56 protein-coding genes (2 of these 56 cut by a window edge) are annotated in these 56,282 nt (G+C 66.6%); 43 read left to right on the top strand and 13 right to left on the bottom strand.

The features are described 5' to 3' along the window. The 8 genes in view from AU072_RS05730 to AU072_RS05765 are tightly spaced (each overlapping or abutting the next) and all read left to right on the top strand, a layout consistent with a single transcriptional unit that may run on beyond the window. A protein-coding gene (locus AU072_RS05730; RefSeq protein WP_064412886.1) for a hypothetical protein crosses the window boundary here: on the top strand, positions 1–92 show its 3' end. 346 nt of this gene lie to the left of the window's left edge; 92 of the gene's 438 nt are visible here — the last part of the coding sequence; the start codon falls outside the window, past its left edge; the stop codon is at positions 90–92. Continuing rightward, entirely contained in the window at positions 89–1,312 is a 1,224-nt protein-coding gene (locus tag AU072_RS05735; protein ID WP_064412887.1) for a cytochrome P450, read from the top strand. The genes AU072_RS05730 and AU072_RS05735 overlap by 4 nt, the downstream gene beginning before the upstream one ends. Next, a complete protein-coding gene (locus tag AU072_RS05740; protein WP_064412888.1) occupies positions 1,309–2,358 on the top strand; it encodes an NAD(P)H-dependent amine dehydrogenase family protein in 1,050 nt (349 codons plus the stop codon). Before AU072_RS05735 ends, AU072_RS05740 begins: the two co-directional genes overlap by 4 nt. After that, positions 2,351–3,409, top strand: coding sequence for an NAD(P)H-dependent amine dehydrogenase family protein (locus AU072_RS05745; RefSeq protein WP_064412889.1), 1,059 nt, complete (start codon positions 2,351–2,353; stop codon positions 3,407–3,409). The genes AU072_RS05740 and AU072_RS05745 overlap by 8 nt, the downstream gene beginning before the upstream one ends. Further along, a complete protein-coding gene (locus AU072_RS05750; protein WP_064412890.1) occupies positions 3,406–3,825 on the top strand; it encodes a VOC family protein in 420 nt (139 codons plus the stop codon). Before AU072_RS05745 ends, AU072_RS05750 begins: the two co-directional genes overlap by 4 nt. Further along, complete coding sequence (locus tag AU072_RS05755; RefSeq protein WP_064412891.1) at positions 3,822–4,997, top strand: cytochrome P450; 1,176 nt, start codon at positions 3,822–3,824, stop codon at positions 4,995–4,997. The genes AU072_RS05750 and AU072_RS05755 overlap by 4 nt, the downstream gene beginning before the upstream one ends. After that, positions 4,994–6,220, top strand: a complete 1,227-nt coding sequence (locus AU072_RS05760; RefSeq protein ID WP_064412965.1) for a cytochrome P450 — start codon at positions 4,994–4,996, stop codon at positions 6,218–6,220. Before AU072_RS05755 ends, AU072_RS05760 begins: the two co-directional genes overlap by 4 nt. After that, a complete protein-coding gene (locus AU072_RS05765) occupies positions 6,220–6,789 on the top strand; it encodes an isomerase (protein WP_064412892.1) in 570 nt (189 codons plus the stop codon). The genes AU072_RS05760 and AU072_RS05765 overlap by 1 nt, the downstream gene beginning before the upstream one ends. Here AU072_RS05765 and AU072_RS05770 read toward each other — a convergent pair. From AU072_RS05770 to AU072_RS05795, 6 genes are all read right to left on the bottom strand, one after another. Then, the gene (locus AU072_RS05770; RefSeq protein WP_120270959.1) at positions 6,706–8,040 is read right to left on the bottom strand and encodes an MFS transporter; all 1,335 of its coding nucleotides are present in this window, start codon (positions 8,038–8,040) and stop codon (positions 6,706–6,708) included. The two genes, AU072_RS05765 and AU072_RS05770, sit on opposite strands and share 84 nt — an antisense overlap. A gap of 87 nt (positions 8,041–8,127) precedes the next feature. After that, entirely contained in the window at positions 8,128–9,426 is a 1,299-nt protein-coding gene (locus AU072_RS05775; RefSeq protein ID WP_064412967.1) for an MFS transporter, read from the bottom strand. A gap of 29 nt (positions 9,427–9,455) precedes the next feature. Continuing rightward, positions 9,456–10,922, bottom strand: coding sequence for an adenylate/guanylate cyclase domain-containing protein (locus AU072_RS05780; protein ID WP_064412893.1), 1,467 nt, complete (start codon positions 10,920–10,922; stop codon positions 9,456–9,458). A gap of 13 nt (positions 10,923–10,935) precedes the next feature. Beyond that, complete coding sequence (locus tag AU072_RS05785) at positions 10,936–11,238, bottom strand: hypothetical protein (RefSeq protein WP_064346487.1); 303 nt, start codon at positions 11,236–11,238, stop codon at positions 10,936–10,938. Positions 11,239–11,251: 13 nt separating this feature from the next. Beyond that, the gene (locus AU072_RS05790; protein ID WP_064412894.1) at positions 11,252–12,751 is read right to left on the bottom strand and encodes a class I adenylate-forming enzyme family protein; all 1,500 of its coding nucleotides are present in this window, start codon (positions 12,749–12,751) and stop codon (positions 11,252–11,254) included. After that, on the bottom strand, positions 12,748–13,599 hold the full coding sequence (locus tag AU072_RS05795; RefSeq protein ID WP_064412895.1) for an SDR family oxidoreductase: 852 nt from the start codon (positions 13,597–13,599) through the stop codon (positions 12,748–12,750). Before AU072_RS05795 ends, AU072_RS05790 begins: the two co-directional genes overlap by 4 nt. 209 nt (positions 13,600–13,808) lie before the next feature. On the opposite strand from AU072_RS05795, the gene AU072_RS05800 reads away from it, so the two are divergent. The 4 genes from AU072_RS05800 to AU072_RS05815 all read left to right on the top strand — a co-directional run bounded on the left by AU072_RS05800 (position 13,809) and on the right by AU072_RS05815 (position 17,916). Next, positions 13,809–15,386, top strand: coding sequence for a methylmalonyl-CoA mutase family protein (locus tag AU072_RS05800; protein WP_064412896.1), 1,578 nt, complete (start codon positions 13,809–13,811; stop codon positions 15,384–15,386). Further along, a complete protein-coding gene (locus tag AU072_RS05805) occupies positions 15,386–15,802 on the top strand; it encodes a cobalamin B12-binding domain-containing protein (RefSeq protein ID WP_064412897.1) in 417 nt (138 codons plus the stop codon). Before AU072_RS05800 ends, AU072_RS05805 begins: the two co-directional genes overlap by 1 nt. Before the next feature lie 36 nt (positions 15,803–15,838). Then, positions 15,839–16,795, top strand: a complete 957-nt coding sequence (locus AU072_RS05810; RefSeq protein ID WP_064412898.1) for an LLM class F420-dependent oxidoreductase — start codon at positions 15,839–15,841, stop codon at positions 16,793–16,795. A gap of 65 nt (positions 16,796–16,860) precedes the next feature. Next, positions 16,861–17,916: a CaiB/BaiF CoA transferase family protein gene (locus AU072_RS05815; RefSeq protein WP_064346493.1), complete on the top strand. Its 1,056-nt coding sequence runs from the start codon at positions 16,861–16,863 to the stop codon at positions 17,914–17,916. Here the strand turns inward: AU072_RS05815 and AU072_RS05820 are convergent. Then, positions 17,904–18,215, bottom strand: coding sequence for a 2Fe-2S iron-sulfur cluster-binding protein (locus AU072_RS05820; protein ID WP_064412899.1), 312 nt, complete (start codon positions 18,213–18,215; stop codon positions 17,904–17,906). The genes AU072_RS05815 and AU072_RS05820 overlap by 13 nt on opposite strands. A 112-nt stretch (positions 18,216–18,327) precedes the next feature. Between AU072_RS05820 and AU072_RS05825 the strand changes: the two genes are divergently transcribed. The 4 genes from AU072_RS05825 to AU072_RS05840 are packed head-to-tail and all read left to right on the top strand — an operon-like array spanning position 18,328 to position 22,366. Further along, positions 18,328–19,725 (top strand): class I adenylate-forming enzyme family protein, encoded by a 1,398-nt coding sequence (locus tag AU072_RS05825; RefSeq protein ID WP_064412900.1) that lies wholly within the window; start codon positions 18,328–18,330, stop codon positions 19,723–19,725. Then, on the top strand, positions 19,710–20,522 hold the full coding sequence (locus AU072_RS05830; protein WP_064412901.1) for an acyl-CoA dehydrogenase family protein: 813 nt from the start codon (positions 19,710–19,712) through the stop codon (positions 20,520–20,522). Before AU072_RS05825 ends, AU072_RS05830 begins: the two co-directional genes overlap by 16 nt. Continuing rightward, positions 20,509–21,597 carry an acyl-CoA dehydrogenase family protein gene (locus AU072_RS05835; protein WP_064412902.1) on the top strand — a complete coding sequence of 363 codons (1,089 nt, stop codon included), beginning with the start codon at positions 20,509–20,511 and terminating at the stop codon, positions 21,595–21,597. The genes AU072_RS05830 and AU072_RS05835 overlap by 14 nt, the downstream gene beginning before the upstream one ends. Position 21,598: 1 nt before the next feature. Then, the gene (locus tag AU072_RS05840; RefSeq protein WP_064346498.1) at positions 21,599–22,366 is read left to right on the top strand and encodes an enoyl-CoA hydratase/isomerase family protein; all 768 of its coding nucleotides are present in this window, start codon (positions 21,599–21,601) and stop codon (positions 22,364–22,366) included. A gap of 262 nt (positions 22,367–22,628) precedes the next feature. Here AU072_RS05840 and AU072_RS05845 read toward each other — a convergent pair whose 3' ends face one another. Continuing rightward, entirely contained in the window at positions 22,629–23,393 is a 765-nt protein-coding gene (locus AU072_RS05845; protein WP_064412903.1) for an SDR family NAD(P)-dependent oxidoreductase, read from the bottom strand. A 74-nt stretch (positions 23,394–23,467) separates the two neighbouring features. On the opposite strand from AU072_RS05845, the gene AU072_RS05850 reads away from it, so the two are divergent. Together AU072_RS05850 and AU072_RS05855 are read left to right on the top strand one after the other, a co-directional pair. After that, entirely contained in the window at positions 23,468–24,613 is a 1,146-nt protein-coding gene (locus AU072_RS05850; protein ID WP_064412904.1) for a thiolase family protein, read from the top strand. A 47-nt stretch (positions 24,614–24,660) separates the two neighbouring features. Further along, positions 24,661–25,548, top strand: a complete 888-nt coding sequence (locus tag AU072_RS05855) for an ArgK/MeaB family GTPase (protein ID WP_064412905.1) — start codon at positions 24,661–24,663, stop codon at positions 25,546–25,548. Here the strand turns inward: AU072_RS05855 and AU072_RS05860 are convergent. Further along, positions 25,503–26,129 carry a TetR/AcrR family transcriptional regulator gene (locus AU072_RS05860; protein WP_064412906.1) on the bottom strand — a complete coding sequence of 209 codons (627 nt, stop codon included), beginning with the start codon at positions 26,127–26,129 and terminating at the stop codon, positions 25,503–25,505. The two genes, AU072_RS05855 and AU072_RS05860, sit on opposite strands and share 46 nt — an antisense overlap. An 87-nt stretch (positions 26,130–26,216) precedes the next feature. On the opposite strand from AU072_RS05860, the gene AU072_RS05865 reads away from it, so the two are divergent. Genes AU072_RS05865 through AU072_RS05880 form a run of 4 tightly spaced genes read left to right on the top strand, consistent with a single transcriptional unit; the run spans position 26,217 to position 28,650 of the window. Beyond that, positions 26,217–26,924 (top strand): hypothetical protein, encoded by a 708-nt coding sequence (locus AU072_RS05865; RefSeq protein WP_064346503.1) that lies wholly within the window; start codon positions 26,217–26,219, stop codon positions 26,922–26,924. Beyond that, the gene (locus AU072_RS05870) at positions 26,921–27,760 is read left to right on the top strand and encodes a hypothetical protein (protein WP_064346504.1); all 840 of its coding nucleotides are present in this window, start codon (positions 26,921–26,923) and stop codon (positions 27,758–27,760) included. The genes AU072_RS05865 and AU072_RS05870 overlap by 4 nt, the downstream gene beginning before the upstream one ends. Next, a complete protein-coding gene (locus tag AU072_RS05875; RefSeq protein ID WP_064412907.1) occupies positions 27,757–28,353 on the top strand; it encodes a cytochrome c oxidase subunit 3 in 597 nt (198 codons plus the stop codon). Before AU072_RS05870 ends, AU072_RS05875 begins: the two co-directional genes overlap by 4 nt. Positions 28,354–28,356: 3 nt before the next feature. Then, positions 28,357–28,650, top strand: a complete 294-nt coding sequence (locus AU072_RS05880) for a cytochrome C oxidase subunit IV family protein (protein WP_064412908.1) — start codon at positions 28,357–28,359, stop codon at positions 28,648–28,650. Positions 28,651–28,774: 124 nt separating this feature from the next. Here AU072_RS05880 and AU072_RS05885 read toward each other — a convergent pair whose 3' ends face one another. Both AU072_RS05885 and AU072_RS05890 read right to left on the bottom strand, forming a co-directional pair. After that, entirely contained in the window at positions 28,775–30,379 is a 1,605-nt protein-coding gene (locus tag AU072_RS05885) for an FAD-dependent oxidoreductase (protein ID WP_064412909.1), read from the bottom strand. A gap of 27 nt (positions 30,380–30,406) precedes the next feature. Next, positions 30,407–31,186, bottom strand: a complete 780-nt coding sequence (locus AU072_RS05890) for an IclR family transcriptional regulator (RefSeq protein WP_082680958.1) — start codon at positions 31,184–31,186, stop codon at positions 30,407–30,409. A 162-nt stretch (positions 31,187–31,348) separates the two neighbouring features. Between AU072_RS05890 and AU072_RS05895 the strand changes: the two genes are divergently transcribed. The 19 genes from AU072_RS05895 to AU072_RS05985 are packed head-to-tail and all read left to right on the top strand — an operon-like array spanning position 31,349 to position 52,135. Beyond that, complete coding sequence (locus tag AU072_RS05895) at positions 31,349–32,248, top strand: alpha/beta fold hydrolase (RefSeq protein WP_064412969.1); 900 nt, start codon at positions 31,349–31,351, stop codon at positions 32,246–32,248. Further along, on the top strand, positions 32,245–33,945 hold the full coding sequence (locus AU072_RS05900) for a bifunctional 3-(3-hydroxy-phenyl)propionate/3-hydroxycinnamic acid hydroxylase (protein WP_064412910.1): 1,701 nt from the start codon (positions 32,245–32,247) through the stop codon (positions 33,943–33,945). Before AU072_RS05895 ends, AU072_RS05900 begins: the two co-directional genes overlap by 4 nt. Further along, on the top strand, positions 33,893–34,813 hold the full coding sequence (locus tag AU072_RS05905) for a 3-carboxyethylcatechol 2,3-dioxygenase (RefSeq protein ID WP_064412911.1): 921 nt from the start codon (positions 33,893–33,895) through the stop codon (positions 34,811–34,813). The genes AU072_RS05900 and AU072_RS05905 overlap by 53 nt, the downstream gene beginning before the upstream one ends. Next, positions 34,806–36,578 carry an FAD-binding protein gene (locus tag AU072_RS05910; protein WP_064412912.1) on the top strand — a complete coding sequence of 591 codons (1,773 nt, stop codon included), beginning with the start codon at positions 34,806–34,808 and terminating at the stop codon, positions 36,576–36,578. Before AU072_RS05905 ends, AU072_RS05910 begins: the two co-directional genes overlap by 8 nt. After that, the gene (locus AU072_RS05915; protein ID WP_064412913.1) at positions 36,575–37,915 is read left to right on the top strand and encodes an LLM class flavin-dependent oxidoreductase; all 1,341 of its coding nucleotides are present in this window, start codon (positions 36,575–36,577) and stop codon (positions 37,913–37,915) included. Before AU072_RS05910 ends, AU072_RS05915 begins: the two co-directional genes overlap by 4 nt. 23 nt (positions 37,916–37,938) lie before the next feature. Beyond that, positions 37,939–38,757, top strand: coding sequence for a coniferyl-alcohol dehydrogenase (locus tag AU072_RS05920; RefSeq protein WP_064412914.1), 819 nt, complete (start codon positions 37,939–37,941; stop codon positions 38,755–38,757). 30 nt (positions 38,758–38,787) lie between these two features. Beyond that, positions 38,788–39,783, top strand: a complete 996-nt coding sequence (locus AU072_RS05925) for a cyclase family protein (RefSeq protein ID WP_064412915.1) — start codon at positions 38,788–38,790, stop codon at positions 39,781–39,783. An 11-nt stretch (positions 39,784–39,794) separates the two neighbouring features. Beyond that, positions 39,795–40,385 carry an NADPH-dependent FMN reductase gene (locus tag AU072_RS05930; RefSeq protein ID WP_064346551.1) on the top strand — a complete coding sequence of 197 codons (591 nt, stop codon included), beginning with the start codon at positions 39,795–39,797 and terminating at the stop codon, positions 40,383–40,385. Continuing rightward, a complete protein-coding gene (locus tag AU072_RS05935; protein WP_064412916.1) occupies positions 40,382–41,221 on the top strand; it encodes an alpha/beta fold hydrolase in 840 nt (279 codons plus the stop codon). The genes AU072_RS05930 and AU072_RS05935 overlap by 4 nt, the downstream gene beginning before the upstream one ends. Then, positions 41,218–42,027, top strand: a complete 810-nt coding sequence (locus tag AU072_RS05940) for an SDR family NAD(P)-dependent oxidoreductase (RefSeq protein ID WP_064412917.1) — start codon at positions 41,218–41,220, stop codon at positions 42,025–42,027. Before AU072_RS05935 ends, AU072_RS05940 begins: the two co-directional genes overlap by 4 nt. After that, the gene (locus tag AU072_RS05945) at positions 42,024–42,749 is read left to right on the top strand and encodes a TetR/AcrR family transcriptional regulator (RefSeq protein WP_064412918.1); all 726 of its coding nucleotides are present in this window, start codon (positions 42,024–42,026) and stop codon (positions 42,747–42,749) included. The genes AU072_RS05940 and AU072_RS05945 overlap by 4 nt, the downstream gene beginning before the upstream one ends. Continuing rightward, positions 42,746–42,940, top strand: a complete 195-nt coding sequence (locus AU072_RS05950) for a ferredoxin (protein ID WP_064346517.1) — start codon at positions 42,746–42,748, stop codon at positions 42,938–42,940. Before AU072_RS05945 ends, AU072_RS05950 begins: the two co-directional genes overlap by 4 nt. Before the next feature lie 10 nt (positions 42,941–42,950). After that, positions 42,951–44,189, top strand: a complete 1,239-nt coding sequence (locus AU072_RS05955) for a cytochrome P450 (protein WP_064412919.1) — start codon at positions 42,951–42,953, stop codon at positions 44,187–44,189. 36 nt (positions 44,190–44,225) lie between these two features. After that, entirely contained in the window at positions 44,226–45,395 is a 1,170-nt protein-coding gene (locus tag AU072_RS05960; RefSeq protein ID WP_064412920.1) for an amidohydrolase family protein, read from the top strand. Positions 45,396–45,454: 59 nt separating this feature from the next. After that, positions 45,455–46,630, top strand: a complete 1,176-nt coding sequence (locus AU072_RS05965; RefSeq protein WP_235629937.1) for a M24 family metallopeptidase — start codon at positions 45,455–45,457, stop codon at positions 46,628–46,630. Positions 46,631–46,635: 5 nt separating this feature from the next. Continuing rightward, positions 46,636–47,778: a M24 family metallopeptidase gene (locus tag AU072_RS05970; RefSeq protein ID WP_064412922.1), complete on the top strand. Its 1,143-nt coding sequence runs from the start codon at positions 46,636–46,638 to the stop codon at positions 47,776–47,778. Positions 47,779–47,784: 6 nt separating this feature from the next. Continuing rightward, positions 47,785–48,735: an enoyl-CoA hydratase/isomerase family protein gene (locus AU072_RS05975; RefSeq protein ID WP_064412923.1), complete on the top strand. Its 951-nt coding sequence runs from the start codon at positions 47,785–47,787 to the stop codon at positions 48,733–48,735. After that, on the top strand, positions 48,735–51,317 hold the full coding sequence (locus tag AU072_RS28540; protein WP_064412924.1) for a CaiB/BaiF CoA-transferase family protein: 2,583 nt from the start codon (positions 48,735–48,737) through the stop codon (positions 51,315–51,317). Before AU072_RS05975 ends, AU072_RS28540 begins: the two co-directional genes overlap by 1 nt. A gap of 8 nt (positions 51,318–51,325) precedes the next feature. Then, entirely contained in the window at positions 51,326–52,135 is an 810-nt protein-coding gene (locus AU072_RS05985; RefSeq protein WP_064412925.1) for an SDR family NAD(P)-dependent oxidoreductase, read from the top strand. Positions 52,136–52,143: 8 nt separating this feature from the next. Here the strand turns inward: AU072_RS05985 and AU072_RS05990 are convergent, their stop codons facing one another. Together AU072_RS05990 and AU072_RS05995 are read right to left on the bottom strand one after the other, a co-directional pair. Next, a complete protein-coding gene (locus AU072_RS05990) occupies positions 52,144–52,986 on the bottom strand; it encodes an SDR family NAD(P)-dependent oxidoreductase (RefSeq protein ID WP_064412926.1) in 843 nt (280 codons plus the stop codon). Positions 52,987–53,004: 18 nt separating this feature from the next. Then, a complete protein-coding gene (locus tag AU072_RS05995; RefSeq protein ID WP_064412927.1) occupies positions 53,005–54,087 on the bottom strand; it encodes an NAD-dependent epimerase/dehydratase family protein in 1,083 nt (360 codons plus the stop codon). 94 nt (positions 54,088–54,181) lie between these two features. On the opposite strand from AU072_RS05995, the gene AU072_RS06000 reads away from it, so the two are divergent. Together AU072_RS06000 and fadD12 are read left to right on the top strand one after the other, a co-directional pair. Further along, positions 54,182–54,988 carry a lysophospholipid acyltransferase family protein gene (locus AU072_RS06000; protein ID WP_064412928.1) on the top strand — a complete coding sequence of 269 codons (807 nt, stop codon included), beginning with the start codon at positions 54,182–54,184 and terminating at the stop codon, positions 54,986–54,988. 3 nt (positions 54,989–54,991) lie between these two features. Beyond that, positions 54,992–56,282, top strand: the 5' portion of a protein-coding gene (gene fadD12 / locus AU072_RS06005) for an acyl-CoA ligase FadD12 (RefSeq protein WP_064412929.1). Its footprint extends 317 nt past the window's final position; 1,291 of the gene's 1,608 nt are visible here — the first part of the coding sequence; it begins with the start codon at positions 54,992–54,994; its stop codon lies off the right edge, out of view.

Below are 56,282 nucleotides of genomic sequence, written 5' to 3' on the forward strand. Positions count from 1 at the left end.
ACGACCGGATCGGATTCCGCGAACTGGTGCGCATTCACGAGGAGAGCGAAGCCCGCAAAGCGGCGCAACAGCAGCAGGATTCGGCCCCGTGAGTCGAAGGTCGCCGGAGCAGCACGCGGAGAACTGGGATCTGCGCCACGAGGACTTCAACGATGAGGAGTTCCTCTACGACGTGTACGCGGTGATGCGCCGAAACGCGCCCTTCGCCCATACCGATTCGCCGTTCCTGAGCGCGACGCCCGGCGGCGCATGGGTCGCGGTGCGCTACGAGCAGTGCTACAAGATCCTGCAGGATTGGCAGCACTTCTCCAGCAATCCGACACCGGAGGCCTCCGAGCACCTCGCGGGCGACCTGGTCATCACGTTGGATCCCCCGCGGCAGCAGAAGTTCCGCAAGGTGCTCAACCCGTACTTCTCGCCGGCTCGGATGAAGGCGCTTCGACCTCAGATACGTGAGGAGACGGACCGGCTGATCGACGGCTTCATCGAGCAAGGCGCAGGAGATCTGGCCGAGGTGGCTTGGCGGCAGCCCGGCGTCGTGTTCTTCAAATACCTACTCGGTATGCCGATCGACGATGTCCCGCTGTGCATCGAGCTGACCGACACCGCGCTCAACGGGGCGACCGAGGACTCGCGCATGGCGGCATGGGGCGGGCTCTATCAACACATCCACGACGCGGTCGCAGCGCGCAGCACCGAGCCGGAGCACGATGACATGATCGATGTGCTGCTGTCGGCCGAGATCGACGGTGAGAAGCTGCCGTTCGCCGATGTCGTCTCCAACGCGATGTTACTGGTGCAAGCGGGCCTCGAGACCACCGCCAATGCAATGTCATTCGCCTTTCATCACCTGGCCACTCACCCGGCGGAACGCGACCGGTTGGCCGGGGACCGCGAGATGCTGCCCCGCGCCGTCGAGGAGTTCATCCGGTTCGGGGGATCGATACACGGAATTCCCCGAACGGTCGCGAAAGAGGTTGAGCTGGGAGGGCATACGTTCCGCCCCGGCCAGTCGGTCATCGTCAACTACGCCTCCGCGAACCGGGACGAGCGTGAGTTCCGAGACGCCGGCCGGTGCATCCTCGACCGTCGCGAGAACCGCCATCTCGGATTCGGTGCGGGTGTCCATCGATGCCTCGGTTCGAATCTCGCGCGCTTGGAGTTGCAGATCGGCATCGAGCAGGTGCTGGCGCGGATGCCGGATCTCGCCATCGACCCGGATGCTTCGCCACACTTTCACGGAAGTTCGGTCACGCGCGGTTTTCGTTCGGTGCCCGTCGTCTTCAGCCCCGCCGAACGGTCCGCGGCATGACGTATCGGATCGTTCAGTGGACGACGGGAAATGTCGGCAAGCGATCCGTCCGCGCTGTCGCACTGAACCCGCACCTGGAGCTGGTCGGGTGCTACGCGTGGTCGAAGGACAAGGTCGGCCGCGATGTGGGGGAGCTGTGCGGCATCGACGCGCTCGGCGTGTCCGCGACCGATGACATCGATGCACTGGTGGCGCTGGAGCCGGATTGCGTTGTCTACAACCCGATGTTCGCCGACGTCGACGACATGGTGCGAATACTGAGCGCCGGCATCAACATCGTCTCCACGTCCGAGTTCATCACCGGACATTTCTTCGGCGATGACCGCGACCGCATCGTCGGGGCCTGTCGGGATGGCGGCTCAACCATCTTCGGCAGCGGCATCAACCCGGGGTTCATCCAACTGTTCGCCGTCATCTCGGCCGGGCTGTCGGAACGTGTGGACAAGGTCTCGGTCGTGGAGGCCATCGACACCACCATCTACAACTCGCCCGCCACCGAAGAGCCCATGGGCTTCGGGTATCCCATCGATCTGCCGGAACTGAAGTCGATCACCGAAAAGGGCTCGGCGATCTTCCGCGACGGAGTTCTTCTCGTGGCCGACGCGCTCGGCGTCGAACTCGACGAGGTCCGGTGCGACGTCGCCTACGCCCAGACCACCGAAGACCTACACCTGCCCGGGGACTGGCTGATCGCGAAAGGCTGTGTCGCCGGGGTGGACGTCGCCTGGAAAGGCGTCATCGGCGATAAGGAGGTCGTCGAGATCCGCGGTCGGTGGCGCAAGGGGCAGACCCTGGAACCGGATTGGGAACTCGACATGGGCTACACCGTGGAGGTTCAGGGCACGCCGACGATCAAGACCACCCTGAGCTTCCTTCCACCCGAGGGATTCGTCGGCGAGACGTTGGACGACTACATCATGCTGGGCCTGTCGATTGTCGCGATGCCGGCGATCACCGCGATACCCGCCGTCGTGGCCGCACCTCCCGGCATCGCCACGTACAACGATCTGCCGCTTCTGCTTCCGAGGGGAGTGCTCAATGCCTGACAAAACGTACCGGGTCATTCAGTGGATGACGGGCGACGTCGGTCAAGTCGGAGTGCGACATTTCACGCAGTGCCCGATATTCGACCTCGTCGGCGTGTTGGTGCACAGCAAGGACAAGGTCGGCAAGGACGCCGGTGAGATCGCAGGCATCGGACCGACCGGAGTGGCCACGACCGACGATGTGGAGGCGATGGTCGCACTCGACGCCGACTGCGTGTTCTACACGCCGATCATCATGGACGTCGACACCGTGTGTCGGCTCCTGCGCTCGGGCAAGAACGTCGTCACCACCAGTGGCTTCTTCCATCCGACCGAACGGTTTCGCGAGGGCGGCGACAAGATCCGGGCGGCATGTCAGGACGGCGGCACATCGTTCCACGCCGGTGGCATCCATCCCGGTTACGCGGGCGACATACTTCCGCTCACGCTTGCCCGCGTCGCCAGCAGGGTCGACAGGATCGAGGTATGGGAAGTCGTCAATGTGCTGACCGATGCCCCCATGGACCACATCGACTGGATGGGGTTCGGCAAGGACAAGGGCCAGTTCCTCTCGGAGCCAACGATTCTCGGTCTGGGTGTGCCGTTCTTCGCGCAGTCGATGCACATGGTCGCCGACGGTCTCGGGGTGACCATCGACGACGTGACCGCCGCGGACGTGAAGGCCGCCGTCGCCACCGAGGACATCGCCCACGACGAAGGCGCGATCCCTCGGGGAACGGTTGCCGCACAACACCACGAGTGGACCGCCTGGGTCGACGGCAACCCGTTGATCGTGTACCACGCCATCTACCTGACCGCCGGCCCCGATCAACTCGACCCCGCGTGGGATTGGGGAAGGACCCGCTATCGCATCGTCATCGAGGGTGACCCGCCCACCGAACTCACGATGCACGGTTTGGTGGCAGCGGACGGGACCATGACACACCCGGGCTACACGTGGACCGCGATGGGTGCCATCAACGCCATTCCCGACGTCTGCGACGGCCCGCCCGGTTGGCTGACCCACCTGGACCTCGGCCTCGTCCGCCCGCGTGGACTGGTCCGGAAATGACCGCCGAACCACTGCAGTTGCACCACGTCGTGTTCGCGGTGGCACCGGAACGGCGGGTCGCGATGGCGTCGCTGTTCGCCGACCTCGGCTTCGCATTCGAAGAAGCCGAACTGACCGAACTCGGCGTACGCGTCCACCTGGATTGGAACCGGGGGATCGAGCTGATCAGCCCGCTTCCCGGCTCGACGGCCTCGGTGGCGAACTACGTCAACGACTTCCTCGAGCGTCGGGGTGACGGTGTCTACACGGTGGTGCTGCGGGTGCCCGACGCCTCGGCGGCGGAATCGGTCGCGCAGCGCTACGGCTCGACCACCCGCTTCCGCCAGGGCTTCTCCGGAGAGGGTTCGTATCTCGACGAGATCGACCTGTCGGTCCTGGGTCTTCCGCTGACGTTTCTGGCCACCAACGTGTCATGAGCGAGGGTTCGGGGTTGACGCAGGTCCTCTACGAGGACCTGCCGATGGCGCGGGACCGCGGTGCGGGCTGGGCCAAGCTGCGCGACCTCGGCCCGCTGCTCTACGGCGAGGGCTGGTATTACTTCACCCGCCGCGAGGATGTGCTTGCCGCACTGCGCGATCCGGAAACGTTCTCGTCGAGAACCGACTACGACGACATGATCAGCCCGGTGCCCCTGGTGCCGCTGGGGTTCGATCCTCCCGAACACACCCGCTACCGCCGGCTCCTGCATCCGTACTTCAGCCCCCAGACGCTGAGCGCGCTGCTGCCGTCGCTGCAGGCGCAGGTGATCGACATCATCGACGAGATCGCTGGCCGTTCCGAGTGTGAAGTGATGGCCGATCTCGCGATCCCGTATCCCTCGCAGGTCTTCCTCACCCTGTTCGGCCTTCCGCTCGACGACCGCGAACGGCTGATCGCCTGGAAGGACGCGATCATCGCGGTCAGCCTGGCGACCGATCCCAACAGCGTGGACCTGACCCCGGCAGCCGAACTCTTCGGCTATCTCACCGAAGCCGTTCAGACACAGCGGGAGTCGCCACAGGTGGGCATACTGTCCGACGTGCTCCACGGCGAGGATGCGCTGTCCGACGCGGAAGCCACGGGGATGTCGCTGGTGTTCGTCCTCGCGGGCCTGGACACCGTCACCGCCTCGATCGGCGCCGCGATGCTGGAGCTGGCCCGTCGCCCGGATCTGCGCCGGCACCTGCGCGAGAACCCCGACCACGTCGGCGCGTTCGTCGAGGAGGTGATCCGGTTGGAGCCCGCGGCGCCGGTGCTCGGGCGCGTGACCACCCGGCCGGTGACCGTCGCGGGCGTCACCTTGCCGGCCGGATCACAGGTTCGACTCTGTGTCGGCGCGATCAACCGTGACGGAAGCGATCCCCACTCCGGCGACGACCTGGTGATGGACGGCAAGTTGCACAAGCACTGGGGCTTCGGTGGCGGTCCGCACCGATGCCTGGGAGCCCACCTGGCCCGGATGGAGCTGAGGCTGGTGGTAACCGAATGGCTTACGCGCATATCGGATTTCGACCTGATCGAGGGCTACGTCCCGGAGATTACGTGGCCCTCGGCGACCTGCTCGCTGCGAGAGCTCCCCCTGAGGATCCGCGCGGGGACGGCGCCATGACCCTCGGAGCGGCCAAACCCAGCGTCTTCGACGCCGGACTGCCGACGCTGACCTACGACATCACAGCGACCCCCCAGGAGATCTACCCTCAGTTCCGCGCGGCGCAGCAGGAAGCGCCGATCGCGCTCGGCCCGATCGGCCCGGAGGTGCTGTCCTACGAACTGGCCAGGACCGTTCTGCGTGACCCGCGCTTCGGAATCCCGCAGGGCATACACCTGTCCGCACATGGGATCACCTCAGGGGAGTTGTGGGACAGGGTGACCCGCAGCATCCTGAATATGGACGGCGAGGAGCACCGCCGATTGCGCGGGTTGGTGTCGAAGGCATTCACGCCACGCGGGACGGCGCGCATGGACCCCACCATCCACACCGTGGTCAACGAACTGATCGACCGAGTCGACGCCCGCGGCCGGTGCGAATTCGTCGACGACATCGCCAGGCCGTACCCGATCCCGGTCATCTGCGCGCTTTTGGGCGCGCCCCGCCGGGATTGGCAGCGGTTCTCCCGGTGGGCCGAGGACATCTTCAAGATCGTCAGCTTCGACTGCGATCTGGCCGAGGAAGAGCCGGTGGTCCTCAAGGCGTGGGACGAATTCGACGCCTACATCGACGAGATGATCACCCATCGGCGCGAGGACCTCACCGACGATCTGCTCTCCGAGCTGATCCGCACCGAAGACGACGGCGACCGACTCAACGCGGGGGAGCTTCGCATGCTGGCGTTCAGCATCCTGATCGCGGGCACCGACACCACCCGAAGCCAACTGGCGGCGTCCATGCAGGTGTTGTGCGAGCATCCCGAGCAATGGGAGCTGCTGCGCGACCAACCCGGACTCGCGATGTGCGCCGTCGAAGAGACGATGCGACATTCGCCGTCGATGTGCAGCACCGTGCGCAGCGCCATTCACGACGTCACCATCGGTGAATACACCTTCCCCGCGGGCACATTCATCATCGTGAACACCTACGCGGCCAACCGCGATCCGGCCATCTACGATGATCCGACCCTTTTCGACATCACCCGTGCCGATCCGCCACCGATCCTCACCTTCGGCGGCGGCGCACACTACTGCCTGGGTGCCAACCTCGCCCGACGCGAGCTCTGCGAGGCCCTGGTCATCATCGCGCGACGCATGCCGAACCCGCGCGTCACCGGGCCGGCACCGTGGAAGCCGCTGTTGGGCATGAGCGGACCGACGAGCCTGCCGATAGAGTTCGGCTGATGCGTTACCTGATCGACCCCGACGTGCTGCACGGCGTCGCTGCCCAGCTCGTCGGACTGCCCACCGGCGAACTGACCAGCCGCGCCGTCGAATTGCTCGCCGAGGCGTACCCCGACCTCATTGATGCGGAACCCGGACGGTGGGTGGCGAGCAAAGCAGGCGGAATCCTGGGCAAGGTCCGGTTCGTGTACTTCAGTCCGCGCGAGTACATCGTGATCTTCGGTTCGCCGACGGGCACGCAGGGCTTCTCCGGACGCTACAAGCGGGTGCAGATTCACAAGTTCCTGATGGCCGGACGTATCGACTCCTACGACCTGGAATCCGACGACAGCGCCGCGATGACGTTGCTCCCCGGTGAACGCACATGCCTGGACAAGGGTCAGGCGCGGGGCCTGACGATCCATCCCGGTTCGTGGCACATCGAATACGGACGCGGCGCGGTGGCGACCACCCTGCCGTTCGCGATGGTCGACACGCTGCTGGTGTCACTCGAATGGGAGTCGGTCCGCCGCTCGACGGTCGAGTTCGCGCGGTTGATCCGCGGCCGGCCGCGTCCACGTACCCGGTAGGAAACACGCCGATATCGCCGAGATCACCGAGACGGCAACCAGATAGGCCACGATCGAGTCGCTGGTCCTCGTCGCCGCGTACAGCGCGGTGGCGATGGTCGGGGCGAACGCCGAGCCCACCACTTGGGACAGCGTGTAGCCGATCGAGACCCCGCTGTAGCGGACGTCGGGATCGAACGCCAGACTGAACAACGAGCCGGTCACGCCGGCGGCCGGCGCCATCGCGAACCCGAACACCAGCAGAAGCGCGACACCGAAGAGCAGCGCGCTGCCGGTGTTGATCAGCGCGAAGGCCGGGCCGATCGACATGCCCATCAGGATCACCCCGGCCAGGAAGACGGGCTTGCGGCCCAGACGGTCGGAGAGCGCACCGAACATCGGGTAGGTGGCGACCGCTACCACCGCCGCCACGGCCACCCCGAAAAGCGCTTGCGTACGGCCGATCCCGGCAACCGTCGTACCGTACGACACCAGATACGCCACGCAGATGTACGCGAACACCCCTTGAGACAAGTACGCGCCGGCGACCAGCAGGATCTGCTTCCAGTGCCTGCGAAACGCGTCGGCGATCGGCATGCGCACCACTTGTGCGCGCTGCCGCAGCGCCGCAAAGTCCGGGCTCTCCGATATCGACAGCCGGATCACCAGGCCGATGACGATGAGCAGGGCGCTGGCCACGAACGGGATGCGCCATCCCCACGCCAAAAACTGGTCGTCGGGGAGCCGCGACACCGCCCAGAACGCCAGCGTCGCGCACGCTGTCCCGGCAGGCGCACCCATCTGCGGGAAGGCCCCGTAGAGCCCCTTGCGCCGGTCCGAAGCGTGCTCGACGGCCATCAGCGTCGCACCACCCCACTCGCCTCCGACCGCGAAACCCTGCGCCAGCCGCAACACGGTCAACAGGATCGGGGCCGCGAGACCGACCTGGGCATAGGTCGGCAGAAGGCCCATCAGCACCGTCGCGATCCCCATCACGAGCAGCGAGTAGACGAGCATCTTCTTGCGCCCCACCCGGTCCCCGAAGTGACCGAACACCACACCGCCGAGAGGACGGGCGACGAACCCGACGCCAAAAGTCGCGAACGACAACAGCAATCCCGTCGCAGGGGACACGGCCGGAAAGAACAGCTCCGGGAAGACCAGCGCGGCTGCGGTGCCGTAGATGAGGAAGTCGTAGAACTCGACCGTTGTTCCGATGAAGCTGGCCAGCCCCACGCGCATCGGCGAGACCGGTGAAGACACCGTCGACATCCTTCGATTGTGTGCCATACCCGATTTCGGTGCACCCGGTTGCGGTGACCGCAACGAAATACCCCGAAATCGCCGCCCACGCGTGCGCTATGTGTGCACCGTCGCTCGCAGCGGCCGCCGCGCGGTTTCCCGCATCGTCAACAGCGTCGCAAGGGTGACGGCGGCGGCGGCGATCACGTAATAGGCGGGAGCGATTTCATTGCCGGTGCGGTCGACGAGCCACGTCGCCACATACGGCGCGGTCCCGCCGAAGATGGCGACCGACATGTTGTAGCCGATGGAGTATCCGCTGGAGCGGACTCTGGTGGCGAACAGCTCTGCGCCGGCGGCCAAGGATGCCGACACGAAGACCGACTCGAGCGCCGCCAGGGTGGCGTGGGCGGTGACCGCGGCGGCCAGCGAGCCCGAATTCAGCAGTAGGAACAGCGGATAGGCGAAGAGGGCGAAGCCTATGGCACCGGAATACAGCAGCGGCTTGCGCCCGATCCGGTCGGAGAGCGCGCCCAGTGGCGGGATCAGGATGATGGCCACCATGCTGGCGACGGCGATCGAGACGAACGCGTCAACCTTGGTGAACTCGAGTGTCTCGGTGAAATACGTTGGCAGGTAGGTGAACACGATGTAGAAGCCGACGTTGTGGATGACCACCAGGCCGGCGATCTGCAGGATGGGCCGCCACGAGGTGCGCAGCGCCTCGCGCAGCGGTGACGTCGCGACCTCACCTTGCTCGCGCAGGTTCTCGAACTCCGGTGTGTCTTTCAACCGCAGCCGGATGTAGAGGCCGACGACACCGAGCGCGCCGGCGATCAGGAAGGGGATCCGCCAACCGTAGGAGTTCATCGCCGGTTCGGACAGGAGGGTTTCGAGACCGGTGACCGTCAGCGCACCGAGAAGGAAACCGACGACCACCGACCACACCAGAAACGACACGATGAAGCCGCGGTGCCTGTCGGTGGCGTATTCGGCGAGGAAGCAGGCTCCGCTGCCGTACTCGCCGCCGGCCGAGAAGCCCTGCAGGCACCGCAGGAACAGCAACAGCAGCGGTGCGGCCACGCCGATGGCGTCGTAGCTGGGGACCAGTCCGATGGCCAGAGTCGAGGCCGACATCAGCAGAATCACCAGCGCGAGAACGCGTTGGCGGCCGATCCGGTCGCCGAGTGGGCCGAAGAAGAACCCGCCCAAGGGCCGCATGAAGAACGCGGCGGCGAAGACGGCGAATGTGTTGAGCAGCGCGGCGGTCTCGTCACCCGGCGGGAAGAACTTCTCGGCGATATAGGTCGCCAACAACCCGTAGATGGCGAAGTCGAACCACTCCACGGCGTTGCCGATCGACGCGCCGACAACGGCTTTCCGAATGGCCTCCGAGTCCGCGGTGCGCGCAACCATGCCGCTGTATTCCCCGACGGTGCGCGTCTCTAACCAGGCTCGGCGGCCGGTGTCCACATCTGGGTGGGGGCGGATCGGCCGCGCAGGGTTTCCGATCCCCGTGCCTCCCAGCGCCGTCGTTCCGCCGTGCTGGCACGTTCGAGCGCGCTGCCTGAGCACAGCGCTCGCGCGGGAAACTCCTTGGCCCGGTCGGCCAGTCGGGCCGCCTCGTTGACCGCGTCCCCGACAACGGTGTATTCGTACCGGTTCTCCGCGCCGATGTTGCCCGCGAAGACGGGTCCGGCCGAGACCCCGATGCCAAAGTCGAGTGGCAGGCGCTGCAGATCGGTGACCAGATCGCGTGCGGTCATCAGCGCCGCCGACGCTGGATCGTCGACGCGCAGGGGAGCACCGAAGACGGCGAGTGCCGCATCGCCTTGGAATTTGTTGATCAAGCCGTGCCGCTGATCCACGGCCGCGACGACGATACGGAAGAACTCGTTGAGCAGTTCGGCGACCTCGGCGGGCTCGTGGGTGGCCGCCAACGGGGTGGACCCGACCAGATCGATGAACAGCACCGCGACGTCACGTTCGTCGCCGGACAACGACTCGTTCTCCTCGATGGCTCGCCGGACCACGTCCTCGCCGACGTGGCGGCCGAACAGGTCGCGCAGCCTGTCACGTTCACGCAGCCCGGCCACCATACGGTTGAAACCGCGTTGCAGACGGCCGATCTCGGACCACTCGTAGACCTCGACGGACCGGTCGATTTGCCCGCGCTCCACATCGGCCATCGCCTGGACGACTTCCTGAACGGGGTCGGAAATCGACATGGAGGTCAGGATCAGTGAACGCAGACCGAGCACGACCGCGACCAACGCGAGCACGATCAGCGCCAACTCGATGGCCGCGGTCTCCTCGAGAAGCCATCCGTTGTTCCGCATGATCAGCAGTGCGGCGATGGCGACGCCCGGCAGTGCGGTGCACACGGTCCACATCAGCAGCAGCCGTGCCCGGACTCCGGGCGCCGTCAACGTCGGCGTGCTGGAATCGACTGCCACGCTGGCCAATACGGGTCGCAACGTTCGTAATGTGAACAGGAAGCCGGTGCACACCGTGGCGATCGTCCCGAAGAGCATGGCCGATCCGATCACCGCCAGCGCCTCGGATCCGGCGTCGAGGTTCAGTGGTACCAGGACCGCGGCGGTGAGGATCCACGGCGCCACCGTGGCCGCGGCCTGGCGGCGCATCATCGTCAGCGTCGACCGTCGTTCGGCGGCGGTGGGCTCGCGCCCCGCGCGCAGATACCGCAACGCCGGGAGCAGGATGTAGGCGGCACTGACGCCGACGGTGGCGGTACCGACCGCGAGCAGTGCCGCCGCGGTGATCACATTCTCGGGAGTGACCACGTCGCGACCGCCCAGCAATCCGACGATCGCGATGACCTCGACCGCAGTCAGCAGGTAGGCCGACGCAAGCCCGGCCACATACCGGGTGAGCAGGCGGCGCGGCCTCACCCAGAGGAAGGTATCAGTCGCTCGCGGGCAGGGGCTTGGCTTCTTTGAGAGACAGTGGCGTGGTGCCGACGCTCAGCGTTCCGGCACCGGCCTTCGTCACCAGGACTTCGGCGCCGTTGTCGTCGACATAACGCTTGCCCATCGCGTTGCCGTCAGAGAATTCGGGGTCGATCTGAACGTCGGTACTCTTCTCGGCATCCAGGGGCACCATCGGAACGCCGCCCGCGCGCAGATCGTCGAGGCTGTCCGAGCTGCGCACGACGATCACCTGGGTGTCGCACACCTGGCTCTGCAGTCGCGTGCCGTTCTTGATCATGCTGGGCTCCTTGCTATCTGGTGGCTGTCAACTCGGCGATCAGTTCTCGACGCAGCACCTTGCCGGTCGCATTGGTCGGCAACTCGTCGCGGAACACGACGCGGTCGGGGGTTCGCGATCCGCGCAACTGGCGCCGCACATACTCGCGCAGCTCCTCGGGGTCCGGGTTCGCGGGGCCGTCCGGACTGTCGGCCGGGACCACGACCGCGACGATGATCTGACCCCATTGCGGATCCTCGGGCCCCACCACGGCGCAGTCGCGCACCGCCGGATGTTCGACGAGCACGTCCTCGATCTCGGCGGGTGCGATGTTCTCCCCGCCGCGGATGATCGTGTCGTCGGAACGCCCGCCGATGAAGAGATAACCGTCTTCGTCGAGCATCGCGATGTCTTTGGTGGGGAACCATCCGTCACCGTCGAGCACCGAGCCGATCTCGGTGTAGCGGCCCGATACCTGCTCGCCGCGGACGAACAGTTCCCCGGTCTCGCCGGGGCCGAGCACCTCGCCGTCGGCGTTGCGGATCTGTACTTCGATCCCTGGCACCGGCTGGCCGACCGAGCCCAGCCTGCGCAGGATGGCCTCGTCGGACGAGGAGAGCGCCTCGCGGTGGTCGTCGGGCCCGAGCACCGCGATGGTCGAGCTGGTCTCGGTCAACCCGTAGGCGTTGACGAAGCCGACCTCCGGCAACAGTGAGAGCGCCTTGCGCACCAACGGAAGTGGCACCTTGGAGCCGCCGTACGCCAGGTTGCGCAGGGTGGGCAGGGCCACGTTCTCCGTTTCCAGGGCGGTCACGATGCGGTCCAACATCGTCGGCACGACCGTCGCCGACGTCACGCCCTCGTCGCGCACCAGCCGGATCCATTCCCTGGCGTCGAACTGCGGCAGGTACACCATCTTTCGCCCGGCGTAGAGGTTGGACAACGCGGCGCTGACACCGGCGATGTGATACGGCGGGACGCAGATCAACGCGGCGTCGCCGGGCTCCGCGGAATCGAACTCGACCGTGCCGGTGATGTAGCTGGTGAGGTTGCTGTGCGTCAGCTCAACGGCTTTCGGGCGCGATGTGGTACCGGAGGTGAACAGCACGACCCCGACGTCTTCCGGATCGGGGAACTCCGCGGCCGGATCGCTGGTTCGCGCGCCGTCGAGGAACTCGTCGGAACCGATGACCTGCTTGCCCGCGCCGGCGACCATATCGAGGTATTCGGCGTCGGCGACGACGAGCGGTTGGGGGAGGCGATCGATGAGCTCACGAAGGCCGTCGGCGCTGAGCCGGTAGTTCAGCGGCGTCACCGGCACCCCGGCGCGAGCCGAGGAGAACAGCAGAAGGGGCAGCATCGCGCCACCCATGCCGACATAGGCGACGTGGGAAGCGCCGGACTCGGCGATGATGCCTGCCCCGCCGTCCGCCAGGGCGCTCAACTCACCTGTGGTCAGCCGCAATCCACCCGACACCACGGCGGTGCGGTCCGGATTGCTCGAGGCCATCTCGAGCAGCAGTGAGATGCTCATGATTTGTCGACGAAGATATCAAGGATGGGGTCGTCCCCACCGCCGTAGCGCGACAGGTCTGTCACGCCGGACTCGGCGAGCAGTTCGGAGTCGATGAAGCATTTGCCGTTCACATCGGCCGGGGGGCGCGACAGGATCAACGCGGCCGCGTCACCCATGATCTGTGGGTCGCGCGACCGGTCCAGCATTTCCTGGAAGCCGGGAGCGTTGGCGACCGCAGACGTCGCGATGTAGGTCTCGGGCCACAGGCAGCTGAATCCGATGCCGGTTTCCGCGTACTCGGCGGCCCACCCCAGCGAGAGCAGAGTCATTCCGTACTTCGACAGGGTGTAGGAGGGGTGAGCGCCCAACCAGTGCGGGTTCATGTTCAGTGGCGGTGCCAGCGTGATCACGTGCGCGCCTGCCGGCTCCGCTCCCTGGGCGCGTGCCGCGGACTTGCGCAGGTACGGCAGCGCCGCCTTGGTGAGCAGGAACGTGCCGCGCACGTTGATGTCCATCATCAGGTCGAACTTCTTGGCCGCCAATTGCTCCGTGGGCTCGGTGGCGATGGCGCTGGCGTTGTTGACGACGACGTCCACCCCGCCGAAATGCTCGACGGCCGCATCGACCGCACGTTGCACGTCCTCTTCTTTTCGGACGTCGCCGACCACGGCCACACCCTTGCCGCCGGCGGCCTCTACCTCGGCGACTGCGGTGTGCACCGTGCCCGGCAGCTTTGGATGCGGTTCGGCCGTCTTGGCCAATAGCACGACGTTGGCGCCCCGCCTGGCCGCAGCGAGGCCGATTGCGAGACCGATGCCGCGACTGCCGCCGGAGACGACGAGCGTGCGGTCAGTGAAGGCGGACATGGACCTCCTTTGGCTGCGACCTGCGTCGCCCCACGATGCTAGCGGACCTCGAATACAGGCGGTATTGGCGTTCTCATTTTACGCAAGTGCCATATTCGCTGTGTACCGGGTCTTCGCAGGCTTTCGACGGTGGGGGACGCCCCTTCTCCGGTGCACGTTTCCGGCCTGCGGTATTGGCATTCTCATTTTTTGCAAGTACGTTATCCGTGATGAGCGAGCCAGTACAGACCCCGTCGGGGATCCCGCTCGAGCCGGTGTATGGGCCGACGGACCGGGCGACGGAACCGCCTCCGCCGGGCACATATCCGTTCACGCGCGGGAACTTCGCCACGGGATACCGCGGGAAGACGTGGACGTTCCGGCAGTACTCGGGGTTCGGGACGGCCGAGGAGTCCAATCGGCGTTACCGCTACCTGCTCGACCAGGGCGGAACCGGGCTGTCAGTGGCGCTGGACCTGCCCACGCAATGCGGCTACGACTCCGATGACCCCGAGTACGGCGAAGAGGTCGGCCGGGTCGGCGTCGCGGTCGACACGCTCGCCGACGCGGAGATCCTCTTCGACGGCATCCCGCTGGACAAGATCAGCACCAGCTTCACGATCAACGGCACCGCCGCCATCCTGCTGGCGTTCTACGTCGCCGCCGCAGAGAAGAAGGGGGTGCCGCGGGCCAAGCTCACCGGCACCATCCAGAACGACATCCTCAAGGAGTACGCATCGCGCGGCACGTGGATCTGGCCGCCCGAACCGTCGCTGCGGCTGATCGCCGACACCATCGAGTTCTGCGCGGCCGAGGTGCCCAAGTTCAACGCGATCTCGGTTGCCGGTGCGCACTTCCGCGACGCGGGCGCCAACGCGGTGCAAGAGATGGCGTTCACCCTCGCCGACGGCGTCACCTACTGCGACACCGTCGTTGAACGCGGGCGCATGACGATCGACCAGTTCGCACCGCAGATCTCGTTCTTCTTCTACACCCACGGTGACTTCTTCGAGGAGATCGCCAAGTACCGCGCCGGACGGCGACGCTGGGCGACGATCGTGCGCGAGCGCTACGGGGCCTCGTCGGACAAGGCGTCGATGTTCCGATTCGGCTGTGTGGCCGGTGGCGCATCGCTGTTCGCGCCGCAGGCCCAGAACAACCTCGTCCGCGTCGCCTATGAAGCGATGGCCGCGGTGCTCGGTGGCGTGCAGTCGATGTTCACCGCGGCGTGGGACGAACCGTTCGCACTGCCCAGCGAGGAATCGGCGACCCTGGCGTTGCGTACGCAGCAGATCCTCGCCTACGAGACCGGCGTGACCAAGGTCGCCGACCCGCTCGGCGGGTCGTACTTCGTCGAGGCGCTCACCGACGCGACGGAGGAGAAGATCATCGAGATCATGCACGATCTCGAAACCCACGGCGGTATGGTCCGTGCGATCGAGGACGGATACCTGCAGGGCCTGATCGCCGACGAGGCGTTCAAGATCCACCAGGAGATCGAATCGGGCGAGCGACCGGTGGTCGGGGTCAACAAATTCGTCTCCGACGAGCCGCCGCCCGAGATCGCGACCTACGAACTCGATGCCGAGGGCCGCGATCTGCAACTCAAGCGGCTCGCGAAGGTCAAGGCCGAGCGCGACGCCACCGCGGTCTCCGCATCACTGGCGGCGCTGGCGCGCGCGGCCGATGGTGACGACAACCTGATGCACAAGCTGGTCGACTGCGCCAACGCTTACTGCACTGTGGGAGAGATGGTTTCGACGTTGAAGTCGGTGTGGGGCGAGTTCCAGCAGCCGGTGGTGTTCTGATGGCGGACTCTTCAACGACCGGCCCGGTGCGGGTCCTGGTCGCCAAACCCGGCCTTGACGGGCACGATCGCGGCGCCAAGATCGTCGCGCGGACGCTGCGCGACGCGGGCTTCGAGGTGATCTACACCGGAATCCGGCAACGCATCGAAGACATCGTGTCGATCGCCCTGCAGGAAGACGTTGCCCTGGTAGGGCTTTCGATCCTGTCCGGCGCGCACGTGGCTCTCACCACGCGCACGGTCGAGGCGCTGCGCGCGGCCGATGCCGGCGACATCGCTGTCGTCGTCGGTGGCACCATCCCACAGGGCGATGTGCCCAAGCTCCTGTCCGCGGGCGCGGCTGCGGTGTTCCCCACGGGCACGTCGCTGGACACGCTGGTCGACGAGGTCCGCAAGCTGACATTGAGCGAGCAATGACTCCCTCGCCGCTGAACTCCCGGAGGAAGAACTGACATGCGCCTTGGCGTGATGATCGGGGCCGAACGCGGCGATATGGCGCGCAAGGTCAACAAGCTGGTCTCCGATATCGAGTGGGCCGAATCCGCGGGAATGGATACCGCATGGATGCCGCAGGTGCCCAACGACTTCGACTGTCTGACCATGGTTGCGCTGATGGCCGCGCACACCTCGAAGATCGAGCTCGGCACCGCGGTGGTGCCGCTGCAGGCGCAGCACCCGATCGCGCTCGCGCGTCAGGCGCTGTCGGTGCATGCGGTGGCGGGCGGGCGGCTCGCGCTCGGGGTGGGACCGTCGCACCACTGGATCGTGCGCGACATGCTCGGCATCCCCTACGAGAAGCCGGCCGCGTACACCCGCGACTATCTCGAGGTGCTCAACGCCGCACTCGCCGGCCCCGGCGACGTCGACGTCGAAAACGACACCTTCACGGTGCACAACCCGACGGTCCTCGGCGCGGAGAACCCGCTGCCGGTCCTGGTGGCCGCGCTGGGTCCGGTGATGCTGCAGATCGCCGGGGAGCGCGCCGACGGCACCGTGCTGTGGATGGCCGATGAGAAGGCCATCGGCGAGCACATCGCCCCCAAGATCAACAAGGCTGCCGCCGAGGCAGGCAGGCCCGCTCCCCGCATCGTCGCGGGGATACCGGTGTGCCTGTGCGCGAATTCGGAGATCGAAGCCGCCAAGGACCGGGCGAACCGCATCCTCGCCGAAGCCGAGACGTCACCGAACTACCAGCGACTGCTGGCCCGTGGCGACGCCCGCGACGTCGGCGATCTCTGCGCGGCCGGTGACGAGGAAGCGATCCTGGCACGCTTCAAGCGATTCGCCGATGCGGGGGTGACGGACCTGTCGGTCCGGCTGCTGCCGATCGGCGACAACCGAGACGAACTGATCGCGTCGAAGTACCGGACGCGTGAGGTGATCGCGGAATTAGCCAAGCAGGTGCGGTGAGCGGCCCGCTGGGTTCAATGAGCGGCCCGCCGCTGGGTCCAATGAGCGGCCCGCCGCTGGGTTCAATGAGCGGCCCGCCGCTGGCCGGCATCCGCATCATCGAAGTCGGAGTCATGCTGGCCGGGCCCTACGCCACCATGCTGCTGGCGGACCTCGGCGCGGAGGTCATCAAGGTCGAGCCGCCGGGCGGCGAGATCTCACGGCAGGTCGGTGACAGCTATTTCGCCAGCCTGAACCGCAACAAGAAGAGCGTCGTCCTCGACCTGCGCTCGGAGGACGGCCGACGGCGGCTCGGCGAACTCGTCGCGGATTCCCATGCGCTGCTGGTGAATATGAAGCCGTCAGCGATCAAGAAACTCGGACTGACATACGACTCGCTCAAGCGGTTCAACGAACGCATCGTCTGTGTGGCGCTGACGGGATTCGGGCTCGAGGGCGGCGACGATCCGGCGTTCGACTACGTCATCCAGGCGGCGACCGGCGTCGCGGCCATGACGGGACATCCGGACGAACCGCCGACCTTGCCGGGATACTCCTCGGCCGACAACTCGACCGGGCTGGCCGCGGCGCTGGGGCTGCTGGCGCAGATCGTGTCGGGCCGTGGTGGTCAGGTCGACGTGTCCCTGCGGGATGTGATGTTCTCGCAGCTGAACTACCGCGCATCGGCGTACCTTAACGACGGTGCGGCGCCGTTGCGTTATCCGTTCGGGGCACACTCGTATTACGTTCCGGCGCAACTGTTCGCGACGGCGGACGGCTATCTGGCGCTGTTCATCACCCATGATGGGTTCTGGCGCGCGTTCTCGGACGAAGCAGGTATCGAGGGCTTTCCCACGATGGCCGAACGGTCAGACAAGCGCGACGAGGTGCTGGCGGTCGTGGCCGCGGCGTTGGCCACCGATACCGCCGCGAGTTGGGAGTCCCGGTTGCGTCCCTTGGGTATTCCGGTCGCCGCGGTGCGCACATTGCCCGAGGCGTTGGAGCAGACGCCCGAGGTGATCGTGCAGGCGGGTGATTTCCGGTTGGTGCGCAGTCCGATTCAGATCGTGGGCTATGAACCGGAGTACCGGCCGGCGCCCCGCGTCGACGAGCACGGCGACCTTGCGGTTCAGTCGTCGTAGGTCACGCAGATCGTGTCGGTGTCCGGGATCGCTTGGCAGGTGAGGATGTATCCCTCGTCGACCTCGTCCTCGTCGAGAGCGTCGTTGACCCGCATGGTGGCGCGCCCCTCGGTGAGTTTGCCCATGCAGGTGCCGCAGTTGCCAGCTTCGCACGAGAATGGCGGTGACAAGCCGGCCCGCCGGGCGCTCTCCAACAGCGTCTCGTCGGCGACGCGGGTGACCGACACCTTCTTGCGGTCGAGCACGATCGTGACCTGTCCGCCCTGTGCCGGCTGGTCAGGTATCGGATCGGCCGTCATCAACAACTCTCCTGGCACATCGGTTCTAACTGGACGAGAATATCATTCTCGTTAAATGATACGCTATTCTCAAAGCGAAATCCGACCCCCGGGGCACTAGTGAGGACAGGGTGTGAGTGAGGCGATCGCGCTCGCCTTCGAGCAGCGTGAATACACGCTGTCGCAGCTCGACGCGCTGAGTGCCGGGATGGCCGCCACCCTGAAATCCCGCGGCGTTCGCGCCGGCGACCGAGTCGCGTTGATGTCGTCCAATCGCCCCGAATTCGTCGTCGCGCTGCGCGCCGTATGGCAGTTGGGGGCCGCGGCGGTCCTACTCAGCCCCGCGTGGAGGCGCGCGGAGATCGAACATGCGCTGGCGCTGACCCGGCCGGCGCACGCGGTCGGCGATCATCCCCTGCTGGCCGGAATCATGCCGATGCTCTCGCTCGACGATCCGATCGAACCCGAGCAGCGGGAGGTCACCGCACCCGATCCCCAGGCCGACGCCCTGTTCGTGTTCAGTTCCGGCACCACCGGTATGCCGAAGGCGGTTCGGCACACCCATGCGGCGTTCGCCGTCGCGGTGCGGCACTGGCGCGATGCGCTGCAGCTGTCGTCGTCGGACCGCATGCAGATCATGACCCCGCCGTCACACATCCTGGGCCTGCTCAACATCGTGATGGCGCTCGACACCGGGACCTGGATCCGGCTGCACCGGCGCTTCGACATCGACACCATGTTGCGGCATATCGAAAGCGACCGGCTCACCATCGAGATGGCCGTGGCGCCAATCGCTTTGGCGTTGGCGGCCTATCGGGATCTGGAGTCCCACGACCTGTCGTCGCTGCGCTACATCATGTGGTGCGCGACGCCGGTCACCGAGAGCGTCGCACAGGCCGTCACCGCCAGGACCGGGGTGAAGTGGGTGACCGCGTACGGCGCCAGCGAGTTGCCGGTGATCTCGTGTAACGAGCTCGACGGCCGCCACCTCGACACCGTTGGCCGGCCCGTGCCCGGTGCGCGGGTACGCGTGGTGTCCCTGGACACCGGTGCGGTCCTGGAGTCGGGCGAGCCCGGCGAGATCGAGGTGCAGTCGGATTCGGTGATGGCGGGCTACCTGCCGGAGTCGGCGACCGCGGCAGCCTTCCACGACGGGTGGTACCGCACCGGCGACGTCGGCTATCTGGACGACGACGGTTGGCTGCGGATCACCGACCGGTCGAAGGAGATGATCAAGGTGCGCGGCTTTCAAGTTGCGCCCGCCGAGGTCGAGGCCGTGTTGCACGGGCATCCCGCGGTCGACGACTGCGCGGTGTTCGGGGTGCCCGACGCGGCCAACGGCGAGGCGATCGTCGCGGCCGTGAAGACGAATACCCCTGTGCCGGAGGACGAATTGGCATCGTGGGTGGGGGAGCGGCTGGCGTCGTACAAGCGGCCCAGCCGGGTGGTCGTCGTGCCCGAGATCCCGCGGCTGCCTTCCGGGAAGGTTCTGCGTCGAGTGTTGAAGGAGCGTCTGTGGACGTCCGTCTGACAAGTGAACAACAACAGTTGAGGGCCGCGGCGGCGAGCTTGGCCGACGACCTCGGTCCGGGGTCGGTCGCCGACCTCGAGGATGCCAGCAGGGTCGCCAGACTGGAGAAGGCCGTGGACGCCACGGGCTTTCGCACGCTTCGCTCGGACGGGGCGTCGGGTGTCGAGGTCGCGATCGTGGCCGAGGAGTTCGCCCGAAGGCTCGTCGACGTGCCGTTCATCGGGCCCTTACTGACCGACGACCTTCGCATGCGAGGCGGCGGTGAGCCGGTTGCGGCAGAGGCGGAGGATTCCATCGACCTGACGAAAAGCCTTGCCGGCGTGGTTGAGTCACCCGCTGAACTCGACAGCCTGTCGGACGAGGATGCCGGCCGATGGCGGGCGCTTGCGCTGACGGTCACGTGCGCCGACCTGGTCGGGGCGGCCAGGGGAGCCCAGGATCTGGCCGTCGAGTACGCCAAGGTGCGTGAGCAGTACGGTTCGACGATCGGGTCGTACCAGGCGGTCGGTCACCTGCTGGCCGAGAGCCTGGCACTGATCGAGGGTTCGATCAGCGTGTTGCGGCATGCCGCATGGGCGGTCGACGAACTCCCGGCCGCCGAGGCCGTCGAGGCGGCCCGGGTTGCCAAGATCTACTGTGCGCGAGCGGCGTTGACCGTCTGCGAGACCTCGATCCAGGTGCACGGCGGTATCGGCAACACGTGGGAGTGCTTGGCCCACGTCTACCTGCGCCGGGTGCTGTCCGCCACCGAGACGTGGCCCGTGAAGTTGGAGGAGTTGTCCATTGGACTTTCGTGACTCACCGGAGGAAGCCGCGTTCCGCGACCGTCTGCGCGGCTGGCTGAGCGAGCAGAAGGGCAAGTTCCCGACGTCGGGCGACGAGTACTGGGCCGCCCAGGGTGCGTGGCACCAGGCGCTGTATGAGGCCGGGTTCTTCGGCACCTCGTGGCCCAAAGAGTATGGCGGACAGGATCTGCCTCCGGTCTACGACGTCATCGTCGACGAGGAGATCGCCAAGGCCGGTGCGCCGGCGCGGCCGAGCCTGGGCTACCTGGTGGTGGGGCTGTCGCATCACGGAAGCGAGGAGCTTCGCCAACGGTTCCTGCCGGGAATGATCAACGGCACCGAGCGGTGGTGCCAGGGCTTCTCCGAGCCTGGCGCCGGCTCAGACCTGGCGTCGCTGACCACGACGGCGACCAGAGAGGGTGACGAGTACATCATCCATGGTCACAAGATCTGGACCAGCTATTCCGATGTGGCCGACTGGTGTTTGTTGCTGGCTCGTACGGACAAGGATGTGCCCAAGCACAAGGGCATTTCGGCGTTCATCGTGCCGATGCACCAACCGGGGATCGAACAGCGGCCGCTGAAGATGATCAGCGGCGTCACCAAGGAGTTCGGCCAGGTGCTGTTCGACGGGGCCCGGGTGCCCGCGGAGAACATGGTCGGCGCGCCGGGTGAGGGCTGGAAGTTGGCGATGACCGTCGTCAGCCACGAGCGCGAGCCGTCGACGCTCGGGTTCTCGGCCCGCTACGGAAAGCTGGTGCGGCAGTTGGCCGCACGGGTGGACGGCTCGGCTCCCGAGGAGCTGGCGTGGGCGTGGGTGCAGACCGAGATGCTGCGGTTGCACGTGCGCAGGAGGTTGTCCGAACAGCTCGACGGGATGACGCACGGGCCGCAGGGCTCGTTGGACAAACTGTTGATGACGTGGACCGAGCAGTCCGTCGGTCACGCCGCGCTGGCCACCGTCGGCACCGGCGATCCCGAATTGTTCGGCGCCTACATGTACAGCCGCGCGCAGAGCGTGATGGGCGGTACCTCGCAGATTCAGAAGAACATCATCGCTTCGCGCATTCTCGGATTAGGAGTTTGAGTTGTACGACCTACCACCGGAGATCGACGTCCAGGCCGACGGCGCATTGCGCATCATCACGCTGAACCGGCCGGAATCCTTGAATTCGGTCAACGACGACCTGCATTGCGGGCTTGCCTGGCTGTGGCCGCGGCTCGCCGAGGACCGGGAGGCTCGCGCGGCGGTGATCACCGGTGCGGGACGGGCTTTTTCGGCCGGCGGCGACTTCGGCTATCTCGAGGAGCTGCGTCAGGACGCCGACCTACGCGCCAAGACGATCCTGCACGGCCGCGAGATCGTGCTGGGCATGGCGCGCTGCCGGATTCCGGTGGTGGCCGCCGTCAACGGTCCCGCGATGGGCCTGGGCTGCAGCCTGGTGGCCTTGTCCGACATCGTTTACATCAAAGACGATGCCTACCTTGCCGATCCACACGTTCAGGTCGGGTTGGTCGCCGCCGACGGTGGACCGCTGGTGTGGCCACTGGAGATGAGCTTGCTGCACGCCAAGGAATACGCGCTGACCGGTGCGCGGATTTCGGCCCAGCGCGCCGCCGAGCTGGGGTTGGCGAACCACGTCGTCGAAGATCCGCTGAGCGAGGCGATCGCCTGCGCGAAGAAGATCATGGAGCTGCCGCGCCAGGCGGTCGAAAGCACCAAGCGGCTGTTGAACATTCACCTCGAGCGCTCCGTGCTGGCGGTGCTCGACTACGCCAACACCGCGGAGGAGCAGTCCTTCAAGACCGACGATTTCCGCGAGATCGTCACCCGGCTGAACGCCAAGAAGAAGTAGCGCACACTCAGTTTGGCGCGAGCGTGCGTGTCTGCTGCGCGACACGCCGCTCGCGCGCGCCGCTATGCGCACGCTCATGCGCGTGCGAGTGTGCGCAACCTGTCGAACCCGGCCGGTATGCGAAACGCACGGCCTCGTATGGCCCGTGCTGAGCACACGTGCCAGATGCAGACGCGCACCGTCGCGATGGCGCGATGGTGCGCAAACTGCTGAAATTGCGCGGCGTGTCGTGTGCAAACACGCACGCTCGCGGGACAGGGAATTACTTGGGCGGGAAGCGTAGAGCTCCGTCGAGGCGGATGATTTCGCCGTTGAGATAGTCGTTTTCGATGATGCTCTGCGCCAACTGCGCGTACTCCGTCGACCGGCCCATCCGCTTGGGGAACGGCACCTGCGGACCCCAGTACTGCTCGAGTTGGTCGGCGGCCTGTCCATACGCCGGGGTGTTGATGGTGCCGGGCGCGATGGTGACCACGCGGATGCCGAGCGGCGAGAGGTCGCGGGCCGCATTCAGCGTCATGCCGATCACGCCGCCCTTGGCAGCGGCATACGGCAGCTGACCGATCTGACCCTCGTAACCGGCGATCGACGCGGTATTGATGATCACGCCGCGGGCACCCTCGTCGAGCGGCTCGGACTTCGCGATCTCGGCGGCCGCCAGCCGCATCACGTTGAAGACCGCGGTCAAGTAGAACTCGATCGTCGTCTTGAAACCGTCGAGGTCCAGCGGGGAGCCGTCCTTGCCGATGAGCCGGCCGCCGCTGGCCGGGCCGCCGTGGGTATCCACCGAGATGCGCAGCGGAGCCAGCGCCGCGGCCTCGGCGATCGCCGCGTTGACGGAGTCCTCCGACGTCGCGTCGGTGCGGACGTAGCGCACGCCGAGCTCGCTTTCCAGCTTCTTGCCCTTGTCGTCGGCCATGTCCGCGACGACGACCTTAGCTCCGGCCCCGTGCAGACGCCGGACCGTCGCCTCGCCAAGGCCGCCGGCACCGCCGACCACGATTGCCGAGCTACCCGCGATCTGCATATGGTTCCCCTTCTTGCAACTAGCACTCTCGGCTTGAGAGAATAACATTCTCATACGTCGAGACGGAGATACCCATGCCTGAAGCCGTGATCGTTTCTGCCCTGCGCACCCCCATCGGCACCGCGATGAAGGGCACGTTGCGAGACACCGACGCCTACGAGATGGCCGAGCATGTGATCGGCGCGGCCGCCGGTGAGGTGAACGGCCTGGCGATCGACGACGTCATCCTCGGCGAGGGGCTCTACGGCGGCGGGGTGATCGCTCGCCACGCCGCGATCACCGCGGGCCTCACCTCGGTGCCCGGGCTGTCGAACAACCGGCATTGCGCTGCGGGGCAGGCCGCGGTCCAGAGCGCCGCCGCCAGCATTCGCGCGGGCATGGATCAAGTGGTGATCGCCGGTGGCGTCAACTCCGCCTCGACCACGCCCCGCTTCACCCGCCGCGCCAGCAGCGCGAAAGACGCCGCGATGCTCGACTGGTTTCCCCCGACGCACCCCGACCGCGCCGACGCACCGAACATGGACATGTCGATCACCGTCGGCTGGAACGCCGCCGTGCGCGCGGGCGTGAGCCGCGAGGAGATGGACGAGTGGGCCCTGGGCTCGCACCGCAAGGCGATCCGGGCGATCGACGAGGGCCGCTTCAAGGACGAGATCGTCCCGATCGAGACGCCCTACGGGCAGTTCGACACCGACGAGCATCCCCGTCGCGACACCAGCATCGAGAAGCTCGCCGCGCTCAAGCCGCTGCATCCCGAGATCGAGGGCTTCTCCATCACCGCGGGCAACGCCTGCGGAGCCAACGACGGGGCCGCCGTGCTGACGCTGGCCAGCGACCGGCTCGGGCTGCCGTCGCTGGGCACCGTCAAGGCGTGGGCGTCGGTCGGTGTCGATCCCGCCTTCACCGGGCTGGCCCCCGTCGAAGCGATCCCGAAAGCCCTCAAGCGCGCCGGTATTTCGCTCGCCGACGTCGACCTGTTCGAAATCAACGAGGCCTTCGCGGCGATGTGCGTGGCGACCGTCAAACTGCTCGACATCGACCCCGACCGCGTCAATGTCAGTGGAAGCGGCTGCTCGCTGGGGCATCCGGTGGCGGCCACCGGCGCGCGCATGCTCGTCACGCTCGTGCACGAATTGCGCAGGCGCGGCGGCGGAATCGGCGTCGCCGCGATGTGCGCGGGCGGCGGCATGGGATCGGCCACGGTCATCGAGGTGGCCTGAGCCGCCCGGCGGCGACACCAAGCAGGCGATCCGTAGACTGCCATACGATGACCAGCTCAGACCGTCTTGCGGAACTCATCGAGGCGGCGCGCAACGGATCGGCCCGCGCGACCGGCCGATTGCTCAGCATCGTCGAAAGCCCCCGGCGTAGCGAACTTCTCGACACGCTCGGACCCGTCGACACTCCGCGAGTCGTGGGAGTGACCGGGCCGCCGGGCGCGGGGAAATCGACGACGGTCGGTGCGCTCGTCGGCGCGTACCGGGAGCGGGGCGAGCGGGTCGCGGTGTTGGCGGTCGACCCATCGTCGCCGTACAGCGGGGGAGCGCTGCTCGGCGACCGGATCCGGATGGCCGCCCACATCAACGATCCCGACGTGCTGATCCGGTCCGTCGCGGCGCGCGGGCATCTCGGCGGGTTGGCCGCGGCGGTACCCGCGGCAATCCGTGTTCTGGCGGCGCTGTCCTACGGGCTGGTGGTGCTGGAGACCGTCGGGGTCGGACAGTCGGAGATCGAGATCGCCGCGGTCGCCGATCCAACCGTCGTCATCCTCAATCCCGGCGCAGGCGACGCCGTGCAGGCGGCCAAGGCCGGGTTACTGGAAGTGGCCGACATCGTGGTGGTGAACAAGGCCGACCGCGAGGGCGCCGACCAGACCGTGCGCGACCTTCGTGCGGAGACCATGGCGCCGGTGCTGAAACTGGTTGCGGCCCAAGACGACGGCCTGCCCGAACTCGTCGACGCGATCGAAGCGCATCACCGTTCCGACAGTCCGGAACGACGCGCCGCGCGGGCCAGGGCGCAGATCTTGTCGCTGGCGCAGACGCTGTTGCGCACGCATCCGGAACTGGACCGGTTGGCCGCAGCCGTCGCCGACGGCGACGACGACCCCTATACCGCCGCCGAGCGCCTCTTCGTCGTACGGGAGGGGCCCTGAGCCCGCTCCGGTAGGTCGAGCAACCGGCGGGACATCCGAATCAACTGAGTGCGAAGCGTTTCGGCGTCGATATCGGAAACCAGTGGGTGCATCACGGCCACGCTGATCGCACTCGACAGCACCGCGGCGTGCAGTCGGGCCTCCGGGCCGGCATGGGTGCCCAGCAGCGCGGCATACAGGCGTTCGATGAATCGCTGGAACGGCTCATGTTCGGCCTGCAGCCGAAGGATCACCGGATCGAACTGCAGCGCACTGACGACTCCGCGCCGTTCGACGGCCTGGTCGATCATCCGGTCGAGCAAGATCTCCCGAGATTTGAGACCGTGGCCGGCCGCCTCGGCAACTTCGAGCGCGTCCTCGAGACGGCCCATCTCCCGTTCGGTGATCGCGATGACGATCTCTTCCTTCGTCTTGAACTGGCGGTACACCGCCGCCTTGGTCACCCCGATGGAATCGGCGATCATCTGCAGGGAGGTACCGCTGACCCCGTGTTCGGCGATCAATGCCAGCGCTGCGTCCAAGACCCTCGTCTGCGCAGCGGTGCGGGTGATCGCACTGAATCTCTGCTCTGCCGTGGCCATGACGTCGAGGGTAGCCCAGCATTGACCGCCTGGTTGCCGATCGGCTACCGTTCGAGTAGCCGATCGGCAACTAGCTTTGGAGCGCACATGAGACGAACTGATGGTGAGTTGATCATGCTGTGGGTCTTGCCCGCGATGGTGATCATCTGGGCGTCTGCATTCTTCCTGTTTCCCGGTTTCCTGCATCCGATGTCGCCGACCATGTCCGCGGAAGAGGTCGCGGCTTTCTACCGCGACGAGACGGCCCGAATTCGGTACAGCATGATTCTGTTCAACTGGTTCGGGGTCGGTTTGATCCCGACGGTGATCCTGCTGGCGATGCAAGTGCGCAAGATGGCACACCGCACGCCGATCCTGACCTACTGCCTGATCGCCTGCGCCGGCGGTCCGCCGACGCTGTTCTTGATCGCGAACATGTTCTGGCTTTTGGGGTCCTTCCGGCCCGAACGTTCCCCCGAACTCACCCAACTGCTCAACGATCTGGCCTGGGTCACCTTCACGGTGCTGGTGCCCTATCTGATCGCGCAATGCCTGGTGCTGGCCCTGGCGATCTACTGGGATCGCCGAGACCAGCCGGTCTTCCGGCCGTGGGTGGCGCACTTCAATCTGCTCATCGCCGTCGCGCTGATGCCGGCGGCATTCGGGGCGGTGACCTTCGAGGGCCCGTTGGCGTGGGACGGCGTGCTGTCCTTCTGGGTCAAGAACATCGCGATCGCCGTCTGGATCGTGGTGATGGGAGTTGTTCTCGCCCAGAACATCCGCCGCCAACGCGCAGAAGTCGCGGTCCCCGCATGAGCGCGCTCAGCGCGGAGACGGTAGCGGCGCCCGATCCGCCCAATGATTCACGGCTGGGTCGCCTGGTGTGGAATTTCCGCTACCACCCCAAGCGTGAGCTGTGGTTCGCGTGGTGGGTGATGGTGATCTTCTACCAGTTGTACGGCGTGTTGTTCTTCCTCGTGACGCGGGTGCAACCGCCGCCGAGCCCCGACTGGGACACGCCGTTGGTGGTGCAGTGGTTCGCCGACCGCCATCTCGGCCTGCTCACCGGATTCGGCGTCGTATTCCTGATTTCGGGCATGTGCGCGCCGATGAACGCCCTGCTCGCATACTCGATGTGGCGGATGTCGGTGAGTCGCGTCTTCGCCTATTCCTACCTGATCATGTACTCGCTCGCCGCCCTGCCCGGCATGCTGGTGATGGCCATCGCGATGACCGTCGGCGCGCTCAGACCTGATCGCGATCCCGAGTTGATCCTGTGGATGTATGACTTCGCGTTCCTGTCGTTCAGCGGAACGATGGGGGTGTTTCTGGTCGGCTCGGTGGTCTGGCTGGTGGCGATCCTGCTCGACAAGAACAACGTGTTCCCGAAATGGTTCGCGTACCTGGGGCTGTGCAACGCGCTGACCGAAGTCGTCGTCGCACCCGCCTGGATCTTTCAACGCGGTGCATTCGCGTGGAACGGTGCGATCGCGTGGTGGATCAACATGGTCGTGTTCATCCTCTACACCGCGGCGTTCATCGTGTTACTGCGAAAGATGATCGAGCGCGAGGATTTCGGCACCGGGCCGCTGCCCGACCTGCCGCCGAAAGGTGTAACCGAACCCTCGGCCTCGGTGGGGGCGGTGCGATGACCGACGTCGTTGGCGCCACGTCGAAACGGCTCGAGGACAAGCCGCAACGCCGTGTACCCGGCCAGCCGGACATGTGGTTGTTCGTGCTGTTCGAGGCCATGCTGTTCACCGGCTACTTCTCGGTCTACCTGGCGCTGCGCACACAGAACGCGGATCTCTTCCTGGCGTCGCAGGCGGATCTCGATCTGCGGATCGGCGTCTTCAATACCATTGTCCTGCTGACGAGTTCGTGGGCGATCGCCAGGTGCGTCCAGGCTTCACGCGGCGGTTCGTACCGCTCGGCGACGACGTACGCGTATGTGACCGTCGGTCTCGGTGTGACGTTCGTGGTCTCGAAGGTGTTCGAATGGATTCTGGAGATCCGACTGGGGAATACGTTCACCAGCGATGAGTTCTTCCAGCATTACTTCTTTCTCACGTCACTGCACTGTATCCACGTGTTGATCGGATTCATCGTGTTGGGTGTGGTCCTCTACCAGTTGCGGAGCCCGGCGCGACGCTCGCAGGAGCTCATCGAGACCGGAGCGACGTACTGGCACACGGTTGACTTCCTGTGGGTGCTGATTTTCGCGATGCTCTACGTGGTGAGGTGATCGGTGACCAACGCTGTGAACAAGAGACTCGTGATCGCCTGGGCGATCCTGACGTTGTTGACGTTGGTCTACGTCTGGATGGATGAAGCGGTCGACCACAACAGCACGCTGAAGGCCAGCACCGTGGTCACCGTCAGCGCGATCGTCATCGCACTCATCAAGGTGCGCATCATCTTCCGGGAGTTCATGGAGGTGCGCCACGCCCCCGCCTGGCTGTGCCGCCTCACCGACGGGTGGGTGGTCCTCGTCGCGACCTGCCTGTTGAGCAGTTACTTCATCGGAATGGCGGTCGCCTGAACAGCGCTGCACCGACCGGCCCGCGATGCCGAGTGCGCGGTTTCATACGCAACACGCCGCGATGGGCGTATCAGGATGCACAGTCGAGCACTGGCCGGCGCTGAACAGGCGAGCAACAGGCGAGCTACACGCGAGCCGAGGCCGCACGCCCGGCGCGGTAACCGAACACCATTGCGGGCCCGATTGTTCCACCGGCGCCGCCGTACGCCTTGCCGGTGGCTCCGGCCATCGCGTTGCCCGCGGCGAACAAGCCCGGGATCGCCGATCCGTTGACATGCAGCACCCGGCCGTCGCCGTCGGTGCGGGGACCGCCCTTGGTGCCCATCGCGCCGATCGACACCGGCACGGCATAGTAGGGCGGCGTATCGATCGGGCCGAGGGTGCGGCCGGCGGGCGTCGGTGCTTTGTCGTCACCCCAGTAGCCGTCGTAGGCGCTCGAACCGCGCTCGAAATCCGGATCGCGGTCGTGGGCGACGCTGTCGTTCCAGGACTGCAGTGTGCGTGCCAATCCTTCGGGGTCGATGCCGGTCTTCTCGCCGAGTTCGACCAGGTCTTTGGACGGCGAGAACCAGTCCGGCGCAGGGCCATCCGGTTCGATGCCGAGGAAGCCGTACTTCTTCAGATGCAGCGAGTCGAACACGATCCACGCCGGATCGTTGGCATACCCCAGCTTCGGATCGAGGTAGTGGAACGGCCCCGCCATCGAGTTGTACTCGCCGGCCTCGTTGAGGAACCGCTTACCCGCCCGGTTGACGATGATGCTGCGCGGTCGGGTCCGTTCCAGTCGAACGCTGCGGCTGCGCGGCTGGCCCTGGAACGTGTCGCCGGGAAGTTGGACGATCGGCACCCACCAGGCCTCGCCCATGTTGGCCAGATCGGCGCCGTGCGCCATCGCCATCCGCAGGCCGTCACCGGTGTTGTTGGGCGGTGAGACGGGTCCGCGCATCGGTCCCCGCAGGTACGCCTCGACGAGTTTGCGGTCCCACTCGAACCCGCCGGTTCCCAGAATCACGCCTCGACGGGCCCGCACGGTGAAGTCGTTGCCGTCCTGCGAGATTCGCACACCCGTGATGCCGAGCGGATCGGCGAGCAGTTCGACCGCGCGCGCGTTGGTCCGTGGTGTCACACCGAGGTCCAGCAGGCCCTTCAGCAGTCCGGCGATCAGGGCCGTGCCCGCCACGCAGTAGTCACCGGATTCGTCGTCGACCGACGCGTGGATGCGCGCGCGGGTTTCGGCGTCGATGCCGACGTTGCTGAAATCCGCCGGGAACGACGTGATCCGGTCGCGCCACTCACCGAGTCGGCCCAGGTCGAACGGCTTGGCGTTGAGCGAACGCCCACCCGACGGCCGACCACCGGGCAGCTCGGGTTTGTAGTCGGGGAACCCCTCGGCGACCTCGAACCGCAGATCGCTGTGTGCCTCAACGAAATCGAGCATCTCGGGGCCGGTGCGCACGAATGTCTCGACCAGGTTGTCGTCCATGTATCCCAGCGATTGGGCGCGCAGGTAGGCCATCGCGTCCTCGACGGTCAACTCACCCTCGGCGGCCCGGTTGTGCGCGGGAATCCAGATGATGCCACCCGACACCGCCGTCGTACCGCCGACGGTCGCGGCCTTCTCGTAGATCTCCACCGAAGCGCCATTGGCCGCCGCGGCGAGCGCCGAGGTCAAACCGGCCCCGCCGCTACCGAGTACGACCACGTCGACGTCATGATCCCAATCGGTCACGTGCTGCTCCTTCCGGCTGGAGTGCCCTTAGTTGAGAATCGCGGACAACTCGTCGGCCGCCCTGATGACCGCGTCTCGGCCGCGCGTCAGGACGTCCTCGCGATGCGAGATGAGGTTGATACATGTCGGCGGCGCCGGTGGCCGTCGGCGCACCGGGACCGCGAGGCCGTAGGTGTTGGGCTCGATCTCGCCGTGTGTGATCACCCAGCCCTGCTCGCGGGTCAGCGGCACCAGATCACGTTCGTCGGGACGAGGCGGCATGCTTGCCAGCAGCGCGATTCCGGCGGCGCCCCGGTCCAGCGGATAACGGCTGCCCTCATGGAAGGACAGCTGATAGAAGACGTTGGTCGGCACGACGACGGCGATCGCCACCTGCTGATCACCCTCGGCGACAAGAAGGGACACCGTGCTCGAGAGTTCGTCGGCGAGCCCCCGCAAGGTCGGCAGGCTCAGTTGCCGCACGTTGTTGTCGAACGACGCCCCGAGCACCGCGAGCGCCGCCGCCGAGCGGTAGCGACCGTCCTCGCCCTTGGCCACCAACCGGAACTGAGACAGCGTCGACAACAACCGATAGGCGATGGTCCGGTGCACACCGATGTCGTCGGCGACCTGCTGAGCGGTGAGGCCGGTAGGGGAGCTGGCCACCAGCTGCAAGGCGGCCAGACCCCTTGCCAGCGTCTGCGAGCCCGGCGCCCCGTTGGGTACGACGCTGATCGGCTCCGTCCCCTGTCGGGCTCCGCCCTGCTCGACCCGATGTCGGGCTCCGCCCTGCTCGACCCGATGTCGGGCTCCGCCCTCCGAAGGCATGGCGTCCCTTCCTCGACTTCCCTTGACATCACGCTGTCGCGAGAGTGATGCTCTGACTATAGTGCACGTGGGTGTGCGATAAATGAGCAGAGTGCTTACAAAATACGAGAATTCGATTCTCGCGGTCAAGAGAGGGTAAGCGTGTCTGAGCCGGATTCGCTGGTGGCGTCCGCGGCGGCCGACGGGCGTGCGGAGGTCGCCGAATTCGAGAGCGTGTGGAGCGATCTGCAGGGCGTTTCGTTCTCTCAGGGCTACCTCGACGCCGGTGGAACCCGCACCCGATACCTGCACGCCGGTGACTCCGGTAAGCCGGTGCTCGTCTTCCTGCACGGCTCCGGTGGGCATGCAGAGGCGTACGTGCGCAACCTGGAGGCGCACGCCGAACACTTCTCGGTCTGGTCGATCGACATGCTCGGCCACGGCTACACCGACAAACCGGGGCATCCGCTCGAAGTCCGCCACTATGTGGACCACCTGCTGGCGTTCCTCGACGCGGTCGGGGCCGACCGCGCCCACATCAGCGGCGAGTCGCTCGGCGGATGGGTCGCCGCTCGATTCGCGGTCGACCACCCCGATCGGTTGGACCGGCTGGTGCTCAACACGGCGGGCGGCTCGCAGGCCGATCCCGAGGTGATGAAGCGGATCATCACGCTGTCCATGGCCGCCGCCGAGAACCCGACGTGGGAAACGGTGCAGGCCCGCATCAAGTGGCTGATGGCCGACAAGAGCAAGGATTACGACGACATCGTCGCGAGCCGGCAGCGGGTGTACCGGCAACCCGGGTTCGTCGCGGCGATGCGCGACATCATGGCGTTGCAGGATCCGGACATCCGCGCACGCAACCTCCTCGGGCCCGACGAGTACGGATCGATCACCGCGCCAACCCTGGTGGTGTGGACCAGCGACGATCCCACGGCCGACGTCACCGAGGGGCGACGCATCGCCTCCATGATCCCGGGCGCGCGCTTCGAGGTGATGCCCGGATGCGGTCACTGGCCCCAGTACGAGGACCCCAAGACGTTCAATCGCCTGCACCTGGACTTCCTCTTGGGGCGGCTATGACGACGACCGACGTCGACGTCGTCATCGTCGGCGCAGGACCATCCGGTCTGACATTGGCTAACATCCTTGGGCTGCACGGGGTTCGGACGCTTGTCGTCGAGGAACGCGACACGCTCATCGACTACCCCCGCGGTGTCGGCCTCGACGACGAGGCGCTGCGGACGTTCCAGTCGATCGGCCTGGTCGACCGGGTGCTGCCGCACACCGTGCCCAATCAGATCTTGAGGTTCTTCGACGCCAACCGACGGCTGCTCGCAGAGATGGCACCGCCCGACGCCCGCTTCGGCTGGCCCAAGCGCAACGGCTTCGTGCAACCGATGGTCGACGCCGAGTTGTTCGGCGGCCTGGACCGATTCGAGCACGTGGAGGTCCGGTTCGGGTGCCGGATGGAGTCGTGCGTCGAGGCGAACGACGCGGTGACGGTTCAGTTCGCCGGCGGCAAGCCGACGGTCACGGCCCGATACGTGGTCGGCTGCGACGGCGGCCGCAGTGCCACCCGCCGGCTGATGGGTGTGTCGTTCGACGGCACCACGTCGTCGACGCGCTGGCTGGTGGTCGACGTCGCCAACGATCCGCTCGGCCATCCGAACAGTGAGGTCGGCGCCGACCCGGCGCGCCCCTATGTGTCGATCTCGATCGCCCACGGCATCCGCCGCTTCGAGTTCCTGATCCATCCTCACGAGACCGACGAACAGGCCGACGATCCGGCGTTCGTCAGAATGATGTTGGCGCAACGGGTTCCGTATCCCGAGCGGGTCGACATGATCCGGCACCGGGTATACACCCACCATTCGCGCATCGCCGGTTCGTTCCGCAAGGGCCGGATGCTGCTGGCCGGCGACGCCGCGCATCTGATGCCGGTCTGGCAGGGGCAGGGATACAACAGCGGTATCCGCGACGCGGCCAACCTGGGCTGGAAACTGGCAGCGGTGGTGAGCGGACAGGCCGATGACGCCCTGCTGGACACCTACGATGTCGAGCGCCGCAAACATGCCCGCGCGATGATCGACCTGTCCACCATGGTCGGTCGGGTGATTTCGCCGACCAACCGCAGGGTCGCCGCGTTGCGGGACCGGGTCATTCACGCCGCCTCGGTGGTGCCGTCGCTGAAGCGCTACGTGCTCGAGATGCGGTTCAAGCCGATGCCGCGCTATCAACAGGGTGCGGTGTTCCATTCCGCACCGGGTGCCGGTGCCGCCGGCGCGGTCTCGCCGACGGGCACGCTGTTCATCCAGCCGCGCGTCGACACCCGCACGGAGCAGAACGTGCTTCTCGACGACGTGCTCGGACCGGGATTCGCGGTGCTGTGCTGGAGCAACAACCTGCGAGCGATCCTCGGCGACAACGCGTTTCACCGGTGGAAGGCGTTGGGTGCGGAGTTCATCGAAGCGCGTCCGATGACACAGCTGCGCTGGCCGGGGCACGACGACGACGATGTGGTGGTGGTCGGCGACAGGACCGGCGCGCTCAAGGCGTGGTTCGACACCTACACCGACTCGGTGCTGTTCCTGCGTCCCGACCGCTGCATCGCCGGCGCCTGCATCGCCCAGCGCGCCGCCGAACTCAGTGAATCTCTTTTCGACGTTCTGTGTCTGACCCAGGGAGGAGGCTCCGGTTCTCATGGGCACACTGGCCCTGTGCTGCATGTCGCACAGCCCGCTACTGAACCTTCCGGGACCGTCACGGGAACTCCTTGACGACATCGAGGCGGCGATATCCGAGGCACGTCGGTTTGTCACCGCGTACGCCCCCGAACTCGTCGTGATCTTCTCGCCGGACCACTACAACGGATTCTTCTATCGGACGATGCCGCCGTTCTGCATCGGCACGGCCGCACAGGGTGTCGGTGACTACGGCTCGCACGCCGGGCCGTTGAACGTGCCCGAGGACGTCGCGACCGACTGCGCCCGAGCGGTTCTCGAATCAGGGATCGACGTCGCGATCTCGGCGAGCATGGACGTCGACCACGGGACCGTCCAACCGCTCCAGAGCCTGTTCGCGGATGCGGCGTCGGTGCCGGTGATCCCCGTCTTCATCAACTCGGTGGCCACCCCGCTCGGACCGGTGCGCCGGGTGCGGGCGCTCGGAGCCGCGCTCGGCACATATCTCGCGACGCTCGACAAGCGTGTCCTCGTCGTGGGATCCGGTGGACTGTCCCACGATCCGCCGGTGCCCACGCTGGCGACCGCGCCGCCGGCCGCGCTGGATCGGATCGTGCACGGCGTACCCATGACACCGGAACAGCGGCAGGCCCGCCAGGTCGCGGTGATGGACGCCGCGCAGGCGTTCGCGCACGGCGAGAGTCCCTTGCAGCCGCTGAATCCGGACTGGGACGCGGCCTTCCTGGAGCTGATCGACAACAACCGACTCGCCGAGGTGGACGGCTGGTCCAACGACTGGATCGAACGCGAGGCCGGCCATTCCGCGCATGAAGTACGCACGTGGATCGCGGCTTTCGCCGCACTTGCCGCGCACGGTCCCTACCGCACCGAACAGCGGTTCTACCGGGCGGCACCGGAATTGATCGCAGGGTTCGCGATCAGGACGGCGGTTCTGGATGTCTGACAGCAAGTTCGACCACACCGTCGATGTGCTCGTCGTCGGCTCAGGTGGCGGCGGAATGACCGCGGCACTGGCCGCCGACGCGTTCGGCCTGGACACGCTCATCGTCGAGAAGTCGGCGCACTTCGGTGGTTCCACCGCGCTGTCGGGTGGCGGTATCTGGGTGCCCGGCGCACCGGCGCAGCGCAAGGCGGGTTACGTGCCGGATCCCGACGGTGTCGTGGAGTACCTACGCCAGATCACCGGCGGCCTGGTCAGCGACGCGCGTCTGCGCCAGTACGTCGACACCGCTCCAGAGATGATGGAGTTCCTCGAAAAGCGCAGCCCGTGGTTCGAATTCGTGTGGAAGCCGGGCTACGCGGACTACTACCCGGAGCTGCCGGGCGGGTCCGCGCAGGGCAGCACCATCAACGTACCCGCCATCGACCTGCGCAAGCTCGGCGACGAGGAGCAGCACCTGCTGCAGCCGCTCGCGCTGGCACCGAAGGGTATTTGGTTCGCGCCCAAGGACCTTCGGTTGTTCTACCAGGTCCGCCAGAACTGGCGCGGCAAGGCCGTTCTCGTCAAGCTGATCTGGCGGATGTTCCGTGCGCGCGTCTTCGGGGACCGGATGGCGGCCATCGGCCAGTCGCTGGCCGCCCGCATGCGGCTGGCGCTCAAACAACACGACGTCCCGCTGTGGCTCGACTCGCCGATGAGCGAACTGATCACCGATGTCGACGGAGCGGTGATCGGGGCGGTGGTGGAGCGTGACGGCCACCAGCAGCGGATCAGGGCCCGGCAGGGCGTGATCCTGGCCGCGGGCGGATTCGATCACGACATCCAGTGGCGCCGGCAGCACCTACCGCTGCTCGAAAAGGATTGGAGCTTCGGCAATCCGGCGTCCATGGGCGATGCCATCCGGGCAGGGGAGAAGGTGGGCGGATCGACCGATCTGCTCGACGAGGCCTGGTGGTTCCCCGCGATCTGCTGGCCTGATGGGCGGTTGCAGTTCATGCTCAACGAACGCATGATGCCGTCCCAGTTCGTGGTGAACGGTGCGGGTAAGCGGTTCATCAACGAGGCGGCGCCCTACATGGACTTCGCGCACGCGATGATCGAGGGCCACAACAGCGGGGTCACGCACATTCCGTGTTGGCTGATCACCGACATCCGGTCGTTTCACCGGTACGTGGTCGCCGGGCATCTGCCAATTCCGAAGATCCCGTTCGCGCCCGTGCCGACCGGCTGGAAGGTGCCCAAGGCGTGGCTGGAATCCGGTGTCGTGCACGAGGGCAACAGTTTCGAGGAGCTCGCCGGCAAGATCGGCGTTCCGCCGGCCCAGCTGCGCCAGACCGCCGAGCGATTCAACGAACTGGCGCGCAACGGCCACGACGACGACTTCAACCGCGGCGATTCGGCCTACGACAACTACTACGGTGACCCCACGCTGCCGAACCCGAACCTGCACCCGCTGGGTAAGCCGCCCTATTACGCGTTTCAGATCATCCTGGGCGACCTGGGCACCTCCGGGGGGTTGCGCACCGACGAGTACGCCCGGGTGCTGCGCGCCGACGACGGCGTGATCGAGGGCCTCTACGCGGTCGGCAACACGTCGGCCGCGGTGATGGGCCGCAGTTACGCGGGCGCCGGCGCCACCATCGGCCCCGCGATGACCTTCGGTTATGTCGCGGCCAAGCACATCGCCGAGCAGCTGTCCGGTTCTGGAATTCAGACCGGCACTAGTACCGATTCGACACTCGATACACATCGGAAGGTAACGAAATGAAGATCTCGCTGTTCTACGAATTCCCACTGCCGCGGCCGTGGAGCGAAGACGACGAGCACAAGCTTTTCCAGGATGGTCTCGACGAGGTGGAGCTCGCCGACAAGGCCGGCTTCTCGACGGTGTGGCTGACCGAGCACCACTTCCTGGAGGAGTACTGCCACTCCACTGCGCCCGAGATCTTCCTGTCCGCGGCGAGCCAGCGGACCGAAAACATCCGCCTGGGCTTCGGGATCATGCACCTGCCGCCGGTCGTGAATCACCCGGCCCGCGTCGCCGAGCGGGTCGCGACCCTGGACCTGATCTCCAATGGACGGGTGGAGTTCGGCACCGGCGAGTCGTCGTCGGTCGGCGAACTGGGCGGTTTCGGTGTGGACCCCGCCGACAAACGCGCGATGTGGGAAGAGGCGCTGGAGGTTTCGATCCGCTGTATGACCGAGGAGCCGTTCACCGGTTTCAAGGGTGAGCACATCGAGATGCCTCCGCGCAACGTCGTGCCCAAGCCGCTGCAGAAGCCGCACCCGCCCGTCTGGGTGGCGTGCACTAGGCCCGCGTCGGTGGCCATGGCCGCCCAGAAGGGCCTGGGCGCATTGAGTTTCGCCTACACGGGGCCGGGTCCGCTGACCGAGCGGGTGAACGGCTACTACAAGGAGTTCGAGGAGAACGGCGCGCCGGTCACCCCGCAGATGAACCCGAACATCCTGGCCATCGGTGGTGACTTGTCGATGATGGTGGCGCCCACCGACGAACAGGCCATCGAACGGCTCGGCAAGGGCGGCGGCTTCTTCGCGTTCGGCATCATGCACTACTACATGACCGGTATGCACACACCGGGCCGGACCGGGGTGTGGAAGCGCCACCTCGAAGAGATCGAGAAGGACCCCAGCATCGTCTACGGGCCCGACCGCGGCCCGATCGGCAGCCCGGAGACGGTGCGTAATTTCCTGCGGGGCTACGAGGAAAGCGGCGTCGACGAGCTGATCTTGCTGCTGACCCCGCGCAGGCATGAAGAGACGATGGAGTCCATCGAACTAATGGGCAAGGAGGTGCTGCCCGAGTTCATCGAACGCGACGAGAAGGCGCGCGCGGCCAAGGCCAAACGACTCGAGCCGATCATCGAGAAGGTCGAAGCGCGACGGCAACCGTCGCAGGCGCCCATCTTCGACGAGAGCTATGCGTTCGGCGGACTGCCGACGGGCCGCCAGAACTACACGGCCAACGAGGTGTCGCTGGCGATGGACGAGATGAACGCCGGTATCGAGGCGGCGGCCGCCAAACTCAAGTCGGGAGAAGGGTGGGCCAGCCGCAACCCCGATGCGGACGCCAAGAGTGCGCAGTGACGGGCGCCGGCCGGACATGAGCCATGGGCCGAACTGACGAACTCTGGCGCTACGACGGGCGTCGGGTGGTCGTCACCGGATGCGCCTCGGGCATCGGTGCTCACGTCGCCCGTCAGGTCGCCGACCTCGGTGCGGAGGTGATCGGACTCGACATCAAACCGCCGACCGACCCTGTCGGCGAGTTCGTCGAACTCGATCTGTCGGATCCGGGGTCGATCGAGCGGGCGGCCGACGCCGTCGGCGAACCGATAGACGCGTTGTTCAACGTCGCCGGGGTGTCGTCGGGGATCAAGGACCCGCTGCGGGTCGTGACGATCAATTTCCTGGGCACCCGGCGGTTCACCGAGGCGCTGGTGCCGCGGATGCGCGCCGGGTCGGCGATCGCCAACGTGTCATCGCTTGCGGCGTCGGCGTACCGGCAGAACGCTCCGGTCACCGCCGGGCTGGTCGACACGGACTCGATCGAGGCCGGAATCGAATGGTGTCAGCGCCATCCCGAAGCGCTGGCCGACGGCGGCGGTTACCGGCTGTCGAAGGAGGCCATCATTCTCTACGGCATGGCACAGGTCAACGCGTTGGGAGCGAGGGGAATTCGCATCAACTGCACCGCACCCGGGGTGACCGACACCCCGATCCTCGACCAGTTGCGCAGCGCGTACGGCCAGGAGTTCCTCGACTCCTTCCGGACACCGCTGGGCCGGGCCGCCGAGCCGGCCGAGCAGGCCAGCGTCCTGACCTTCCTCAACAGCAGGGCGGCCAGTTATCTGACCGGCCAGGTGATCTGGGTGGACGGCGGCACCACGGGAGAGACGGACCTCGCGGGATCGGTTCGGCGGCGGTGAAGTGGAAGTCGGCACGGTGAAAGGCAATCCATGGCCAGCATGAAGGAGTTCCGTCGCGTCGCAGACGACGTGCGCAACTGGGGCCGTTGGGGTGACGACGACGAGCTCGGCACGCTGAACTTCATCACGCCCGACAAGGTCGCCGAAGCGGCCTCACTCGTGAAGAAAGGGACGGTGATCCCGCTCGGGGGCGACTTCGGATCGAACGGCCCGCAGGGCGCGTTCCAGTTCCGGCCGAACCCCACCCATGTGATGACGGTGGACGGCGGTGACGCGAACACCCTGGCGCAGTACGGTCCTCAGTGGCTGCGCAACTCGGTGGCCCACCAGCTCAGCGAATTCTTCGTGGACAACCCGTTCCGCTTCAACGACGACATGATCGTGATGCCGCTGCAGGCGGCCACGCAGTGGGACGCGATCTCTCACGTCTACTACGAGGACAAGCTCTACAACGGTTTCCCCGCGGATTCGGTGACCAGTTTCGGGGCGTTTCGACTGGGGATCGAGAAGGTCGACGTCAAGGGCATCACCTCACGGGGTGTGCTGCTCGACGTGGTCAAGCACCGCGGCGCCGACGTCTTTCTCGAGCCCGGAAATCCCGTGACACCGGCAGAACTCGACGACATCGCCAAAGCCCAGGGCATGACGATCACCCCCGGGGACATCGTCGTCGTGCACACCGGGTGGTGGACGCGGTTCCTGTCGACCGGCGACGGCGCCGAGCCGGGGTCCGGGTTGGACTGGACGTGCGCTCGATGGCTGCACGACCACGATGTCGCCGCGGTTGCTGCCGACAATCTCATGGTCGAGGATCCCGATCCGGCCAACGGAGTGGAAGGCACGTTCCTGCCCATGCACATGATCTGCCTGCGCGACATGGGCCTGATGTTCGGCGAGTACTGGGACCTCACCGGCCTGGCGGCCGACTGTGCCGCCGACGGTGTCTACGAGTTCCAGTTGATCGCCCCGCCGTTGAAAGTCGTTGGCGCGGTGGGCGCACCCGTCAGCCCGATCGCAATCAAGTAGTGGGTGAGGAAATGACTGCAAGCACCAGAACCGGCGGTGCGCCGTTCGTCGTCGGACTCGGCGGCACCCTCCGGGCGAATTCGTCGACCGAACGCGCGCTGCGGTACTGCCTGGCGGCCGTCGAGCAGCAGGGCGGGCGGACGCGGCTGTTCGCGGGACCCGACTTGGACTTACCGATGTACGCCCCGCACTCGCTGGAGCGCACGCCTGCGGCCCTCGAGCTGGTCAGCGCGCTGCGCGATGCGGACGCCGTGGTCGTCGGCTCGCCCGGCTACCACGGAGCGATTTCAGGACTGGTGAAGAACGCGCTGGACTACATCGAGGATCTGCGGGAGGACGCCCGCGTCTACTTGGACAACACGCCGTGGGGCTGTATCAGCTGCGCGTACGGCTGGCAGGCGGCGGTCAACACGCTTGGGCAGTTGCGGTCCATCGGGCACGCGCTGCGGGCGTGGCCGACTCCGCTCGGCGTGGCCATCAACTCCGCCGACGAGATCTGGGACGCGGCAGGGGAGTTGATCCATGACGCCACCCAGAACCAGCTGGACATGCTCGCCACGCAGGTGCTGTTCTTCGCCAAGGCCGCCCGGGAGACGGCGTGACACAGCCCCATCGCAAGTCGGTGCTGGTCGACGGGCTCGTGACCGGCTATCTCGAAGCCGGACAAGGGGATCCGGTCGTCCTGCTGCACGGTGGTGAGTTCGGCGCAGGCGCCGAGATCGGCTGGGAGCACAACATCGCCGCGCTCGCCACGGGCTACCGCGTGCTCGCGCTCGACATGCTCGGGTTCGGTGAATCGGCGAAGGTCATCGACTTCAACGACGGCCGCGGTATGCGGATCCGGCACATCGCGCGGTTCTGCGAGGTCGTCGGTGCCGAATCGGCGCATTTCGTGGGCAATTCGATGGGGGCGGTGAACCTGTTCGTCGACGCCACGTCCGAGGCGCCGGTGCTGCCCGCCCGCAGCCTGGTGACCATCTGCGGAGGCGGCGAGATCCAGCGCAACGAACACTCGGCCGCGTTGTACGACTATGACGCGACGTTCGCGGGGATGCGCAGGATCGTCACCGCGCTCTTCCACGACGCCTCCTACCCCAACGACGAGGCATACGTCCAGCGTCGCTACGAAGCCAGCATCGCGCCCGGCGCGTGGGAAGCACTGGCGGCGGCGCGGTTTCGGCGCCCCGGCCTGGAGGCCCCACCGCTGCCGTCGAGCGCGCGCGCCTACGAGCGCATCAGCGTGCCGACTCTGGTGGTCGAGGGTGGCGGTGACAAGCTGCTGCCCCGGGGATGGGCGGCCGAGATCGCGGGACAGATCCGCGGGGGCCGCTCCGCGGTGATCGACGCGGCCGGGCACTGCCCGCAGATCGAACAACCGGACGCGGTCAACGAACTACTGCTCGGCTTTCTGGCCGACTTACACGAAGGGGCGGCATGACCGGCGAACTCGAGGGCAAGGTCGCGGTCGTCACCGGCGGCTCGTCCGGACTCGGTGAAGGGTTGGTGCGGCGGTTCTGCGCCGAGGGCGCCAAGGTGGTCGTCGGTGACATCGACCGCGAGGGCGGCGCCCAACTCGTCGCCGACCTCGGCAAGTCCGTCCGCTTCGTCGAGACCGATGTGGCCGAGGTCGAGCAGGTGACCCGTCTGGTTTCCACCGCGGTCGAGGAGTTCGGCGGGCTGCACGTGATGGTCAACAACGCGGGCGTATCGGGCAAGATGTTCCCCAAGTTCCTCGACGACGACCTCGCCGACTTCCACCAGGTGATGGCCATCAACGTGCTTGCGGTCATGGCCGGTACGCGCGATGCGGCCCGGCACATGTCCGAACACGGCGGCGGGTCGATCATCAACCTGACCTCGATCGGCGGCATCCAGGCCGGCGGTGGGGTGATGACGTACCGGGCGTCGAAGGCTGCCGTCATCCAGTTCACCAAATCGGCGGCGATCGACCTGGCCCACTACGAGGTTCGCGTCAACGCGCTCGCTCCGGGCAATATCCGGACCGCGATCGTGCGCAAGTCGGCGACGGGGGAGGACCTCGAACGGCTCGAGGCGTTCGAGGCCAAGATTCGCGAACAGATGCGCAACGACCGGCCCTTGAAACGCGAGGGCACCGTCGATGACGTCGCCGAGGCCGCGCTGTACCTCGCCGGGGACCGTTCCCGGTATGTCACCGGAACCGTCCTTCCCATCGACGGCGGTACCAGTGCCGGGAAGGTGATCGTCCGCAAACCGAAGTCATGACGGCCACGACAACTTTAAATCAGTCGCTTGACTTAAGGGCCTGGGAGCGGTTGACTGTGACGGTGACCACTGCCAGAAGCGTGCGCACCGAACGAGCCAGCACCACGCGGGAAGCGATCTTGGCCGCCGCCGAGCGACTGTTCGCCGAGCACGGTGTCTATGCGGTATCGAACCGTCAGGTCAGTGAGGCCGCAGGTCAGGGCAACAATGCCGCGGTCGGCTACCACTTCGGCACGAAGGCCGACCTGGTGCGGGCCATCGAGCAGAAACACCGCGTGTCGACCGAGCGTCTGCTGTCGCGGATGGTCGGCGAGATCGGCGACTCGACCGATCTGCGCGACTGGGTCGCCTGCCTGGTGCGTTCGCTCACCGAACACCTGGCCCAGATCGGGACCCCGACGTGGTACGCGCGCTTCGCCGCGCAGGCCCTGGCCGACCCTGAGTATCACAAGATCGTGGTGAAGGGTGCTCTGGAGTCGCCGTCGGTGCAACGCGTCGTCGTCGGCATCACCCGCTGCCTGCCGGACCTGCCGCCCGCGGTGGTCACCGAACGAAACATCATGGCCCGCAACCTGATGATGCACACCTGCGCCGATTTCGAACGTGCCTTCGCCGAGGGGGCCGACATGCCGCGCACCACCTGGAACTCAGCGGCATCGGGGCTCATCGACGCGATCGTCGGGTTGTGGCAGGCGCCTGTCACGGAGCACCCGACATCATGAAACTGACTGTCGATCAAGACAAGTGTGTGTCATCCGGTCAGTGCGTGCTCAACGCAAGCGAAATCTTTGACCAGCGCGACGACGACGGTGTCGTGGTCCTGCTGAACGCCAGCCCGGCGGACGACCAGGCCGACGACGCCCGCAAGGCGGCGGCGGCCTGCCCCGCACTCGCCATCCACATCGAGGAATGAGAAGGACTGAATGTCTGAGACCTTGACCGGAACCCCCGACGTCTCCGCGGATATCCCCGAATACCCGATGGAGCGCGACGCCCGCTGCCCGTTCGCCCCGCCGCCGCAGATGCTCGAGATGGGTGAGGTCAAACCGCTTTCGCGGGTGCGGATCTGGAACGGCACCACTCCGTGGCTGATCACCGGGCACGCGGTGGCCCGCGAGTTGTTCGCCGATTCCCGGGTCAGTGTCGACGACCGGATCGAGGGCTTCCCGCACTGGAACGAGCACATGCTGTCCACGGTGTACAAACGGCCGCGCTCGGTGTTCACCTCCGACGCCGAGGAGCACACCCGGTTCCGGCGGATGCTGTCCAAGCCGTTCACCTTCAAGCGGGTGGAGGGACTGCGGCCCGCCATCCAGGAGGTGACCGACGAGTGCATCGACAACATCCTCGCCGGTCCGCAGCCCGCCGACATCGTCAGCAAGCTGGCACTGCCGGTGCCCACCCGGGTCATCAGCGAAATGCTCGGTGTGCCTTACGAAGACCATGAGTTCTTCCAGCACCACGCCAATGTCGGCCTGGCCCGCTACGCCTCGGCCGAGGACGGGCAGAAGGGTGCGATGAGCCTGGCGAAGTACCTGAGCGACCTCGTCAAGACGAAGATGGAGAACCCGTCGGAAGACGCGGTGTCCGACCTCGCCGAGCGGGTGAACGCCGGCGAGATCAGCGTCAAGGAGGCCGCGCAGCTGGGCACCGGCCTGCTCATCGCCGGCCACGAGACCACCGCCAACATGATCGGTATCGGCGTGTTGGCGCTGCTGGAAAACCCCGAACAAGCCGCGCTGCTGCGGGATTCCGACGATCCGAAGTTCATCGCCAACGCGGTCGAGGAGCTGATGCGCTATCTGTCGATCATCCAGAACGGCCAGCGCCGCGTCGCGATCGAGGACATCGAGATCGCCGGTGAGACGATCCGCGCGGGCGAGGGCATCATTCTCGACCTGGCGCCTGCCAACTGGGACGCGACCGCCTACCCCGAACCCGACAAGCTCGACCTGAGCCGCGACGCCGGCCAGCAGCTCGGCTTCGGCTACGGAAGGCATCAGTGCGTCGGTCAACAGCTGGCCCGTGCCGAACTGCAGATCGTGTTCCACACATTGCTGCGGCGCATACCGACGCTGCAGCTGGCCGTGCCGTTCGAGGATGTGCCCTTCAAGCATGACCGGCTCGCCTACGGCGTCTACGAACTTCCGGTGACCTGGTAGTCAGGTCCGTTCCCCAGCCCGATTGGAGTGTCAACGATGTCAGCACCAACTACCGCCACCCTGTATCCTCCGGAGGGTTTCGGCGCCCCCAAGCACCGCAAGGGCCACGCCACAGGCGATTTCGGGTTGCCCACCGGCACCGAGATCTTCTCCGCGGACAACCACATCTCGGTGGCCGACGACATCTTCTACGACCGCTTCCCCGAGGAGCTCAAGGGCGCCGCGCCACGCATCTGGTACGAGGACGGCGCCTACATGGTCGGCATGAAGGGCAAGGCCTGGACCGGCGGCGACTTCGGTCGCGTGCTCATGCAGTACGACGACCTCGCGGGAGCGGCGTCCAACAACATCGAGGCCCGCGTCCGTGAGCTCAAAGAGGACGGTATCGACAAGGAGCTGGCGTTCCCCAACGCGGTGCTGGCGTTGTTCCACTACCCGGACAAGGCCCTGCGCGAGCGCGTTTTCCGGATCTACAACGAGCACATCGCCGATCTGCAGGAACGCAGCAAGGGCCACTTCTACGGTGTCGGGCTGATCAACTGGTGGGATCCCAAGGGCACCAGGAGCACGCTGGAGGAACTGAAGTCGCTGGGGCTGCGGACGTTCCTGCTGCCGCTGAACCCCGGCAAGGACGACGACGGCAACATCTACGACTACGGCAGCACCGAGATGGACGCGGTGTGGGACGAGATCGAGGCCGCAGGCGTGCCGGTCAGCCATCACATCGGTGAAACACCGCCCAAGACGCCGTGCCAGCACAACAGCGTCGTGGTCGGGATGATGGTCAACGTCGACTCGTTCCGCGAGCAGTTCGCCAAGTACGTGTTCTCCGGCATCCTCGACCGTCATCCATCACTGAAGATCGGCTGGTTCGAAGGCGGTATCGCCTGGGTGCCAACGGCTCTGCAGGACGCCGAGCACATGCTTGCGTCGTATCGGCACATGTTCAACCACCAGCTCGAGCATCCCGTGCGGCACTACTGGGACAACCACATGTGCGCATCGTTCATGGTCGACCCACTCGGCCTGGAGCTCATCGACAAGATCGGCGTCGACAACGTGATGTGGTCGTCGGACTATCCGCACAACGAGTCCACATTCGGCTATTCGGAGAAATCGCTGAAGACGGTCGTGGACGCGGTCGGACCCGAGAACGCCGTGAAGATCGTGTCCACCAACATCAAGAATTTCCTGGGGATCTCGTGACCACATTTGCACCGCAATCGACGTCGATCGACATTCCGGACGTTCCCGACCTCGGCCGGATGTACCGCGAATGCGGTGCGCGGCTGCGCGACTCGATGAAGGACAAGGGTGTCGACGCGCTCGTCCTGCTCGGCAACGGCAACGTCGTATATGCGACCGGCGTCAGCTGGCCGCTGCTCGACGCCGGGCTCTCACACGTGGAACGCCCGGTGGCGATCGTGCTCGCCGACGACCCGCATCCGCACCTGTTCATGCCGTTGCGGGAGGGGTCGTCATCGCAGTGCGAGGTACCCGAGGACCATGTGCACGGGCCGCTGTACCTCGAATTCGACGAGGGCGTCGAACAATTCGCCAAGGTGCTGGCCGATCTGGTTCCTGCCGGAGGCAAGGTCGCGGTCGACGAGCTCACCGGCGCCATGCGCCGCGCGTCGGCAACGTTGTTCCCGTCGGGTCCTCCGTCGGACGCCGCGCAGGTCGTCGGGCCGGCCAAGCTGGTCAAGACGCCCGATCAGATCTCGTGCGTCCGAACCGCCTGCCGTATCACCGAAGAGGCGATGGTCGATGTGCAGAAGGCGCTTGCCCCCGGCGTTCGGCAGGTCGACCTTTCGGCGGCGTTCGTCCGGCGTGCGTTCGAACTCGGCGCGACGGCCAACATGCTCGAGGCCATCTGGCAGGTGATGCCCACGACGAAGACCAGCGGTTCGGTCTGGACCACCACCGGAGACCTGGCGCTGCCCTTGTTGACCACCGAACGGGAACTCGAACGCGGCGACGTGTTGTGGACCGACGTCAGCATCACCTACAAGGGATACTGCTCCGACTTCGGCCGCACCTGGCTGGTCGGCGACGAGCCGGACGACCGTCAGCAGGCGCAGTACGAGAAGTGGCGGGAAATCCTGTCGGCCGTGCTGTCGGTCACCAAGGCCGGCGCCACGAGCGGTGACCTGGCCCGCGCGGGGATCGCCGCCAACGGCGGCGCCAAGCCGTGGCTACCGCACTTCTACCTCGGTCACGGCATCGGCACCAACGCCGCCGAAATGCCGATGATCGGAACGGATCTGGGTGAGGAATTCGACGACAACTTCGTGTTCCCGGCCGGGATGCTGCTCGTGCTCGAACCCGTGGTGTGGGAGGACGGCACCGGTGGCTATCGAAGCGAGGAGATCGTGGTCATCACCGACGACGGTTATCAGTCCATCACCGATTACCCCTACGCCCCCTACGGACGGAACTGAACTGAATGGCACTCGAGATTCTGCCTGACGCAGCCGATCTGCGGCGCGGTCGCCGTGAGCGCGCGCTGGCCCAGATGGAAGAACGCGACATCGACATCCTGGTGCTGGGCCGGCAGGCCAATGTGCGCTATGTGACCGGTGCCCCGCAGTTGTGGGTGGCGGGCACCCGGCCGTTCGGACCGATCTGCGAGGTCGTCCGCTCGACCGGCGAAATACACCTCAACAGCACCTGGGACGAGGGCATCCCCGACGAGATTCCCCACGACCACCTCTACGGGCTGGCGTGGAATCCGATGACACTCGTCGAGGTGCTCAAGGCGCTGCCCGGGGCCGCCACCGCCAAGCGGGTGGGAACCGATTCGCTGACACCGACATTCGCGCAACTGCTGCCGATGGCGTTTCCCAACGCCGAACTCGTCGACGCCGAGCCGGCGCTGCGGGCGGCACGGCGGATCAAGACTCCCGACGAGATCGCGGTGCTCCGCGGCGCGCTCAGCGTGGCCGAAGCGGCGCTGGATGCCGCCCGAGCCGAGTTGGCGGCCGGAACGACCGAGAAGTCGCTGACCGGTGCGCTGATGGAAGCGATGGCCGCCGGCGGGGTCACCACGCCCGCCACCCAGGACGGCGCCTGGGTGACCAGCAAGGAACACCCGTGGCGGCGTGCCCGCAGCGACGGCCGTATCGAAGACGGCGATCTGGTGGCGTTCTCTGCCGGTGCCCTGGCCGACGGCTACGTCGGCGAAGTCGGCCGCACGTGGCCCGTCGGTGAGGTGGAAGGATCAGCGGTCCCGCGGCTTTACGATCGCTGGAACCGGCTGTGGGACAACCTCTTGGACGCGTGCCGGGCGGGTCGTCCCGCGAGTGGGCTGCTCACCGCCTACGAGGCGGCCGGCGAGCCGCTGCCCTCGATGCCCGTCGCCCACGGCCTCGGCCTGGGCTACGACTCGCCCGTCGTGACCCTGGCCCTGCGGTCCACCATCGCCGACGAACTGCTCGAACCCGGCATGGTGCTCGCGGTCAGCGGCTACGTCTGGCAGCAGGGTGTGGGGGCCGTCTTCAGCCGCGATGCCGTGCATGTCACCGCCGACGGGGCCGAGGTGCTGACCTCCAGCCCGCTCTGGAGTGGTGCGGGCGTCGGAATCGGTTGACGCGACATGTCGGATACCGGGAGTCGGCCCGCCCCTGAGGAAATCGTCCTCTACGAGAAGGACCCGGCGACCAAGATCGCGACCATCACGTTCAACCGGCCGGAGTACCTGAACGCACCGACGTCGGCCGCGCGGTTGCGGTACGCCGACCTGCTGCGGGGCGCCACCGTCGACGACGATGTGAAGGTCGTGGTGATCCGCGGTGTCGGCGAGAATCTCGGCAGCGGCGCAGACCTGCCGGAGTTCATGGACGGTGACGAGTCAGCTCGGTTGGCCGAGCTTCGGGTGGACGATCCGGCCGTCGCCTACCCGCCGAAGGGTTCGTTTCGGCACGGCGCGACGATGGGGCAGTGGTACGCCAACGCCGCAGCGGGCAACCGGGCGTTGCAGGAACTCAAGAAGATCAGCATCGTCGAGGCCAAGGGCTACTGCTATGGCTGGCACTTCTATCAGTGCGCCGACGCGGACCTGGTGATCTCCAGTGACGACGCGCTGTTCGGCCATCCGTCGTTCCGGTACTTCGGCTGGGGCCCGCGGATGTGGACCTGGGTGATGACCATGGGGCTGCGGCCATTCCAGGAGATGGTGTTCACGGGTCGTCCGTTCACCGCCGAGGAGATGCTCGCGTGCAACTTCCTGAACAAGGTGGTGGCGCGCGACCAGCTGGAGGACGAGGTCGCCAAGTATGCCCACGCGTGCGCGCGGAACCGGCCGGTGGACAGCGTCTTTCAGCAGAAGATGTTCTTCGAGGTGGTCAAGCAGTTCCAGGGCGAGTATCTAGGCAGCCTGCTGTCGGCGATGTTCGAGTCGATGGGCGGCGTGGCGCGGCCGGACGGTGACGACTTCATGCTCGCCGATGCGATCGATGTGGGCCTCGCGGACGCCGTCAACGATAACGACGACAAGTTCCCGCCCGAGTTCCGGCTGAGCAAGGCCAACCGCAGAAAGAAGGATTAGTGCCGGCGCTGGACGAGTACACCATCGTTGACCTGTCGAGCGGAATCGCGGGCGCCTACGCCACCAAACTGCTCGCCGACGGCGGCGCCACCGTGATCAAAGTCGAGTCGCCGCAGGGCGATCCGCTGCGGAACTGGTCCGCGTCCGGTGCGCACATCGAGCCCGGCACCGACGGGGCACTGTTCAGTTTCCTGGCCTGCTCGAAACAGAGCGTCGTCGTCGACCCGCAGCGCGCCGACGATCTCGAGGTGCTGCGCGCGCTGGTGCGGTCGGCCGATGCGGTGGTGTGGTCGCGCGGGTCGGAGGTGGCGGAGCTCGGCGAGTTCTCCCCGGCCGCGCTGGCCGACGCCTACGGTCATCTGACCGTCACCGCGATCACCCCGTTCGGGCTCGACGGACCCTGGGCCGACAAACCCGCCACCGAGTTCACGCTGCAGGCGTGGTCGGGCGGCGTGATCGGACTGGGCCGGGGAGCCCCGGATCGCGCGCCGCTGTTCGTCGCGGGTCAGATCGGGGAGTGGCTCGCGGGCGCGTACGCGGCCGCGGGCACCACGACGGCGGCGTCGGGTCTGGTCGACGTCTCGATCCTCGAAGCCCAGATCCTCTGCCTGACTTACTATTCGGTGTCGTTCAACGACGCGCTCGGGCGTCCGTTCCGCGACCGTCGCCGGTTGACCGTCCCCGGTGTCGCGTCCGCGGCAGACGGGCTTGTGGCGTTGGGGTGCGGCACCGCGCAACAGTGGTTCGACCTGTGCGCGATGGTCGGCCACGACGAGTGGATCGACGAGGGCGGCGATCTGTCGATCACCGAACAGGCCAACATCCACGCCGAGCAGATCTACGAGTGGGTGCGGGAGAACCGCGTCGAGGACATCCTCGAGCTGTCCAGCGCGTTTCGGATTCCGAATGCACCCGTCGGAAACGGCGCCACCGTCACCGGTTTCGACCAGTTCGTCGAACGCGGCACGTTCGTCACCAATCCGCGCGACGGCTTCACCCAGCCCGGGCCGCCGTACCGCACCACACCGTCGCTGCTGCGCGAGCCACAGCCCGCGCCCCGGCTCGGCGAGCACACCGATCTGTACCGTTCGCGAACGGTACAACAGGGTCGCGATTCCGCCGGGGACGCGACCCTGGGGTTGCTTCCGCGAACGGTACAACAGGGTCGCGATTCCGCCGGGGATACGACCCTGGGGTTAGTTTCGCGAACGGTACAACAGGGTCGTGATTCCGCCGGGGATACGACCCTGGGGTTGGTTTCGCGAACGGTACAACAGGGTCGTGATTCCGCCGGGGACGCGACCCTGGGGTTGGTTTCGCGAACACCGTTCGAGGGGCTACGGGTGCTCGATATGACGAGCTTCTGGGCCGGTCCGTCGTGCACCCACATGCTGGCGCTACTCGGCGCCGAGGTGATCCACATCGAGTCGACGGCGCGGCCCGACGGCACACGGCTCATCGCCGGGGTGCCGATCACCGAGGAGCAGTGGTGGGAACGCTCGCCGATCTTCTCCGGCCTGAACACCAACAAGAAAAGTGTCACGCTCGACATCCGGTCGGAGCGCGGCGTCGAACTGCTGCGCCGGCTGATCACGACCTGCGACGTCGTCGTCGAGAACTACACCCCGCGGGTACTCGATCAGATCGGTCTTGACTTCGATGCCGTGCACCGGCTGCGCCCCGACGCGATCGTGATGCGCATGCCGGGCTTCGGGCTCGACGGGCCGTGGCGCGACAAGCCGGCGTTCGCCTACGTGATCGAGGACTGTTCAGGGATCACCTGGTTGACCGGCCATCCCGATCAGAATCCGGTCGAGCCGTACTCTGTCGGCGACCCCAACGCGGGGGTGCACGGGCTCAACGCGCTGATGCTCGCGCTGGCGCACCGCAGGCGAACGGGCGAAGGCGTCCGGATCGAGGCCGCGATGGTCGACGCCGCGCTCAACGTCGCGGCCGAGCAGGTCATCGAATACTCGGCCTACGGGAATCTGCTGCAGCGGCAGGGCAACCGGGGGCCGGCCGCCGCGCCGCAGAACCTGTACCGCACCCGTGAACTCGACGAGTTCGGTCGCCCGGACGACTGGGTCGCCATCGCGGTGGCCACCGATGACCAGTGGGTGGGCCTCCTCGACGCCCTCGGGCGCCCGGCGTGGGCGACCGACGAGATGACCACGGTCGACGGGCGCCGCCGCAACCACGACACCATCGACGAGCAGCTGAGCGCCTGGTGCGCCGAGCGCACCGGTGGCGAGATCGTCGAAACGCTCTGGGCGGCAGGGGTTCCGGTGGCCAAGGTGATGCAACCGCACCGTGTCGGCGACCTTCCGCAGCTGGTGTACCGCGGCTTCTACGAGGAGGTCGACCATCCGGTCAACCCTCCGGCGCGGCACAGCACGCTGCCGATGCGCCTCGCGTCGGTGCGCAGCTTCCACCACAGCCCCGCACCGCTGCTGGGACAGCACAACCGCGAGGTCCTCACCGGTCTCGGGCTCAGCGAGGACGAGATCGCGGAACTGGAGGAGCAGGGGGTCATCGGATCGGCTCCCGCGGGTCTCACCATTCGCACGACCAAAACTGGTTGACTCGACCCGTGGCCATCGATCCGTCGGACATCCTGCTGACCGGGCGCGTCGCGGTCGTCACGGGCGGCGGCGCCGGTATCGGCAAGGGAATCGCCGAAGGGCTCGCCGCCTTCGGGGCGTCCGTCGCGATCTGGGAACGTGATCCAGAGACCTGCGCCGCGACCGCCGAAAGTATCGGCGCGCTGGGCGTCGTCACCGATGTACGCGACAGTGCGCAGGTGGACACCGCGCTGGCCACCACCGTCGGTGCACTCGGCGAGGTGTCGATCCTGGTTAACAACGCCGGCGGGGTGTTCAACTCGCCGATGCTCGAGACGACGGATAACGGCTGGGATGCGCTGTATAAAGCCAACCTTCGTCACGTCCTGTTGTGCACCCAACGCGTCGCGCGCCGGCTCGTCGAGGCGGGCAGGCCCGGCAGCGTCATCAACGTGACCTCGATCGAAGGTGTGCGCGCCGCACCCGGATACGCCGCCTACGCCGCGGCCAAGGCGGGCGTCATCAATTACACACAGACCGCTGCGTTCGAGCTTTCACCGCACGGCATCCGCGTCAACGCGCTCGCCCCGGACCTCACGCTGACCGAGGGGCTGATGCAGATCTCCGGCGGGACGTTGAACCCCGACATCGCCCCCGGCATACCGATGGGCCGACCGGGTCATGTCGACGAAATCGCGAGCGCCGCAGTATTTCTGGCCTCCGACATGTCAAGCTACATCACCGGCCAGACGCTCCACGTCGACGGCGGGACTCACGCGGCGGGCGGCTGGTATCACCACCCGCAGACGGGCAGGCCGACGCTCGGCCCGCCGGGGTGATTTCGGTGTCAGTGGGTCCAGCCGGCGGCAGCTTGGTCGTCGAAGGTGCGGTCGATGCGCTCGAAGCGGCGGCGAATCGAGCCGCGTGCCGCGCTGTGCGGTAGCACGTAGAGCCGGTTGGCTTCGATCGCGTCGGCAGTCAAGCGGGCCACCTCGTCGACATTGAGCACGGAGTCGTCGCTCGGATTCGACGCCAACTGCTGAACCGAGTCCGCGCCCGACGCGGTGGCTGGACCGTAGTCCTCACTGCGCACGCGTTCGGTGTTGGCCAGCAGATTCGTGTCGACGATCATCGGGCACAACACCGTCACACCGATGCCGTTGGCGCGCACCTCGCGCGACAACGTCTCCGCGAGCGCGACGACGCCGTACTTGGCGACGCAGTAGGGGCCGAGCCCGACGTTGGGGATCAGCCCGGCGAACGACGATGTGAACGCGATGTGGCTGTCGGCTTGCTGGGCGAGCAGCCGCGGCAGGAATGCCTCGACACCGTGGATCGGTCCCCACATGTCGACGTCGATGACGAACCGCCAGTCGTCATGGCTGGTCTGTGCGATCGGGCCGGCGTAGGCGATACCGGCATTGTTGAAGACCAGGTGCACGTCGCCGAACACGCCGAATGCCTCGTCGGCCAACCGGTTGACGTCGTCGAACTTCCGCACGTCGCACACCACGCCGTGGGCCTCGACGCCGTCGGCGCGCAGGTCGGCCACGGCACGGTCGAGCGCGGCCGAGTCGATGTCGCTGAGCATGATGCGCGCCCCGCGCCGGGCGAACTCTTGCGCGGCGGCGAAACCGATGCCGCTTGCACCGCCAGTGATGACCGCTGCGCGGCCGTTGAACGTCTCCACCCGCCGAAGACTAGGCGGTCAGGTCAGATCGCGGGGTCGATCCCACGCCGGCTCGCCCAGCCGGGCGCGGATCGCCGCCCACGGGTCCGCGTACTTGCCGGGTGTATTGCGGTATGCGCCCCGTCGCGCGAGCAGTGCGCGCGCAAGCGGCGCAAGCGGTGTCAGCAACCGCATCGCGTACCGCGTCCAGCCCGCGTTGGCGGCGGCCTCGGCTTTCATGTCAGGCCACGAGTAATGCTGGAACCGCAACGCTTCCTGCGCGCGCGTCGTGTCCATCCAATCGGTGACGAACCACGTGTCGTCGCGCTCGGGGTCGCCGGGTCTGCCGGGCGGCAGTACCCCGGGCAGGCCTCGGGCCGCCGCCAGCGCCGCGCCCACGTCGCCCTGGCGGATCCGGTGCGAGTCGTCGCCCGCGATCAGCAGGATCTCCCCGACGACGTCGGCGGTGGTCGCCGCGGCGAAGGCCCACGCGACATCGCGGACATCGACGGTGTGCAATCGGCCGTCGGTCGGAAGGAGGCTCTCGAAGTACAGGGCGTCGGCGCTCATCGGCATCGCGTTGGGATCGGTGCTCAACACACCACCGAGACGCAGAACCACCCACGGCAGTTTCGAGGCCCGCACGATCGCCTCGGCCTCCGCCTTGGTGCCGCTGTACAGGTCGCACGGCCGCATCGGGTCATCGGCCCGCACGGGCGCGCTCGCCGTGTGGGGGTTGCGCGCACCGTAGACCGCGTTGCTCGACGCCTGCACGAAGCGCGGCGGCGTCGGTTGTTGTTCGGCGATGCGCACCAGCGTGGCGGTGGCTTCGACGTTGACGCGCCGGGCGAGGTTGGGGTTCTTGTAGATCGGCGGCGGGATCACGGCGGCCAGATGGATGATCGCCTCGGGCGCGGTGTCGGCGACAAGTCGCTGCACTTGAGCCTCGTCGGTCAGGTCGGTCCATCGCACGGAGGCGCCCCGCGGGAGTTTCGCCTGTGCTTTCCTGTTCGCGGGTGTCTCCAGGTCGGCCACCACCACCGAGCGTCCGAGTTCCGCGAGCCTGCGCACGGTCGCCGACCCCACCAGGCCGAAGCCGCCGGTCACCAATACCGCCGCCATCCTGCCTCCCACCTGCGAATATGACATTCTCTTTTTACGAAAGTAGCATGTTCAGGTCTAGGGGAGGGGCGGCGCGGGGTATGACAGGTACGCCATGAACAGCAATGGGGCGCAGAAGCCGGAAGTCGCCAAGTGGGACCCGGCGTTCACCCGCGGCATCGTCAACACGGTCGGCCCGCTCATCCGGCGGTACTTCCGCGCTGAGGTGCGCGACGTCGACGCCATGCCGGCTGCCGGTGGGGCGCTGTTGGTGTCCAACCACTCGGGCGGCATGCTGACGCCGGACGTGCTGATCTTCGCGCCCGCCTTCTACGAGAAGTTCGGCTTCGACCGCCCTGTGTACACGCTTGGGCACGACGCCATATTCGTCGGGCCGGTCGGCACGTTGCTGCGGCGCGCGGGCGTCATCGGTGCCAATCGGGAGAACGCGGCGAAGGCCTTGCGTGAAGGCGCGGTGGTCCTGGTGTTCCCCGGCGGGGATTACGACTCCTACCGGCCGACGTTCAGCGAGAACGTGATCGACTTCGCCGGCCGTACGGGCTACGTCCGGACCGCGATCGAGGCCGGTGTCCCGATCGTGCCGATGGTTTCGGTCGGCGCTCAGGAAACGCAGCTGTTTCTCGCACGGGGCGACTCGATCGCCCGGCGCATCGGCCTCAAGCGGCTGCGCGCCGAGATCCTGCCGATCAGCGTCGGATTCCCGTTCGGGGTGTCGGTGTTCTTCCCGCCGAACCTTCCGTTGCCCGCCAAGATCACCACGCGGGTGTTGCCGCCGATTGATGTTCTCGAGCAGTTCGGGGAGGACCCGGACGTGAAGGAGGTCGACGAGCACGTGCGCTCGGTGATGCAGGCCGCGCTCGACGAGCTGGCCGCCGAACGCCGATTCCCGGTGTTGGGCTGAGAGATGGCCGACGTCCTAGGTCTCGTGCAGACGCTGTGGCGGGCGGGCCTGATCGCTCCGCTGCGCCCCGACAAATACCTGCGGATGGGGGCGGCGATGCGCCGCGTGGGCATGACGGCGACGGTCGGTTTCGCCGCGGCCGCGCAGCGCTGCCCCGACCGTCCCGGGCTCGTCGATGAACGCGGCACGCTGACCTTCAAGCAGATCGACGACCGCTGCGACGCGGTGGCCACGGCGCTGCAGAACCTTCCCGGCGGCACGCCGAAAACCGTTGCCGTGATGTGCCGCAACCACCGCGGGTTCATCGAGTCGCTGGTCGCATCGAACCGGATGGGCGCCGACGTCTTGCTGCTGAACACCTCGTTCGCGGGACCGGCGCTGGCCGAGGTGGTCGATCGGGAAGGTGCCGACGTCGTCATCTACGACGAGGAGTTCTCCGGGATCGTCGAACAGGCCATGGCAGACAAGCCGGACGCGACGCGCATCCTCGCCTGGACCGACGAAGTTACCGACGGCCCGACGCTCGACCGGCTCATCGAAGCCAATCTCGGCAAGCGGCCCGCCCCGGCCGAACGCAAGAGCGACATCATCTTGCTGACGTCGGGCACCACCGGGACCCCGAAGGGCGCCAAACGCGGTGAAGGCAGCGGCGGCGCAGGCGATCTCAAGGCGGTTCTGGACCGGACGCCGTGGCGCGCCGAAGAGGCGACCGTCATCGTCGCGCCGATGTTCCACGCGTGGGGCTTTTCGCAGTTGCTGTTCTCCGCGCTGCTGGCCTGCACCATCGTCACGCGGCGCAAATTCGACCCGGAGGCGACGCTGGAGTTGATCGACCGCTACAAGGCGACCGGCCTGGTCGTGGTACCGGTGATGTTCGACCGGATCATGGATCTGCCGGACGAGGTGTTGAATCGCTACAGCGGCAAGTCACTTCGCTTCGCAACAGCCTCGGGTTCCCGGATGCGTCCCGATGTGGTGATCAAGTTCATGGACCGGTTCGGCGACGTCATCTACAACAACTACAACGCCACAGAGGCGGGGATGATCGCCACCGCAACGCCGTCGGACCTGCGAGCGGCGCCCGACACGGCAGGAACCGCCGCCGATGGCACCGAGATCCGCATCTACGACGCGGATTTCAACGAACTTCCCACCGGGCAGACCGGTCAGATCTTCGTCCGCAGCGGCACATTGTTCGACGGATACACCTCGGGCAAGACCAAGGACTTCCACGACGGGTTCATGGCGTCGGGGGATGTCGGTTACCTCGACGAGGCCGGTCGGTTGTTCGTGG

Origin of the sequence: Mycolicibacterium novocastrense, assembly GCF_001499835.1 — a bacterium.
Classification (GTDB): Bacteria; Actinomycetota; Actinomycetes; order Mycobacteriales; family Mycobacteriaceae; genus Mycobacterium; species Mycobacterium novocastrense.

Excerpts from the sequence above, each read along its gene's own strand:
- AU072_RS05970 (WP_064412922.1), top strand. The coding sequence starts at position 46,636 with ATGGCACTCGAGATTCTGCCTGACGCAGCCGATCTGCGGCGCGGTCGC.
- AU072_RS06000 (WP_064412928.1), top strand. The coding sequence starts at position 54,182 with ATGAACAGCAATGGGGCGCAGAAGCCGGAAGTCGCCAAGTGGGACCCG.
- AU072_RS05920 (WP_064412914.1), top strand. The coding sequence starts at position 37,939 with ATGGGCCGAACTGACGAACTCTGGCGCTACGACGGGCGTCGGGTGGTC.
- AU072_RS05815 (WP_064346493.1), top strand. The coding sequence starts at position 16,861 with ATGAGCGGCCCGCCGCTGGCCGGCATCCGCATCATCGAAGTCGGAGTC.
- AU072_RS05850 (WP_064412904.1), top strand. The coding sequence starts at position 23,468 with ATGCCTGAAGCCGTGATCGTTTCTGCCCTGCGCACCCCCATCGGCACC.
- AU072_RS05740 (WP_064412888.1), top strand. The coding sequence starts at position 1,309 with ATGACGTATCGGATCGTTCAGTGGACGACGGGAAATGTCGGCAAGCGA.
- AU072_RS05745 (WP_064412889.1), top strand. The coding sequence starts at position 2,351 with ATGCCTGACAAAACGTACCGGGTCATTCAGTGGATGACGGGCGACGTC.
- AU072_RS05760 (WP_064412965.1), top strand. The coding sequence starts at position 4,994 with ATGACCCTCGGAGCGGCCAAACCCAGCGTCTTCGACGCCGGACTGCCG.
- AU072_RS05930 (WP_064346551.1), top strand. The coding sequence starts at position 39,795 with ATGACTGCAAGCACCAGAACCGGCGGTGCGCCGTTCGTCGTCGGACTC.
- AU072_RS05975 (WP_064412923.1), top strand. The coding sequence starts at position 47,785 with ATGTCGGATACCGGGAGTCGGCCCGCCCCTGAGGAAATCGTCCTCTAC.
- AU072_RS05875 (WP_064412907.1), top strand. The coding sequence starts at position 27,757 with ATGACCGACGTCGTTGGCGCCACGTCGAAACGGCTCGAGGACAAGCCG.
- AU072_RS05795 (WP_064412895.1), bottom strand. The coding sequence starts at position 13,599 with ATGTCCGCCTTCACTGACCGCACGCTCGTCGTCTCCGGCGGCAGTCGC.
- AU072_RS05805 (WP_064412897.1), top strand. The coding sequence starts at position 15,386 with ATGGCGGACTCTTCAACGACCGGCCCGGTGCGGGTCCTGGTCGCCAAA.
- AU072_RS05820 (WP_064412899.1), bottom strand. The coding sequence starts at position 18,215 with ATGACGGCCGATCCGATACCTGACCAGCCGGCACAGGGCGGACAGGTC.
- AU072_RS05940 (WP_064412917.1), top strand. The coding sequence starts at position 41,218 with ATGACCGGCGAACTCGAGGGCAAGGTCGCGGTCGTCACCGGCGGCTCG.
- AU072_RS05790 (WP_064412894.1), bottom strand. The coding sequence starts at position 12,751 with ATGAGCATCTCACTGCTGCTCGAGATGGCCTCGAGCAATCCGGACCGC.
- AU072_RS05995 (WP_064412927.1), bottom strand. The coding sequence starts at position 54,087 with ATGGCGGCGGTATTGGTGACCGGCGGCTTCGGCCTGGTGGGGTCGGCG.
- AU072_RS05925 (WP_064412915.1), top strand. The coding sequence starts at position 38,788 with ATGGCCAGCATGAAGGAGTTCCGTCGCGTCGCAGACGACGTGCGCAAC.
- AU072_RS05845 (WP_064412903.1), bottom strand. The coding sequence starts at position 23,393 with ATGCAGATCGCGGGTAGCTCGGCAATCGTGGTCGGCGGTGCCGGCGGC.
- AU072_RS05865 (WP_064346503.1), top strand. The coding sequence starts at position 26,217 with ATGAGACGAACTGATGGTGAGTTGATCATGCTGTGGGTCTTGCCCGCG.
- AU072_RS05775 (WP_064412967.1), bottom strand. The coding sequence starts at position 9,426 with ATGGTTGCGCGCACCGCGGACTCGGAGGCCATTCGGAAAGCCGTTGTC.
- AU072_RS05950 (WP_064346517.1), top strand. The coding sequence starts at position 42,746 with ATGAAACTGACTGTCGATCAAGACAAGTGTGTGTCATCCGGTCAGTGC.
- AU072_RS05765 (WP_064412892.1), top strand. The coding sequence starts at position 6,220 with ATGCGTTACCTGATCGACCCCGACGTGCTGCACGGCGTCGCTGCCCAG.
- AU072_RS05915 (WP_064412913.1), top strand. The coding sequence starts at position 36,575 with ATGAAGATCTCGCTGTTCTACGAATTCCCACTGCCGCGGCCGTGGAGC.
- AU072_RS05810 (WP_064412898.1), top strand. The coding sequence starts at position 15,839 with ATGCGCCTTGGCGTGATGATCGGGGCCGAACGCGGCGATATGGCGCGC.
- AU072_RS05900 (WP_064412910.1), top strand. The coding sequence starts at position 32,245 with ATGACGACGACCGACGTCGACGTCGTCATCGTCGGCGCAGGACCATCC.
- AU072_RS05785 (WP_064346487.1), bottom strand. The coding sequence starts at position 11,238 with ATGATCAAGAACGGCACGCGACTGCAGAGCCAGGTGTGCGACACCCAG.
- AU072_RS05770 (WP_120270959.1), bottom strand. The coding sequence starts at position 8,040 with ATGTCGACGGTGTCTTCACCGGTCTCGCCGATGCGCGTGGGGCTGGCC.
- AU072_RS05945 (WP_064412918.1), top strand. The coding sequence starts at position 42,024 with ATGACGGCCACGACAACTTTAAATCAGTCGCTTGACTTAAGGGCCTGG.
- AU072_RS05870 (WP_064346504.1), top strand. The coding sequence starts at position 26,921 with ATGAGCGCGCTCAGCGCGGAGACGGTAGCGGCGCCCGATCCGCCCAAT.
- AU072_RS05905 (WP_064412911.1), top strand. The coding sequence starts at position 33,893 with ATGTCGCACAGCCCGCTACTGAACCTTCCGGGACCGTCACGGGAACTC.
- AU072_RS05755 (WP_064412891.1), top strand. The coding sequence starts at position 3,822 with ATGAGCGAGGGTTCGGGGTTGACGCAGGTCCTCTACGAGGACCTGCCG.
- AU072_RS05860 (WP_064412906.1), bottom strand. The coding sequence starts at position 26,129 with ATGGCCACGGCAGAGCAGAGATTCAGTGCGATCACCCGCACCGCTGCG.
- AU072_RS05965 (WP_235629937.1), top strand. The coding sequence starts at position 45,455 with ATGTACCGCGAATGCGGTGCGCGGCTGCGCGACTCGATGAAGGACAAG.
- AU072_RS05750 (WP_064412890.1), top strand. The coding sequence starts at position 3,406 with ATGACCGCCGAACCACTGCAGTTGCACCACGTCGTGTTCGCGGTGGCA.
- AU072_RS05890 (WP_082680958.1), bottom strand. The coding sequence starts at position 31,186 with ATGCCTTCGGAGGGCGGAGCCCGACATCGGGTCGAGCAGGGCGGAGCC.
- AU072_RS05955 (WP_064412919.1), top strand. The coding sequence starts at position 42,951 with ATGTCTGAGACCTTGACCGGAACCCCCGACGTCTCCGCGGATATCCCC.
- AU072_RS05960 (WP_064412920.1), top strand. The coding sequence starts at position 44,226 with ATGTCAGCACCAACTACCGCCACCCTGTATCCTCCGGAGGGTTTCGGC.
- AU072_RS05800 (WP_064412896.1), top strand. The coding sequence starts at position 13,809 with ATGAGCGAGCCAGTACAGACCCCGTCGGGGATCCCGCTCGAGCCGGTG.
- AU072_RS05855 (WP_064412905.1), top strand. The coding sequence starts at position 24,661 with ATGACCAGCTCAGACCGTCTTGCGGAACTCATCGAGGCGGCGCGCAAC.
- AU072_RS05910 (WP_064412912.1), top strand. The coding sequence starts at position 34,806 with ATGTCTGACAGCAAGTTCGACCACACCGTCGATGTGCTCGTCGTCGGC.